At 57.3% G+C, this 42587-nt stretch carries 39 protein-coding genes and 1 riboswitch (1 of these 40 only partly in view); of the genes, 19 read left to right on the top strand and 20 right to left on the bottom strand.

Going from position 1 to position 42587, the window contains the following annotated elements; translation table 11 throughout:
* Positions 1-302 precede the first annotated feature (302 nt).
* Positions 303-1154 carry a glutamate racemase gene (murI, locus tag NKJ21_RS24740; protein ID WP_008807849.1) on the bottom strand — a complete coding sequence of 284 codons (852 nt, stop codon included), beginning with the start codon at positions 1152-1154 and terminating at the stop codon, positions 303-305.
* Positions 1099-2955, bottom strand: coding sequence for a TonB-dependent vitamin B12 receptor BtuB (btuB, locus tag NKJ21_RS24735; protein WP_039102696.1), 1857 nt, complete (start codon positions 2953-2955; stop codon positions 1099-1101). The genes murI and btuB overlap by 56 nt, the downstream gene beginning before the upstream one ends.
* Before the next feature lie 64 nt (positions 2956-3019).
* Positions 3020-3207, bottom strand: a riboswitch (cobalamin riboswitch).
* Between the two features lie 114 nt (positions 3208-3321).
* Between btuB and trmA the strand changes: the two genes are divergently transcribed.
* The gene (gene trmA / locus NKJ21_RS24730; protein WP_004203692.1) at positions 3322-4422 is read left to right on the top strand and encodes a tRNA (uridine(54)-C5)-methyltransferase TrmA; all 1101 of its coding nucleotides are present in this window, start codon (positions 3322-3324) and stop codon (positions 4420-4422) included.
* A 54-nt stretch (positions 4423-4476) separates the two neighbouring features.
* On the opposite strand, the gene NKJ21_RS24725 is transcribed toward trmA, so the two are convergent.
* Together NKJ21_RS24725 and fabR are read right to left on the bottom strand one after the other, a co-directional pair.
* Positions 4477-4836: a YijD family membrane protein gene (locus tag NKJ21_RS24725; protein ID WP_008807851.1), complete on the bottom strand. Its 360-nt coding sequence runs from the start codon at positions 4834-4836 to the stop codon at positions 4477-4479.
* 15 nt (positions 4837-4851) lie between these two features.
* Complete coding sequence (gene fabR, locus NKJ21_RS24720; RefSeq protein WP_004151856.1) at positions 4852-5487, bottom strand: HTH-type transcriptional repressor FabR; 636 nt, start codon at positions 5485-5487, stop codon at positions 4852-4854.
* A gap of 196 nt (positions 5488-5683) precedes the next feature.
* Here fabR and sthA point away from each other — a divergent pair, with 196 nt between their 5' ends.
* Positions 5684-7084, top strand: a complete 1401-nt coding sequence (gene sthA / locus NKJ21_RS24715; RefSeq protein WP_008807852.1) for a Si-specific NAD(P)(+) transhydrogenase — start codon at positions 5684-5686, stop codon at positions 7082-7084.
* Here the strand turns inward: sthA and oxyR are convergent.
* The 4 genes from oxyR to argC form a co-directional block, all read right to left on the bottom strand.
* Positions 7067-7984, bottom strand: coding sequence for a DNA-binding transcriptional regulator OxyR (oxyR, locus tag NKJ21_RS24710; RefSeq protein ID WP_008807853.1), 918 nt, complete (start codon positions 7982-7984; stop codon positions 7067-7069). The genes sthA and oxyR overlap by 18 nt on opposite strands.
* 259 nt (positions 7985-8243) lie before the next feature.
* Entirely contained in the window at positions 8244-9617 is a 1374-nt protein-coding gene (gene argH, locus NKJ21_RS24705; protein ID WP_012543258.1) for an argininosuccinate lyase, read from the bottom strand.
* A gap of 98 nt (positions 9618-9715) precedes the next feature.
* Positions 9716-10492 carry an acetylglutamate kinase gene (gene argB, locus NKJ21_RS24700; protein ID WP_086070891.1) on the bottom strand — a complete coding sequence of 259 codons (777 nt, stop codon included), beginning with the start codon at positions 10490-10492 and terminating at the stop codon, positions 9716-9718.
* Between the two features lie 6 nt (positions 10493-10498).
* On the bottom strand, positions 10499-11503 hold the full coding sequence (gene argC, locus NKJ21_RS24695) for an N-acetyl-gamma-glutamyl-phosphate reductase (protein WP_110193388.1): 1005 nt from the start codon (positions 11501-11503) through the stop codon (positions 10499-10501).
* A 113-nt stretch (positions 11504-11616) separates the two neighbouring features.
* Here argC and argE point away from each other — a divergent pair, with 113 nt between their 5' ends.
* Positions 11617-12768 carry an acetylornithine deacetylase gene (gene argE / locus NKJ21_RS24690; protein WP_012969211.1) on the top strand — a complete coding sequence of 384 codons (1152 nt, stop codon included), beginning with the start codon at positions 11617-11619 and terminating at the stop codon, positions 12766-12768.
* A 258-nt stretch (positions 12769-13026) separates the two neighbouring features.
* Positions 13027-15678, top strand: a complete 2652-nt coding sequence (ppc, locus tag NKJ21_RS24685; RefSeq protein ID WP_008807858.1) for a phosphoenolpyruvate carboxylase — start codon at positions 13027-13029, stop codon at positions 15676-15678.
* A gap of 48 nt (positions 15679-15726) precedes the next feature.
* Here the strand turns inward: ppc and zinT are convergent, their stop codons facing one another.
* Entirely contained in the window at positions 15727-16377 is a 651-nt protein-coding gene (gene zinT, locus NKJ21_RS24680) for a metal-binding protein ZinT (RefSeq protein WP_008807859.1), read from the bottom strand.
* A 24-nt stretch (positions 16378-16401) separates the two neighbouring features.
* On the opposite strand from zinT, the gene NKJ21_RS24675 reads away from it, so the two are divergent.
* The 3 genes from NKJ21_RS24675 (at position 16402) to NKJ21_RS24665 (ending at position 19413) form a co-directional block, all read left to right on the top strand.
* The gene (locus tag NKJ21_RS24675; protein WP_162708844.1) at positions 16402-17388 is read left to right on the top strand and encodes an AraC family transcriptional regulator; all 987 of its coding nucleotides are present in this window, start codon (positions 16402-16404) and stop codon (positions 17386-17388) included.
* Between the two features lie 204 nt (positions 17389-17592).
* A complete protein-coding gene (gene fsa, locus NKJ21_RS24670) occupies positions 17593-18255 on the top strand; it encodes a fructose-6-phosphate aldolase (RefSeq protein ID WP_008807861.1) in 663 nt (220 codons plus the stop codon).
* A gap of 54 nt (positions 18256-18309) precedes the next feature.
* Entirely contained in the window at positions 18310-19413 is a 1104-nt protein-coding gene (locus tag NKJ21_RS24665; protein ID WP_016162055.1) for a glycerol dehydrogenase, read from the top strand.
* 89 nt (positions 19414-19502) lie between these two features.
* Here NKJ21_RS24665 and metF read toward each other — a convergent pair whose 3' ends face one another.
* Positions 19503-20390, bottom strand: coding sequence for a methylenetetrahydrofolate reductase (metF, locus tag NKJ21_RS24660; protein WP_008807863.1), 888 nt, complete (start codon positions 20388-20390; stop codon positions 19503-19505).
* A gap of 227 nt (positions 20391-20617) precedes the next feature.
* On the bottom strand, positions 20618-21526 hold the full coding sequence (locus tag NKJ21_RS24655; RefSeq protein ID WP_055323140.1) for a LysR family transcriptional regulator: 909 nt from the start codon (positions 21524-21526) through the stop codon (positions 20618-20620).
* Between the two features lie 91 nt (positions 21527-21617).
* On the opposite strand from NKJ21_RS24655, the gene NKJ21_RS24650 reads away from it, so the two are divergent.
* The gene (locus NKJ21_RS24650) at positions 21618-21989 is read left to right on the top strand and encodes a carboxymuconolactone decarboxylase family protein (protein WP_016162053.1); all 372 of its coding nucleotides are present in this window, start codon (positions 21618-21620) and stop codon (positions 21987-21989) included.
* 38 nt (positions 21990-22027) lie between these two features.
* On the opposite strand, the gene NKJ21_RS24645 is transcribed toward NKJ21_RS24650, so the two are convergent.
* Both NKJ21_RS24645 and metB read right to left on the bottom strand, forming a co-directional pair.
* Positions 22028-24460, bottom strand: a complete 2433-nt coding sequence (locus NKJ21_RS24645) for a bifunctional aspartate kinase/homoserine dehydrogenase II (protein WP_008807866.1) — start codon at positions 24458-24460, stop codon at positions 22028-22030.
* A gap of 2 nt (positions 24461-24462) precedes the next feature.
* The gene (metB, locus tag NKJ21_RS24640; protein ID WP_008807867.1) at positions 24463-25623 is read right to left on the bottom strand and encodes a cystathionine gamma-synthase; all 1161 of its coding nucleotides are present in this window, start codon (positions 25621-25623) and stop codon (positions 24463-24465) included.
* A gap of 267 nt (positions 25624-25890) precedes the next feature.
* Here metB and metJ point away from each other — a divergent pair, with 267 nt between their 5' ends.
* Positions 25891-26208: a met regulon transcriptional regulator MetJ gene (gene metJ, locus NKJ21_RS24635; RefSeq protein WP_004107547.1), complete on the top strand. Its 318-nt coding sequence runs from the start codon at positions 25891-25893 to the stop codon at positions 26206-26208.
* 102 nt (positions 26209-26310) lie between these two features.
* On the opposite strand, the gene rpmE is transcribed toward metJ, so the two are convergent.
* Positions 26311-26523, bottom strand: coding sequence for a 50S ribosomal protein L31 (gene rpmE, locus NKJ21_RS24630; protein WP_008807868.1), 213 nt, complete (start codon positions 26521-26523; stop codon positions 26311-26313).
* Between the two features lie 252 nt (positions 26524-26775).
* Between rpmE and priA the strand changes: the two genes are divergently transcribed.
* From priA to rraA, 7 genes are all read left to right on the top strand, one after another.
* Positions 26776-28971 (top strand): primosomal protein N', encoded by a 2196-nt coding sequence (gene priA / locus NKJ21_RS24625; RefSeq protein ID WP_254733265.1) that lies wholly within the window; start codon positions 26776-26778, stop codon positions 28969-28971.
* Between the two features lie 150 nt (positions 28972-29121).
* On the top strand, positions 29122-30150 hold the full coding sequence (gene cytR / locus NKJ21_RS24620) for a DNA-binding transcriptional regulator CytR (protein WP_004203676.1): 1029 nt from the start codon (positions 29122-29124) through the stop codon (positions 30148-30150).
* Positions 30151-30243: 93 nt separating this feature from the next.
* Entirely contained in the window at positions 30244-31206 is a 963-nt protein-coding gene (gene ftsN, locus NKJ21_RS24615; protein WP_071599441.1) for a cell division protein FtsN, read from the top strand.
* Between the two features lie 91 nt (positions 31207-31297).
* Positions 31298-31828: an ATP-dependent protease subunit HslV gene (gene hslV / locus NKJ21_RS24610; protein WP_002882918.1), complete on the top strand. Its 531-nt coding sequence runs from the start codon at positions 31298-31300 to the stop codon at positions 31826-31828.
* Between the two features lie 9 nt (positions 31829-31837).
* Positions 31838-33172 (top strand): HslU--HslV peptidase ATPase subunit, encoded by a 1335-nt coding sequence (gene hslU, locus NKJ21_RS24605; protein WP_008807871.1) that lies wholly within the window; start codon positions 31838-31840, stop codon positions 33170-33172.
* A gap of 69 nt (positions 33173-33241) precedes the next feature.
* Positions 33242-34162 carry a 1,4-dihydroxy-2-naphthoate polyprenyltransferase gene (menA, locus tag NKJ21_RS24600; protein ID WP_055323139.1) on the top strand — a complete coding sequence of 307 codons (921 nt, stop codon included), beginning with the start codon at positions 33242-33244 and terminating at the stop codon, positions 34160-34162.
* A 92-nt stretch (positions 34163-34254) separates the two neighbouring features.
* On the top strand, positions 34255-34740 hold the full coding sequence (rraA, locus tag NKJ21_RS24595; RefSeq protein ID WP_002882913.1) for a ribonuclease E activity regulator RraA: 486 nt from the start codon (positions 34255-34257) through the stop codon (positions 34738-34740).
* A gap of 61 nt (positions 34741-34801) precedes the next feature.
* Here the strand turns inward: rraA and pfkA are convergent, their stop codons facing one another.
* From pfkA to cpxP, 3 genes are all read right to left on the bottom strand, one after another.
* A complete protein-coding gene (gene pfkA, locus NKJ21_RS24590; RefSeq protein ID WP_002882911.1) occupies positions 34802-35764 on the bottom strand; it encodes a 6-phosphofructokinase in 963 nt (320 codons plus the stop codon).
* A 196-nt stretch (positions 35765-35960) separates the two neighbouring features.
* On the bottom strand, positions 35961-36863 hold the full coding sequence (gene fieF, locus NKJ21_RS24585; protein WP_008807873.1) for a CDF family cation-efflux transporter FieF: 903 nt from the start codon (positions 36861-36863) through the stop codon (positions 35961-35963).
* Between the two features lie 158 nt (positions 36864-37021).
* Complete coding sequence (gene cpxP, locus NKJ21_RS24580; RefSeq protein WP_004178004.1) at positions 37022-37525, bottom strand: cell-envelope stress modulator CpxP; 504 nt, start codon at positions 37523-37525, stop codon at positions 37022-37024.
* Between the two features lie 149 nt (positions 37526-37674).
* On the opposite strand from cpxP, the gene cpxR reads away from it, so the two are divergent.
* Together cpxR and cpxA are read left to right on the top strand one after the other, a co-directional pair.
* Positions 37675-38373, top strand: a complete 699-nt coding sequence (cpxR, locus tag NKJ21_RS24575; RefSeq protein WP_002882901.1) for an envelope stress response regulator transcription factor CpxR — start codon at positions 37675-37677, stop codon at positions 38371-38373.
* A complete protein-coding gene (gene cpxA, locus NKJ21_RS24570) occupies positions 38370-39743 on the top strand; it encodes an envelope stress sensor histidine kinase CpxA (protein ID WP_008807874.1) in 1374 nt (457 codons plus the stop codon). Before cpxR ends, cpxA begins: the two co-directional genes overlap by 4 nt.
* A gap of 63 nt (positions 39744-39806) precedes the next feature.
* Here the strand turns inward: cpxA and yiiM are convergent, their stop codons facing one another.
* Positions 39807-40481, bottom strand: a complete 675-nt coding sequence (gene yiiM / locus NKJ21_RS24565) for a 6-hydroxyaminopurine reductase (protein WP_008807875.1) — start codon at positions 40479-40481, stop codon at positions 39807-39809.
* Between the two features lie 72 nt (positions 40482-40553).
* Positions 40554-41174: a superoxide dismutase [Mn] gene (sodA, locus tag NKJ21_RS24560; protein WP_004203668.1), complete on the bottom strand. Its 621-nt coding sequence runs from the start codon at positions 41172-41174 to the stop codon at positions 40554-40556.
* A gap of 289 nt (positions 41175-41463) precedes the next feature.
* On the opposite strand from sodA, the gene rhaT reads away from it, so the two are divergent.
* A complete protein-coding gene (gene rhaT, locus NKJ21_RS24555; RefSeq protein ID WP_012543269.1) occupies positions 41464-42498 on the top strand; it encodes an L-rhamnose/proton symporter RhaT in 1035 nt (344 codons plus the stop codon).
* A gap of 32 nt (positions 42499-42530) precedes the next feature.
* Here rhaT and rhaR read toward each other — a convergent pair whose 3' ends face one another.
* Positions 42531-42587 carry the 3' portion of an HTH-type transcriptional activator RhaR gene (gene rhaR, locus NKJ21_RS24550; RefSeq protein ID WP_008807878.1) on the bottom strand. It continues 789 nt past the right edge of the window, so the window shows 57 of its 846 coding nt (coding positions 790-846); its start codon lies off the right edge, out of view; it ends in the stop codon at positions 42531-42533.

Here is a 42587-nt window from a genome sequence, read left to right as displayed (position 1 = left end):
ATGTCACTTTGAGTGCCCACACAGATTGTCTGATAAATTGTTAAAGAGCAGTTGCAACGCGGCTTTCAGCTCACCGTTGCGAGGTCCCGTATAATACGTTTTCCTCATGCAGAGTCAAGCGCTTATTTTGCTTTTCTCTGTCGGTTTTCAGCGTTGAACTTCATCGCCGAAACCCTGCTGACCCGGCGGCTTGCTTGCCGTTGTTCCGTGTCAGTGGAGGCGCATTATAGGGAGTTCTGAGACGTTGACAAGCCCTGTTTTCAAAAAATTATTCAACCGTCTCTTTTTTGTGCAAAACGCCCTTAAAGCGGTAATTTTTCCAGCGTTGGGAAACCATAGCGATGCAGAACGGGTAAAAGTTGTTCTGTTTCTGCCGTCAGCGCCATGCAGAATGCTTTATTCTCGTCACTGGACTTCGCATCCGGCGCTTCATGCTCTAACAGCCAGGCGGTGCGGCGGGCAATCGCCGCGCCAGAATCGATAAGCCGCGTGCCCTCCGGCAGAACGCGCTGCAGCTCCTCCTGTAAAAGAGGAAAGTGGGTGCAGCCCAGCACCACCGTATCCGGCGGCTCCTGCATCCGCAGCCACGGGCGCAGGATACGGCGCAGCTCTTCTAACGGCACAGGCTCGCCATGCAGCTTCGCTTCCGCCAGCTCCACCAGCTCCGCCGACCCCAGCATTTCAATCCGACATTCATTGGCAAAGCGGTCGATCAGCTCACGGGTATAAGGACGCTTTACGGTACCGCGCGTCGCCAGCAGGCCAACAATGCCGTTCGCCGTTAAACGGGCGGCGGGCTTGATCGCCGGCACCACGCCAACGACGGGGAAAGCGAACTTTTCACGCAGGGCAGGCAGGGAGACGGTACTGGCGGTATTGCAGGCGATCACCGCCAGCGCCAGGGGATAACGCTGCTGGACAGCGGTGACGATTTCCACAACGCGCTCAACGATAAACTCCTCGCTCTTCTCGCCATAGGGGAAGGCAACGTTATCGAAAGCATAGATGTAATGCAGATTCGGCAGCAGCTGCCGAATCTCATTATAAACCGACAACCCACCGACGCCGGAATCAAACACCAGCACGGTGGGACGTGGATCAGAAGGTGTAGCTGCCAGACAAGGTGTATTCCCGTCCTGCAGATTGGTAGCCATAAACTGTCTCGTAATCTTTATCGAACAGGTTGGCTATTTTACCACGAACTGTCAGGTGTGAGGTGACGGGATACGATAAACCGACATCCCAGAGGCTCAGACCGCCCATTTTGACATCGCGCCCATTGTCGTAGTCATCATCGTAACGCTTGCCGAGGTACTGATACATCACGTTCCAGTCAAGAGCGTAGATCTGTCCGGTCAGTTCATACTTCACTTGTTGCTTCGCGCGGCGATAGAGTACCTTGCCAGTATCATCATCACGCGGATCGACATACTGCAACGTCAGATGATGCTCCACCGGGCCAGTCGTCACGTTCCCCGTCCACTCCAGACCTTTAATCGTGGCTGACTTCACGTTGATATATTGATTGTTTTTATAGTCGATCAGGTTTTGAATCTCATAATGATATGCTGAGATTCGCCAATCCAGCGGCCCCGTTAGCCCGTCAATTCCGGCTTCCCACTGTTTAGATTCTTCCGGCTTCAGGTTTGGGTTGGAAGCAATGCCAGGCCCATAAAACGAAGCAAAACGCGTCGCGCCATATTGCTGACCCAGTGACGGCGCCAGGAATCCGGTACCGTAAGAGAGCGTAGCCCGGTAGCCATCAATAAACTCCCAGCCTGCCGCCGTCTGCCAGGTACCGTGCCATCCGAACTGTTCGTCATGATCCTCACGCCCGGATGCTTCCAGGGTCACACTGTCAATCTGCTGCTGCCCGGTCAGGTAAAGACCGGTGGTATCGCGTTTGTAGGCATCAGACAATGTTGTGCTACTGGAGGTGAGCTTTTCTTGCTTCCAGTCGACGCCGCCACTAATCGCCCCGTGCCCAACCTCAATGTTATTACCCCACTGGATATAGCGCTGTTCCATATCATCCAGGGTGGCGCCCGCGGCATAGCGGCCAGCGTCGCTGCTGTAGTTGTAATCTTTGATGCGCTGATAGTTAGCAATCAGCTGGGAGGAATAGATACCGGAGCTGTAACGCAGACCCGTGTCCCAGGACTGCGTGTAATTCTGTCTTTCATCATTGCCGCCAACATAGCCATACGAGCCCTGATCGTAGTCAGTATTGGCTGTGTAACCATAGCCCCGGAAGAAACCAGAGAAGTTATCGTCAAACTTATGTTGCACACCGCCCAGGAAAAGCTTGTTACGATAGCCATCACGATCGCTGTCGCCGCTGTACGGCGAATTCGGCTGGACGTTAAAACCTTTTGTGGTCTGATAAGCACCAGCTGCAGTCACTACGGTATCGCCAAAACGTTTATTAATGGCGCCGTCATAAGTCTGATAACCGTTACTCCCCATTCCGACGTTAACCTGTGAACGGTCTGAATCGGTCATGGTGATAATGTTCACCACCCCACCGATCGCTCCGGAGCCGTAGACTGCGGAGCGCGGGCCACGGATGTATTCCACCCGCTGGACCAGCGAGATAGGGATCTGACTGATATCTACGCCATTGGAGATCCCCGGACGCGCCATCGGCACACCGTCGATCAGCACCAGCACGTGACGAGCCTCCGTCCCCCGAACATACAGCGAAGCGCTCTGCCCCATGCCGCCGTTGCGGGCAATATCGACCCCAGGAAGACGACGCATGACATCGTTTAAATCTTTGGACTGCCAGCGGTCGATATCATCGCGCGTCACAATGTCGGTCGGCGCCAGCACGGTATTGACCGGCTGTTGAAAACGGTTTGCTGTCACCACTAACGTATCTGAATTGCTATCCTGCGCCCAGCCGGAAAATGCCGTGACGGATAAAGCCGTCATCAGCGAAGCTTTTTTAATCATTGTAAAAGCATCCGAAACAGAAAAAGGATGCCGCTGGTTTTATCAGTTGCTCGCGACGATAAAACCCAGTGCGACGTATTCCGGCAGGTCTTCGGGCTTGGAGGCTGTTTCAAGAAATAATGACTTCCCACGGCTAGCCGCAGTGTCTGCACCGAGTGCGCTCATTTCTCACCTTCCTTACCGCTGCGCGTCAGCCCCAGATTTCCACTGGGTTCCCTTTTAACTCACAGGACCGGTAGGCGAATGCTACAATTAGAATCATATAGATGTCCAGACTGCTAATTATATTTCCCGCCACATTCGAAGCTGGACATCCCCGGCGCTTTCCCTACAATCCCCGCGTACTTATTTTATTCAGGATGCATCATGACCCCCGAACACCTTCCTACCGAACAATACGAAGCGCAGCTGGCAGAAAAAGTCGTCCGTTTGCAAACCATGATGGCGCCTTTTGCCGCGCCGGTTCCGGAAGTGTTTCGTTCGCCGGTCAGCCACTACCGGATGCGCGCCGAGTTCCGTCTGTGGCACGATGGCGACGATCTGTACCATATTATTTTCGATCAGCAGACCCGGTCGCGGATTCGCGTTGACAGCTTTCCGGCCGCCAGCGCGCTTATCAATCAGTTGATGACCGCCATGCTGGAGGGCGTGCGCAACAATCCCGTGCTGCGCCATAAGCTGTTCCAGATTGACTATCTGACCACCCTCAGCAACCAGGCGGTCGTTTCGCTGCTGTATCATAAAAAGCTGGATGATGCCTGGCGTGAGCAAGCGGAGGCGCTGCGTGACGCCCTGCGAGCCCAGGGACTCAATGTGCATCTGATTGGACGGGCGACCAAAACCAAAATCGAGCTCGATCAGGACTATATAGATGAACGTCTGCCAGTTGGCGGGCGAGAGATGATCTACCGTCAGGTGGAAAACAGCTTTACCCAGCCGAACGCGGCCATGAACATTCAGATGCTGGAGTGGGCGCTGGATGTCACCAAAGGGGCGACCGGTGACCTGCTGGAATTGTACTGCGGCAACGGTAACTTCTCGCTGGCGCTGGCGCGCAATTTTGATCGCGTGCTGGCCACCGAAATCGCCAAACCGTCGGTGGCTGCGGCGCAGTACAACATCGCCGCTAACCATATCGACAACGTGCAGATTATCCGCATGGCGGCGGAAGAGTTTACTCAGGCGATGAATGGCGTGCGGGAGTTCAACCGGCTGCAGGGTATCGATCTGCAGAGCTATCAGTGCGAGACCATTTTCGTCGATCCGCCGCGCAGCGGACTGGACAGCGAAACGGAAAAAATGGTGCAGGCCTATCCGCGCATTCTGTACATTTCGTGCAACCCGGAAACGCTGTGCCGCAATCTGGAGACGTTAAGCCAGACGCACAACGTCACCCGGCTGGCGCTGTTCGACCAGTTCCCGTACACCCATCATATGGAATGCGGCGTTCTGCTGACCCGGAAATAGGCCCAAAAAAACCGGCAATGTCATATTGCCGGTTTTTTTTACACCACTGGCGGCTTACTCGGCTGCCGTATTTTTGCGGTTACGCATCTTGTAGCCGATCCAGAAGACCATCGCGACGGACAGAACGGCCGGGAAGAAGTTAGAGCCGATATCCGGGTACTCCGCACGCACGACGGTGCTGTACAACAGTACCCCGAGAATAAAAAAGGCGGCGGCCAGGCCCGGAAGCCCAACGGGCATACTGCGATTCTGATAGCGCTGATGCAGACAGTAGATCGTCAGCAGCAGGGATAAAATCGGGAAGACGGAAAACGGAACTATCGAACTGAACAGCGCCGCAAAGGCGCCATTAATGGATAACCCGGCAATCAGCGCCAGCAGCAGCGTACCTTTATCTTGAACTGAGTGTTTCATTGCTCGTCCTTCACGTTATTCGGAATGATGTGACATTTTTTCTTGTTCACGGCGATACCAGTAATACGCGCCTTTCGAGATCATTCTGAGCTGCAGCACCAACCGTTCTTCCAGCTGCCGGCGCTGTTCAGGGCCGACATCCAGCGCTTCCGCGCCAGCGCTAAAGACGATGGTGACCATAGCTTCAGCCTGCGCTTCGGTGAAGGCGCGCGGCATATGGTTTTCGAGTTCTAAATAGTCGGCGAGTTCCGCGATAAAGTGCTGGATCTCGCGCGCGACGGCGGCGCGAAACGCCGCAGAGGTTCCCGAGCGCTCTCGCAACAGCAAGCGGAAGGCGTTCGGGTTGTTACCGATAAACTCCATAAAGGTGGAGACCGAGGTGCGGATCACGCTACCGCCTTTAGCAATCCGCTGGCGCGCCTGGCGCATCAGCTGGCGCAGCATCAGCCCGCTCTCATCGACCATCGTCAGACCTAACTCATCGACATCGCGAAAATGACGATAAAAGGACGTCGGTGCGATCCCTGCTTCCCGGGCCACTTCACGCAAGCTCAGACTGGCGAAACTCCGCTCAGCGCTAAGTTGGCTGAATGCTGCTTCCACCAGCGAACGGCGGGTTTTTTCTTTTTGTTGTGCTCTTACGCCCATCACGATGTATGAATCCTTCCAATAGCCCTGCTGGCACTATACCAGAGATTAAAACTAATCGGTTTGCACTGGATTGTGAATGATTGTTTACGAGCCGTTTCTGCTTTTATGCCGCAAAAAAGCACAACGATAATTGGGTTAAAGCGCAGCGAATGTTATCATCGTGTTTATTTTATGTATAAAACAGGTGAGTAATGCCATGTCACACTCTTGGGATTATGATGCAATAGTGATTGGTTCCGGTCCTGGCGGCGAAGGCGCCGCCATGGGACTGGTGAAACAGGGAGTACGCGTTGCCGTCATTGAGCGCTACCATAATGTCGGCGGCGGTTGCACCCACTGGGGCACCATCCCGTCGAAAGCCCTCCGCCATGCCGTCAGCCGTATTATCGAGTTTAACCAAAACCCCCTCTACAGCGACCACTCCCGCCTTCTTCGCTCTTCTTTCGCCGACATCCTCAACCATGCCGACAGCGTCATCAACCAGCAGACTCATATGCGCCAGGGATTCTATGAGCGCAACCACTGTGAAATTCTGCAGGGCAACGCGCACTTCGTTGATGAACATACTCTGGCGCTGGAATGCCATGACGGCACGGTCGAGACGGTGACTGCGGAGAAATTCGTTATCGCCTGCGGGTCACGTCCCTACCATCCGGCCGATGTCGATTTCCACCACCCGCGCATCTATGACAGCGATTCGATTCTCAGCCTGCAGCATGAGCCGCGCCACGTGATCATTTACGGCGCCGGGGTGATCGGTTGCGAGTACGCCTCGATCTTCCGCGGCATGGAGGTGAAGGTCGATCTGATCAACACCCGCGATCGTCTGCTGGCCTTCCTCGATCAGGAGATGTCAGACTCGCTCTCTTATCACTTCTGGAACAGCGGCGTGGTCATTCGCCACAATGAGGAGTATGAGAAAATTGAGGGGGTGGATGACGGCGTGATCATGCACCTGAAGTCCGGTAAAAAACTGAAGGCCGATTGCCTGCTGTACGCCAACGGCCGCACCGGCAATACCGACACCCTGGCGCTGGAAAACATCGGTCTGCAGACTGACAGCCGCGGCCAGCTGAAGGTCAACAGCATGTACCAGACCGCCCTCCCGCACATTTATGCGGTTGGCGATGTCATCGGCTATCCAAGTCTGGCTTCTGCCGCCTACGATCAAGGGCGCATTGCCGCCCAGGCGCTGGTGAAAGGCGAAGCCTCGGCGCATCTGATTGAAGATATCCCCACCGGGATCTACACCATTCCGGAAATCAGCTCCGTCGGGAAAACCGAGCAGCAACTGACGGCGATGAAAGTGCCGTATGAGGTGGGTCGCGCCCAGTTTAAACACCTGGCGCGGGCGCAAATCGTTGGCATGAGCGTGGGAACCCTGAAGATCCTGTTCCATCGGGAGACCAAGGAGATCCTCGGCATTCACTGCTTTGGCGAACGCGCAGCCGAAATCATTCACATCGGCCAGGCGATCATGGAGCAGAAAGGTGGTGGTAACACCATTGAGTACTTCGTCAACACCACCTTTAACTACCCGACCATGGCGGAAGCGTATCGGGTTGCCGCGCTGAACGGCTTAAACCGCCTGTTTTAACGCCTTGTCGAAATGGCCATCCATCGTACCGCGGATGGCCTCCGCCAGATGTTCATAGCGGCTGCGCAGCGGGGAGCCGGGACGGTAAACCAGGCCGATGGTTCGTCTTGGCTCTGGCTTAATGCACGGCAGATAGACCACGCCATCGCGTTTTCTTTCCTGCGGTACCGCCAGCGCAGGCAGCAAGGTAATGCCGCTGCCTGCCGCCACCATATTGCGTAGCGTTTCCAGACTGGTCGCCCGGAAGTGGGTATCTTCATCCGCTCCCGCTTCAAAGCAAAAGCCCATCGCCTGATCGCGCAGACAGTGGCCATCCTCCAGCATCAGCAGCTTTTCACCAGCCAGATCCGACATCGGCACGCGGTCGCGGTTCGCCCACGGGTGATCCTCATAGATAGCCAGCATCATCGGCTCATCAAACAGCGGCACCTCGATAAAGGCCTCGCTCTCTTTGACCAGCGCCAGAATGGCGCAGTCGAGCTTACCGCTGTCGAGCTGGGCCAGCAGCTGATGGGTCTGCGCTTCGTGCAGGTACATTTCCAGCTTCGGAAAGGTTTGGTGCAGCATCGGAATGATTTGCGGCAGCAGATACGGGCCAATTGTCGGGATCAAGCCGATGTGCAGCGGCCCGGACATGGTTTCCCCTTGTTGGCTTGCCATCTCCTTGAGCACTTTTACTTCGCGTAACACGGTACGCGCCTGATCCACCAGCAACAGCCCCGCCTGGGTAAACAGAACCTTACGGCTGGTGCGCTCCAGCAGCATGACGCCAAGTTCATCCTCGAGCTTGCGGATCTGTCCGCTGAGCGTCGGTTGGCTCACGTGGCATGAGTCAGCCGCCCGCCGGAAGTGGCGGTGTTCGGCGAGCGCTACCAGGTATTCAAGATCGCGAATATTCATTATTCATCCTCCATCGCCACGATAGTCCATGGCGATAGATAGCATAGCAACGAACGATTATCCCTATCAAGCTTTCTGTTCAATAATACGCCCATAGAGACGGTATACCTGTGAAAATCATTGGCCCGTCACACTGTTTCTCTACCCGAACAACTAAAGCCAACGTGAACTTTTGCGGACCTTGTGTCCGCTTTTTTTTTGCATAAAAAACCCGGCGTCATCAGGCTCGGCCGGGTTCAGAGAGGCGGATGCCAGAGAATTAGCTCAGGCGCGCTTTTGCGTCGCTGATAGCCTGCGCCACCTGCTGCGGCGAAACGCCGCCTTTCGCTGCGCGTTTATCGAGGCAGGACTGCAGAGACAGAATCGGATAAACATCGTCTGCGATGACCGGACTGAATTTCTGCAAATCGACCAGGGGCAGCGCTTCCAGCGGTTTCCCTTGCGCAATGGCTTCGACTACCGCCTCACCAACAATATGGTGCGCTTCACGGAACGGAACGCCTTTTGCCACCAGATAATCTGCCAGTTCTGTGGCGTTGGCATAGCCCTGCTGCGCCGCTTCCGCACAGCGCGGGCGTTTCACCTGGATGCCATCCAGCACCAGGGTCGCCATATGCAGGCAGTCGAGCCAGGTATCCAGGGCGTCGAAAAGCCCCTCTTTATCTTCCTGCATGTCTTTGTTGTAGGCCAGCGGCAGGCCTTTCAGCGTCATCATCATGCCGGTCAACGCGCCCTGCACGCGGCCGCATTTACCACGAATTAATTCCAGCGCGTCCGGGTTTTTCTTCTGCGGCATCAGCGAGGAGCCGGAGGTCACGCGATCAGAAAGTTCGACGAAGTTCGCCTCGCCGGAGTTAAAGAAAATCAGATCTTCAGCAAAGCGCGACAGATGCACCATGCCGATAGACGCATCGGAAAGCAGCTCCAGAACATGGTCGCGATCGGAAACGCTGTCGAGGCTGTTGCGGGTGGCAGAGGCAAAGCCCAGCCAGCCGGCCAGCTGCTCGCGGTCGATTTCATACGCCGTCCCCGCCAGCGCGCCGCAGCCCAGCGGGCTAACGTCGAGGCGCTTCAGCGCGTCCTGCAGGCGGCTTTCGTCACGCGCCAGCATTTCAACATAGGCCAGACACCAGTGTGCGAACGTCACTGGCTGGGCACGCTGCAGGTGAGTGTACCCCGGCATCACCGCGTCCTGGTTATGCTGGGCAGTCTCCACCAGCGCGCTCTGCAGCTGGCGGTTCGCCGACAGCAGTTCGACAACGGTATCTTTGCACCATAGTTTAAGATCGGTGGCGACCTGGTCGTTACGGCTGCGCCCGGTGTGCAGTTTCTTGCCCAACTGGCCCACTTTATCGATCAGCTTGCCTTCCACCCAGCTGTGAATATCTTCGGCATCGCTGGCGAGAATTTGCTGCGGATTGGCGCGCACCTCTTCCAGCAGCACGTTCAGCGCTTCTTCCAGCTGCTGCTGTTCAGCGGCACTCAGAACGCCGACCGTTACCAGCGCTTTCGACCAGGCGACAGAGCCAACGATATCCTGCTCCGCCAGACGATAGTCGAAGCGCAACGAGTCGTTGAACTGTTTGAACCGTTGATCTGCTGCCTGTGTAAAACGCCCGCCCCAAAGTGCCATAACATGCTTCCTTTATTCGTTAGTTCTGCCGGCGACATTGTGCCGCCCGGCCTACAGTCTGTAAGTCCGGCAGACGACGCGCCGCCGGGCATGAAATCTTAAGCCAGAATACGTGTGCCGATCGGCGTGCCGTTAAATAACGCTGGCAGCTGCTCGGCGTGACGCCAGGAGGCGATATCCACCGGACGGCCCAGGGCACGTGCGGCGTCAAGGGCCGCATTCACTTTAACAATCATGCCGTCAGTGATAATGCCCTGCTCGATCAGCTGCTCCGCTTTCTCGGCGGTCATCTCGGCAATACGCTGTCCTTTACCGTCGAGGATACCGCTGACATCAGACAGCAGGATCAGATCCGCCCCCAGGGTGGCCGCCAGTGCCGTCGCCGCCTGGTCAGCATTGACGTTCATCAGCTGGCCTTCATCGGTCACCCCGATAGAGCTCACCACCGGCAGGTAACCGCCCGCCAGCAGGGTGTTGATCAGCGCCGGGGAGCCCGGCTGCGCCAGCCCGACATGGCCCAGCTCGGCATCCAGCTGCGTGACCTTCACGCTATCGCCATCGCCGAGGAACAGGCCTACCGAGGAAATACCATGTTTTTTCGCCCATGCCAGCAGCGTTTTGTTGGCGGTTCCCGCCAGCGCGCCGGTAATGATGTCAATCTGATCGGCAGGCGTAACCCGCAGGCCATTTTTCTTTTTCACCGGCAGATTAAGCTGCTTCATCAGCTCATCCACCACGCAGCCGCCGCCATGGACGATAATCAGCGGGCGCTGGTGCGCTTCACGGTAGTTAACCAGCGCGGTAAACAGGCGCTCCAGCGCCTCTTCGCTATCGAGTAATACGCCGCCGAGTTTGATAATTAATGGGTTCATCATCACACCTTAAATAAGAGACTGCGTCTCAGCGAAGCCGAAACGAATATTCGCGCACTGCACTGCCTGCGCTGCGGCGCCTTTCAGCAGGTTATCTTCAACCGCGACGACGATGAGATGGTCGTCCTGCACGGCAAAACCGATATCACAGAATGGCAGACCCTCGACGCTTTTCAATGCGGGTACGCCTTTATCATATAAACGTACCAGCGGTTTATCGGCGTAAGCTTTCTGGTAAACCGCTGCGATCTGCGCGTGGCCGACGCCCGGCTTCAGGCGGCAGGTAATGGTTTCAAGGATGCCGCGCTTAAAATTACCCAGGTGCGGGGTAAAAATCACCTTTGCCCCGAGGTGGCTGGCAATCTCCGGCTGATGGCGATGGTTAAATATGCCGTATGGCTGCAGGCTCACTTCACAGAAGCTATTGCCGATCGCGGCTTTACGACCCGCGCCGCTCACCCCGCTGGTGGCGTTGATCACCGGCCACTGGTTCAGATCCAGCAGATTGGCCTCAATCAGCGGCTTCAGCGACAGCTGCGCCGCCGTCGGATAGCAGCCAGGCACCGCGATTAACTGCGCTTCTTTAAGCACATCCGCGCTCCACTCCGCCAGACCATACACCGCCTGTTTGAGCAGGTCGGGATGTTGATGAGTGAAACCGTAATATTTTTCGTAGAACGCCCCATCGTTAACGCGGAAGGCACCGGAAAGATCGAACACCACGCAGCCGGCGGCAAGGAACTGCGGCGCCAGGTCGTGACTCACTTCGTGCGCGGTGGCGAGAAACACCACGTCCACGCCAGCGCTGAATTCGCTGATATCGGACATCGGCTGCAGAGGCATATCGACAATGCCTTTGAGCTGCGGATGCAGGTCGGAAATTAATTTTCCCGCATCATTGCTTTGCGCGGAGACCGTCAAAGCGGTTATGTTCATATGCGGATGACGATTGATATAGGTCACCAGCTCTGCGCCGGCATAACCACTGGCACCCACAATCAGCGTATTTAACATTGGAAGCGCATCTCCTTACATTCGATGGGTTTTCTTACGCTCAACGATATTGTATTTTTATTCACAATAAATGCATGAATATTGATACTATCACGACCCAAGGTGTGTCAACAATGAAAAACAATTTACCGCCCTTTATCGAGATTTACCGCGCGTTGATCGCCACACCGTCCATCAGCGCGACCGAAGAGGCTCTCGATCAAAGCAATGAGTCTTTAATCAATTTGCTGGCAGGCTGGTTCCGCGATCTCGGCTTCAATGTTGAGATACAGCCGGTGCCGGATACGCGCCATAAATTCAACCTGCTGGCCAGCACCGGACACGGCGCCGGCGGCCTGCTGCTCGCCGGGCATACCGATACCGTGCCATTCGATGATGGCCGCTGGACGCGGGATCCGTTCACCCTCACCGAACACGATAACAAGCTCTACGGCCTCGGCACGGCTGACATGAAAGGCTTCTTCGCCTTTATTCTCGACGCCCTGCGCGATGTCGACGTCACCACGCTGAAAAAACCGCTGTATATTCTGGCCACCGCCGACGAAGAGACCAGCATGGCCGGCGCGCGCTATTTTGCCGAAACCACCCAGCTGCGCCCGGACTGCGCCATCATCGGCGAGCCCACCTCCCTGCAGCCGATCCGCGCCCACAAAGGACATATGTCCAACGCGATCCGTATTCAGGGCCAGTCCGGCCACTCCAGCGATCCGGCACGCGGAGTTAACGCGATTGAGCTTATGCACGACGCCATCGGCCGCATTATGCAGCTGCGCGATCTGCTAAAAGAGCGCTACCACTTCGAGGCGTTCACGGTCCCTTACCCAACCCTCAACCTGGGCGCTATCCATGGCGGCGATGCCTCAAACCGCATCTGCGCCTGCTGTGAACTGCATATGGATATCCGCCCGCTGCCGGGGATGACCCTCAACGATCTTAATGGTCTGTTGGGCGAGGCGCTGGCGCCCGTCAGTGAGCGCTGGCCGGGCCGCCTGACGGTCTCAGAGCTGCACCCGCCGATCCCCGGCTACGAATGCCCGCCGGACCATAAGCTGGTCCAGGTGGTTGAGAAACTGCTCGGCGCGCAGACCGACGTGGTGAACTACTGCACCGAAGCGCCGTTTATCCAGACGCTATGTCCGACGCTGGTTCTCGGCCCGGGTTCCATCAATCAGGCCCATCAGCCTGACGAGTATCTGGAGACGCGCTTTATCAAGCCGACCCGGGAGCTGATTAGCCAGGTGGTCCACCACTTCTGCTGGCACTAAAATCGCCCTCTTTTTCCGCCCCGTTCTCCCGGGGCGGAACGGTGACGATCGTCACATTTCCATAAGCGATGCTTATCCAGCGCCCCCTGAATTAAATTTCGCAAATTACGGCGATTTACTCGTTTGCTGAAGCGATTTCGCAGTAATTGACGTGGGGGTATTTACGTGGCTTTATAAAAGACGGGTTGCTTATCCGTTGCTCACGTTCCAGCGCAGCGGATATAACAAAATAAAATGAGATGGGGTGTCTGGGGTAACATGAACGAACAATATTCCGCATTGCGTAGTAATGTCAGTATGCTCGGCAAGGTGCTGGGCGATACCATCAAGGATGCATTGGGAGAAAATATTCTTGATCGTGTCGAAACTATCCGTAAGTTGTCCAAATCTTCACGCGCCGGCAACGAAGCTAACCGCCAGGAGCTGCTGACCACGCTGCAGAATTTGTCTAACGACGAACTGCTGCCGGTTGCCCGTGCCTTCAGCCAGTTTCTGAATCTGGCGAACACCGCTGAGCAGTACCACAGCATTTCGCCGAATGGCGAAGCGGCCAGCAATCCGGAAGTCATTGCGCGTACCCTGAGAAAGCTCAAAGACCAACCCAATCTCAACGAAGACACCATCAAAAAAGCGGTGGAATCTCTGTCTCTGGAGCTGGTATTAACCGCCCACCCGACCGAGATCACCCGCCGGACGCTGATCCATAAAATGGTGGAAGTGAACAGCTGCCTCAAGCAACTGGACAATAAAGACATCGCCGACTACGAGCACCATCAGCTGATGCGCCGTCTGCGCCAGCTGATCGCCCAGTCCTGGCATACTGACGAGATCCGTAAATACCGCCCGTCTCCGGTCGACGAAGCCAAATGGGGCTTCGCGGTGGTGGAAAATAGCCTGTGGGAAGGGGTGCCTAACTATCTGCGCGAGCTGAACGAACAGCTGGAAGCCAACCTTGGCTATCAGCTGCCGGTGGACTTCGTCCCGGTGCGTTTCACCTCGTGGATGGGCGGCGACCGCGACGGCAACCCGAACGTGACCGCTGACATCACCCGCCACGTGCTGCTGCTCAGCCGCTGGAAAGCCACCGATCTGTTCCTCAAAGACGTGCAGGTGCTGATCTCCGAGCTGTCGATGGTGGAGTGTACCGACGAACTTCGCGCGCTGGCTGGCGCCGAGGGTGCTCAGGAACCGTACCGTTATCTGATGAAGAAACTGCGCACTCAGCTGATGGAGACCCAGGCCTGGCTGGAAGCGCGCCTGAAAGGTCAGAAGCTGCCGAAACCGGCAGGACTGATCACTCAGAACGAGCAGCTGTGGGAGCCGCTGTACGCCTGCTATAAATCGCTGCAGGCCTGCGGCATGGGCATTATCGCCAACGGCGAACTGCTCGACACCCTGCGCCGCGTGAAGTCTTTCGGCGTACCGCTGGTGCGTATTGATATCCGTCAGGAAAGCACTCGCCATACCGAAGCGCTGGGCGAAATGACCCGTTACCTCGGGATCGGCGATTACGAAAGCTGGTCAGAAGCCGACAAACAGGCTTTCCTGATCCGCGAACTGAACTCCAAACGTCCGCTGCTGCCGCGTCAGTGGGAGCCAAGCGAAGAGACGCGCGAAGTCCTCGATACCTGCAAAGTGATCGCCGAGGCGCCGCGCGGATCGATCGCCGCCTACGTGATCTCGATGGCCAAAACGCCGTCCGACGTGCTGGCGGTTCATCTGCTGCTGAAAGAGGCCGGGATTGGTTTTGCTCTGCCGGTGGCCCCGCTGTTCGAAACGCTGGACGACCTGAACAACGCCAACGATGTCATGACTCAGCTGCTGAATATCGACTGGTACCGCGGCTTTATCCAGGGCAAGCAGATGGTCATGATTGGCTATTCTGACTCCGCCAAAGATGCTGGCGTGATGGCCGCCTCCTGGGCGCAGTACCAGGCGCAGGACGCGCTGATCAAAACCTGTGAGAAAGCCGGTATCGAACTGACGCTGTTCCACGGACGCGGCGGTTCCATCGGCCGCGGCGGCGCGCCAGCCCACGCGGCGCTGCTCTCGCAGCCGCCGGGAAGCCTGAAAGGCGGCCTGCGCGTCACAGAGCAGGGCGAGATGATCCGCTTTAAGTACGGCCTGCCGGAAGTGACCATCAGCAGTCTGTCGCTATATACCAGCGCCATTCTGGAAGCCAACCTGCTGCCGCCGCCGGAACCGAAAGCCGAATGGCGCGACATCATGGCTGAGCTGTCCGACGTCTCCTGCAAGATGTATCGCGGCTACGTACGTGAAAACAAAGATTTCGTGCCTTACTTCCGCTCTGCGACTCCGGAGCAGGAGCTGGGCAAACTGCCACTGGGTTCGCGTCCGGCAAAACGTCGCCCGACCGGCGGCGTCGAGTCGCTGCGCGCCATTCCGTGGATCTTCGCCTGGACCCAGAACCGCCTGATGCTACCGGCCTGGCTGGGCGCTGGCGCCGCGCTGCAGAAGGTGGTCGAAGGTGGAAAACAGAGTGAACTGGAAGCGATGTGTCGCGACTGGCCGTTCTTCTCCACCCGCCTTGGCATGCTGGAGATGGTTTACTCGAAGGCCGACCTGTGGCTGGCGGAGTACTACGATCAGCGCCTGGTGAAGCCGGAGCTGTGGGCGCTGGGTACCGAGCTGCGTAAGCTGCTGGCTGCCGACATCAACGTCGTGTTGGCCATCGCCAATGACTCCCATCTGATGGCCGACCTGCCGTGGATCGCCGAGTCTATCCAGCTGCGTAATATCTATACCGACCCGCTGAACGTCCTGCAGGCGGAACTGCTGCACCGTTCACGCCAGGCCGAAGAAGCAGGCAAGGACCCGGATCCGCGCGTTGAACAAGCGCTGATGGTCACCATCGCCGGCGTTGCCGCCGGTATGCGTAACACCGGCTAATCGAAGCCTCTCTCCCCCGGCCGCCCGGTCGGGGGATTTTCACCTGTTCTAGTGGTGCAGCATCTCATCAACGATCTGCTCTTTATGCAGCGCATATGGATAATAGGTCGGCCAGTTATCCATCTCTTTCAGCAACGCCTCCTGTGATTCATTGCCCATGAAAATATGGAAATGCTGCGATTTACGCGGGCCAATAATATGGTCGCTGAACTGCACAAATTTCGGCGCGTTGGCATCGCCCTGCTGGCACTCAAACAGGTAACGTACGCCCTTCTTGCCGGAGGCGTAATGCAGAATTTTGTAGCCTGAATAGCGGTATTTGCAGCTGTTGACGGTCTCGCCAACGTGGAACTCAATCACATCATTTTCAATGCCAATCTGCTCCACATCGGTGGCGTAGCCCTTCTTATAATAAGCGCGATACTCCTCGACGCTCTTGCCGCCGGGCTTTTTCGCCTTCTGCTCCAGCACCGGATCGAGGTCGCCATTGAGCAGATACGGGTTTACCGACTGCCAGACGCCCTCCCAGTCGCTCAGCGCGCGGTCCTGCACATTTTTATCGGCAAAAATGCCTTCGCTGGCCTGACGCTCGATGTCGGTTAACGCCGGGCCATGGTTATGATTGCCGTGGGCAAACGCCTGGGCGCTGGCTAACGCCATGCCGAATCCAAAGGCCAGCAGGGGGATCTTTCTGGTCATTACTCTCTCCTGAGTTTGCTATCAATGGCGACAAATTGTTACGATATAACATATCTTATCTGGGAAGCAAGCGTGACTGGCAAGCGCTTTTACCGCTGGAAAAATGTCCGGTATGATGAAAGAGGTGATGCGCTGAACGGAAGAATGATGGACAACGATATCAATCAACTTATTGATTCATTCCTAAAAAAGCAGAATGGTATCGGCCGGGTCTATTTTGCCGGCGAGATGCGCTCGCCTGCTGAGCCGGTAGTGCAGGTTGATTTTCCCCGTCTGAACATCATCATCGATGGGCAGTTGCCTGACCGGGCACTCGGCGAAAACGCCAGCCCTCTTGAGGCGAACGACGTGCTCTATATCCCTGGCGATAGCTGGAACTGCCCGCAGTGGCAGGCGCCCTGCCTGCTGTTAAGTATCTTGTTCGATAAGCAGCGACTGGAGTGCTCGCTGCAGCACTGGAATGGCAAGGCGATAACCGTTGTCGAAAAGCGGCAGGCGCTGCGCCGCGGGCCGCGCGTCGGTTCATTTCTGCTGCAGGCGCTCAATGAGCTCCGGATGCAGCCGCAGGAGCAGCGAACCGCCCGCAGCATTGTCGTCAGCCTGCTCAGCCACTGCCATGACCTTCTCGGCAGCCAGGCGCAAACCTCCTCGCGCAGCCAGGCGCTGTTTGAGGCGATCCGCCAGTACATGGACGCCCATTATGCAGAGCCGCTGAGCCGGGAATCGGTAGCCCAGGCGTTCTATCTCTCCCCCAACTATCTTTCTCATCTGTTCCAGAAATGCGGGCCAATGGGCTTCAATGAATATCTAAACCATATTCGTCTTGAACAGGCCCGTATGCTGCTGAAGGGCCACGATATGAAAGTGAAAGATATCGCCCACGCCTGCGGCTTCGCCGACAGCAATTATTTCTGCCGCCTGTTCCGCAAAACTACGGAGCGCTCGCCGTCTGAATATCGCCGTCAGTACCATAGCCAGTTGACGGAGATATCGTCTCCGGCCCAAAACTAGATTTTTGTGTGTTAAACCTGACTTTTGTGCGCGCCTTTATTGCTGTACAACCCACCATCGCCGATAAATGTGATCTAAATCATCCTTAATCGTGATGCGTACATTTATCCAGTTTTTGGCAAATTTGTCATCTGGCGGTCCTTCGAACGAAAGCCGTATGCTTACCTCAACGACAATATCGAATTAAGCATTGAGGAAAACACGATGGAACTCTATCTGGATACCGCCAACGTCGCCGAAGTGGAACGCCTGGCCCGCATTTACCCGCTGGCCGGGGTAACCACCAACCCGAGCATTATCGCCGCCGGTAAAACCCCGGTATGGGACGTGCTCCCACGCCTGCAGAAAGCCATCGGTCCGGAGGGCACCCTCTTCGCGCAGACCATGAGCCGCGATGCGCAGGGCATGGTGGAAGAAGCTAAACGCCTGAGCAACGCCGTGCCGGGCATCGTGGTCAAAATCCCGGTGACCGCCGAAGGCCTCGCCGCTATCAAAATGCTGAAGAAGGAAGGCATCCCGACCCTTGGCACCGCCGTCTACAGCGCTTCGCAAGGCCTGCTGGCCGCACTGGCTGGCGCAAAGTACGTCGCGCCTTACGTTAACCGCGTTGACGCCCAGGGCGGGGACGGCATCCGCATGGTGCAGGAGCTGCAATCACTGCTGGAAATGCATGCGCCCGAGAGCAAAGTGCTGGCGGCGAGCTTCAAAACGCCCCGTCAGGCGCTGGATTGCCTGCTGGCCGGTTGCGAAGCCATCACCCTTCCATTAGATGTAGCGCAACAAATGCTCGGCACCCCTGCGGTAGAGTCAGCCATAGAGAAGTTTGAACAGGACTGGAATAACGCCTTTGGCACGCTGAACCTGTAACCGGACCTGCGAGTCGCCTGCGGGCGGCAGCACGGTCATCGAGGAGGAATCGAAATGGATCGCATTATTCAATCACCAGGCAAATACATTCAGGGCGCAGGCGCCATCAAGCGCCTCGGCGACTATCTGAAGCCGCTGGCCGAACGCTGGCTGGTAGTCGGCGATAAGTTCGTACTGGGGTTTGCGGAAGAGATGCTGCGTAAAAGCCTGGCCGACGCTGGCCTGGCGGCCGAAATCGCGCCGTTTGGCGGTGAGTGTTCGCATAATGAAATCAATCGCCTGCGCGATATCGCCGGCAGCGCGAAGTGCACCGCCGTGCTGGGGATCGGCGGTGGTAAAACGCTGGATACCGCAAAAGCATTGGCTCACTTTATGAATGTGCCGGTGGCGATCGCCCCCACCATCGCCTCCACCGATGCGCCGTGTAGCGCGCTGTCGGTGATTTACACCGACGAAGGGGAGTTCGACAGCTACCTGATGCTGCCGCACAACCCCAACATGGTCATTGTCGATACGCAGATTGTTGCCGGCGCACCGGCCCGCCTGCTGGCTGCCGGGATTGGCGATGCGCTGGCCACCTGGTTCGAAGCCCGCGCCTGCTCCCGCAGCGGCGCCACCACCATGGCGGGCGGGAAATGCACTCAGGCGGCGCTGGCGCTGGCCGAGCTGTGTTACAACACCTTACTCGAAGAGGGTGAAAAAGCGATGCTGGCCGCCGAACAGCACGTGGTCACCCCGGCGCTGGAGCGAGTGGTGGAAGCCAACACCTACCTGAGCGGCGTGGGTTTCGAAAGCGGCGGCCTGGCGGCGGCGCACGCGATTCACAACGGCATGACGGCCATCCCTGACGCCCACCACTATTATCACGGGGAAAAAGTGGCGTTCGGTACCCTGACGCAGCTGGTGCTGGAAAATGCGCCGGTGGACGAAATAGAGACCGTCGCCGCGCTGTGCCACAGCGTTGGGTTGCCGATCACCCTGGCGCAGCTCGATATCAAAGGCGACATCCCAACCAAAATGCGCCTGGTGGCGGAAGCCGCCTGCGCTGAAGGCGAAACCATTCACAATATGCCGGGCGGCGTCGACTCAGACCAGGTCTACGCCGCGCTGTTGGTGGCCGACCAATACGGTCAGCGCTTCCTGCAGGAATGGGAATAACCCAGAGCAAAACACCCGGCATCAGCCGGGTGTTTTTTTATGTCTATCTGTCGAACGCGCCGCCTACTGACCGCGGAAACGGCAAGCACTCAGGCCGGACGCACGCCCAGCGTATGGCAGATGGCGTAGCTCATCTCGGCGCGGTTCAGGGTATAGAAGTGGAAGTCTTTTACCCCTTCCCGGCTTAAAATCTTCACCATGTCCATGGCGATATTCGCCCCCACCAACTGACGGGTTTCGGCGTCGTTATCCAGCCCTTCGAACATTTTCGACATCCACACCGGGATACGGACGTTGGTCATATCCGCAAACTTTTTCGCCTGTTTAAAGTTGGAGACCGGCAGGATACCCGGAATGATTTCCACGTCGATGCCCGCCGAAACGCAGCGATCGCGAAAACGCAGGTAGCTTTCCACATCGAAGAAGAACTGGGTGATCGCGCGGTTGGCGCCCGCCTCGACTTTACGCTTCAGGTTCAGCAAATCCGCCTGTGCGCTTTTCGCTTCCGGATGCACTTCAGGATACGCGGCGACAGAGATATCAAAATCGCCCACCTCTTTCAGCAGCGTCACCAGATCGGCGGCATACATATCCGGTTTACCGCTGCCCGGCGGCAGGTCGCCGCGCAGGGCGACGATATGGCGAATACCGTTGTTCCAGTAATCCTGAGCGATAGTACGCAGCTCATCACGAGTGGCATCGATACAGGTCAGGTGCGGCGCGGCTTCCAGACCAGTTCGCTCTTTAATGCCTTTGATGATGCTGTGGGTGCGATCGCGCTCGCCAGAGTTCGCGCCATAGGTTACCGAAACAAACTTCGGTTTCAGACTGCTCAGGCGATCGATGGATTTCCACAGGGTTTGCTCCATTTCACTGGTGCGCGGCGGAAAGAATTCAAAAGACACATTAATCTGGCCCTGGACTTCCGCCAGGCTCTGATTCAGGGCTTCCCGCTGATTGGCGTGAAAAAAGCTCATACCTTACCTCATCAATCGCATGTAATGGCTGTTATATTGCGAACTTCTATACGTTTAGACGTCCAGATGTAAAAATGACGGAAAAGCGCGCGGGCGTCAATAGAAAAATCTGCGTAAAGAGTGAGGAATAGGCCTCTAAAATGAAAAAAATTCATCTTCCGGCGCTTTGCCAGCCGAAAGAGCTCGCTCTGCAGTCAATATGGGGTAGCACGATGTTCAGCCTGAGACTAGCGAGTCGTCAGGTGATCATCCAGCAGTGAGAGCCATTGCTGCACGGATTCTGCCTGGTGAGGCGCATAGACCACGCCAAGGCTTAACGGCATGCTGTCGCCTTCAGCGACAGGACAGAACACCACCCCCTGACGCTGGATCGCGGAAAAGGACGCCGGCAGGAGGATCATGCCTTCGCCACGCGCAATACGCGCCAGCAGCACATCATGTTCGGCAGGCTCTTCCACGTAAGCGGGGGTATAACCAGCCCGGTCGAAAATACGTCGCGTGTAGTCAAAGAAATCGGGATTGCGCTCGCGTTTAAACCAGAACAGCGGCCGATGATTGAGCGCGCGTAGCGTTAATGCTGGTCTGGCGGCTTCCGGCCAGGAGACAGGCAATGCCGCGATGAGCGGCTCCTGATACGGCAAAGGATGCAGGTGCAGCCCTTCAGTATTCAGCGGCAGCGCGACCAGCGCCGCATCGAGTTTGCCTTTGCGTACCTGCTGAGCCAGTGCCGGTGAGGCGTGGCGGGTAATATGCAACGTGCGGGTATGATCGCTCAGCGCAGATTCAACGGCGGCGAAAATGCCCTGTTCAAAGGCGGTGGTCAATCCCAGACGCAAGGGCTGCGGCGAGTGAGCGGAGAGCTGGCTCAATGCCGCCAGCGTGCGTTCCTGGAGCACCAGCAGAGGTCGAATCATCTCCAGCACCTCTCTTCCCGCGTCGGTCAGGATCAAGCCTTTGCTGTGGCGCTGAAACAGCGTCACCCCCAGCTGCGCTTCCAGATGGCGGATATGGCGGGTCAGCGGCGGCTGCGAGATAAATAACCGCTGCGCCGCCCGGCTGATGTTATTTTCCTCCGCCACCACGGCAAAGGCGCGCAGCAGGCGAATATCCAGGGAATGTAATCGCGAAGTTGTCATACTGAAAAGGTATCACGAAAAGGGTATTACTCAAGTCCGGCACACTTCCCTACCCTTCCTCTCAACGCTTCATCACAGAGAGGAAAAAATGATGTCCAGCGAACGTTATATCACCGGTCAGGAAATGCTGCAGCGGGTGGATGGCAGCGGTGGGGAAGCCGTCGTCGACAGCCTGCAGGATATCGCCCCCGATTTCGCCCGCTATCTGATTGAGTTCCCCTTCGGCGATATTTACGCCCGGCCGGGGCTCGATTTACGCAGCCGGGAAATCGCTACTATTGCCGCGCTCACCGCGCTGGGTAACGCCGCGCCACAGCTGAAAGTACACATTGCCGCAGGATTAAATGTCGGCCTGACACAAGAGGAGATTACGGAAGTGATCATGCAGATGGCGGTCTACGCCGGATTCCCGGCGGCGCTCAACGGCCTGTTTGCCGCTAAAGCGGTTTTTGCGGCGCACTAACAAAAAAGACCAGGCAGCGCCTGGTCTTTTTCTCGGAACTACAGCAGCTGTGCCAGACGGTTAATATCCGACTGGATCGCTCCGGCGGTCACATCGCGCCCGGCGCCGGGCCCGCGGATCACCAGCGGGTTATCGCGATACCAGCGGCTTTCGATGGCGAACACGTTATCGCACGGCAGCAGCGCCGCCAGCGGGTGCTCTTCACGTACCGCTTCCACGCCGACGCGTGCTTTGCCGTTAGCATCAAAGCGCGCCACGTAGCGGAGCACCAGCCCCATTTCGCGGGCCGCCTCCAGGCGCTGCAGCATTTGCTCGTTCAGCTCTTCGCCATTTTCAAAGAAGTGATCGACCGACCCCTCTTCGCAGTGGGCAGGGACCAGTGATTCCACACGGACCTGATCCGGTTCGATGTCATAGCCCGCTTCCCGCGCGAGGATCACCAGCTTACGCATCACATCCTTACCGGACAGATCGACGCGCGGATCCGGCTCGGTCAGCCCCTGCTGCCAGGCCTGATCCACCAGGTCGGTGAACGGCACGGTGCCATCAAACTGCAGGAACAGCCAGGAGAGCGTTCCCGAGAAGATACCGCTCAGGCCGAGGATGGTATCGCCGCTGTCGATCAGATCGCGCACCGTATGGTTCACCGGCAAACCCGCGCCAACGGTAGCGTTATACAGCCAGTGACGACCCGTCTTCTCAAACGCGTCGTGGATCTGGCGATATTTATCACTGCTGCTGGCGCCCGCCAGCTTGTTGGCGCTGATCACATGGAAACCATGGCTGGCGAAATCAAGGTACTGGTCGGCCAGCTGTTCGCTGGCGGTGACGTCCAGCACCACTAAATCATCGTACGGATGCGCGCGCATCCACAGGAACAGCGACTCTTCATCCTGCTCCACCGCTTCATCGTTGAAGAAGGCCAGCGCCCGGCTGGCATCCAGCCCGTCGTAGTTCAGCAGGCTGCGTTTACTGTCGACTACGCCGGCGAGAACAAACTCGAAGCCAGTACGCGCCGACAGCGTGGTTTGTTCGCGGGCAAACAGCTCCAGCCAGCGGGAACCAATGTTCCCTTTGCCGAACAGCATCAGGCCAATACGCTTCTCTGCACGAAACAAGGTCTGATGCAGCCCCTGGATCAGGCTTTCCGTTGGTCCGGCGCGCAACACGGCTACCAGACTGATCCCCTCTTCGGACTGCCAGGTGAACTCCACCGGTTGCCCTTTCAGTTGCTGCCAGAAACGATGGCAGTGCAGTGGGTTACGGGTGACACCCGCGCCCACCATCGCCACCAGCGCCAGCTTCTGACGCAGACGCAGCTCGCCCGGCAGACCCGCTTCATCGAGCAGCTTCAGCGCGCTGTCGGCGACCTCGGAGGTATAGCAGAACTGCAGCAGCTTACGGTCGGCATGGACGCCAACGGCTAACGGGCGCAGCTGGGCGCGTTTGAGCAGGGCGTCCAGCTCTTTATGCGCCAGTTTGAAATCATGGCTGGCCGGCACCTGGAACTCCACCAGACAGACGTCATCATGGCTGGTGACAATCCGCGCGCCGGTACCGGAGGCCAGCACACGCTCAATGCGCGTAGAACCCTGTTCCGGCGTATAGCTACAGCGTAACTGCAGATCGATATCGCTGGCGGACACCGGCTGCAGCGTGCGGGCGTGGAGCACTGGAGCGGCCAGACGCGCCAGCTCGCTGGCTTCATCCAGACGCAGCAGCGGCAGCAGACAGGCATCTTTGACCTTACGCGGATCCGCGCTGTACACCCCGGCGACATCACTCCAGATGGTGACGCGAGAGGCGCCCGCCAGCGCGCCGATCTGCGTGGCGGAGTAGTCAGACCCGTTACGGCCCAGCAGGACGGTTTCTCCGGCCTGGTTGCGGGAGATAAAGCCGGTCACCACCAGACGCTTATTAGGATGTTGCGCCATCAGCTGTTGCAGCAGTGGATAAGATAATCCTTCATCCACCTGCGGCTGCGCGGCGCGTTCCGCACGCAGGAAAGCGCGAGCATCCAGCCAGGCCGCTTCCATACCCAGTTGGTTAAGGACCGCCGCCATCAGGCGTGCGGACCAGACTTCACCATGGCCGACTACTTCCGCATAAACCGCTTCGGTAACCCCGCCATCAAGCAGCCCAGCCAGACGCTCAAGGTCATGGATGAAGGCGGCGATCAACGTATCCGCCGCCGCCGGCTCCACCAGACCGCCAATCAGCTCGGTCTGATAACGGCGAAGCGACTGCTGAACCTGATGCGCAGCAAGGCGATCGCTCTGGCTAAGTTTAAGCCAGCTGATCAGCTGGTTGGTGGTGCTGCCAGCGGCGGAGACAACCATCATGTCGCCCGCCTGCGAATATTCCTTCATGATCCCTGCGACGCGCAGGTAACATTTCGCATCCGCTAAACTACTCCCACCAAATTTGTGCAGCTGACGACCCTTCGCCCCTGCCTGCGCAATCACACTCATTTTTATTCCTCGTTTGCTGCCCGGAAGCCATTTTCCAGGTCGGCAATTAAATCTTCACCATCTTCAATACCGGTTGAAATACGCAGAAGCGTTTCTGAAATTCCGGCGGCGGCACGCGCTTCAGGCGCCATGCCGGCATGCGTCATCGTTGCCGCATGGGAAATCAGGCTTTCAACGCCCCCCAGCGATTCCGCCAGTGTAAATAGCGACAGCCCGCTCAGGAAACGGCGCAGCGTCTGCTCGTCACCGTCCAGCTCGAAGCTTAACATTGCGCCAAAACCTTTTTGCTGACGCGCCGCAATTTCATGCCCCTGGTTTTCCGGCAGCGACGGATGATACAGCTTTTTCACCAGCGGCTGGGTTTTCAGATACTCAACAATCGCCAGGGCATTACGCTGCGCCACCTCCATACGCGGAGACAGCGTCCGCAGACCGCGCAGCAGCAAATAGCTGTCGAAGGCGCCGCCGGTGACGCCAATATTATTCGCCCACCATGCCAGTTCGGTGACAGTCGCCGGATCGTTGGCAATCACCACCCCGGCAACCACATCGGAGTGGCCATTCAGGTATTTAGTACAGGAATGCAACACCAGGTCGGCGCCCAGCGCCAGCGGGTTTTGCAGCGCCGGGCTCAGGAAGGTGTTGTCCACCACGCTCACCGCGCCTGCCTCACGCGCCAGACCACAGATTTTCGCAATATCCACCACCCGCAGCAATGGATTACTTGGGCTTTCAACCAGCACCAGCTTCGGTTTTTCCGCCAGCGCCGCCCGCAGCGCCTGCTCATCATTTTGATCAACGAACTGGACGCGATAACAGCCGCGCTTCGCCAGGCTGTCGAACAGACGGTAGCTGCCGCCGTAGCAGTCGTGCGGCGCCACCAGCAGATCGCCCGGCTTAAGGAACACCGTCGTCACCAGCAGGATCGCCGACATACCGGTATTGGTCAGCACCGCGCCGGCGCCACCTTCCAGCTCCGCTAAGGCGCGCTGCACCACATCACGCGTCGGGTTGCCGCGGCGGGAGTAGTCATGGGCGCGAGGTTCATTAAAGCCGGTGAAGTTATAGGTACTGGAAAGGTGGATCGGCGGGACAACGCAACCGTACTGCTCGTCGTCATTTAAACCGCTACGCACTGCGATGGTGGCCTGTTTACGCGTCATGTTGGGAAGTTCCTGGGCTGAATCGGTGAAAAGTCAGGCTCCAGAGTAAACATTGTCACAATAGACGTCAATACATCTGGACATCTAAACTTCTTTGCGTATAGATTGAGCAAAGTGCAAATAGCCGTTAAAATTATATGCATTAGCGCACGTCGGTAGCGGCTTATCTCATGTTAGAAAGCGCGCTCATACGGTAAACTACGCGCAATTATAGCCCGGGCGGAATATTCTGGCCCTTCACTAATAAACAGAGGATTAAGGTATCTCATGGCTGAATGGAGCGGCGAATATATCAGCCCATACGCTGAGCACGGTAAGAAGAGTGAGCAAGTAAAGAAAATTACGGTTTCCATTCCTCTGAAGGTGTTAAAAATCCTCACCGATGAACGCACGCGTCGTCAGGTGAACAACCTGCGTCACGCGACCAACAGCGAGCTGCTGTGCGAAGCGTTCCTGCATGCCTTTACCGGACAACCGTTGCCTAACGATGAAGACCTGCGTAAAGAGCGCAGCGATGAGATCCCGGAAGCGGCGAAAGAGATTATGCGTGAACTGGGGATCGACCCGGATACGTGGGAATACTGAGTTGATAAAAAGGGCGGAAGCAATTTTCCGCCCTTTTTTGTGTCCCGCCCAGGCTGGCGAGAGGCACAAAAAAGCCGCCCTGAGGCGGCTTCTTCTGGCAACTTACTTGCTGCCCGGGATGCTGAAGCGCTTGTTGAAGCGGTCAACACGGCCACCGGTAGCAACATCACGCTGTTTGCCGGTGAAGAACGGGTGGCATTTACCGCACACGTCGAGGTTCAGGTCGTGACCAACGGTGGAACGGATTTTCATGACATTACCGCAAGAACAGGTAGCAGTAATTTCTTCGTATTTTGGGTGAATACCTTTTTTCATGGGAGAACCTCAGTTAAGGCCGCGTCGCTCTTCCAGCCCTAACGCCAGACACCACGCGATATTAATAATTTCCCGTCGTCTTCCACGCTGCTGACAGCGCGAAGCGTACGGTAATGGTCAATCTCCAATGCGGTATAAAGTGCATTGAAGGCGGCGAATCATACAGAATTTGACCAGCATATGCAAACTGATCCGCGCCGCCTTATCGTAATGTGTATACTATCCCGCCAGATTTCAAGTCAGGAAGATGACATGCCCGTCGCCCACGTTGCCCTACCCGTTCCGCTACCGCGCACCTTTGACTATCTGCTGCCTGATGGCATGACGGTCAAAGCGGGCTGTCGGGTGCGGGTGCCGTTCGGCAAACAGGAGCGGATCGGCATTGTCGCGGCGGTGAGCGAGCGCAGCGAGCTGCCGCTGGATGAACTCAAACCGGTCGCCGAAGCGCTGGACGACGAGCCGGTCTTCTCCAGCACCGTCTGGCGACTGCTGATGTGGGCGGCTGAGTATTACCATCATCCGATTGGCGATGTGCTGTTCCATGCGCTGCCCATTCTGCTGCGCCAGGGCAAACCCGCCAGCGCGACGCCGCTGTGGTACTGGTTCGCCACCGAGCAGGGGCAGGCTGTCGACCTCAACGGTCTGAAACGCTCCCCAAAGCAGCAGCAGGCGCTGGCGGCGCTGCGCCAGGGAAAGATCTGGCGTCATCAGGTTAGCGAACTGGAATTTAATGAAGCGGCGCTGCAGGCGCTGCGTGGCAAAGGGCTGGCGGAGCTGGCCTGTGAAGCGCCCGTCCTCACCGACTGGCGCAGCACGTATTCGGTTGCCGGCGAGCGCCTGCGTCTGAATACCGAACAGGCCACCGCCGTCGGGGCGATCCACAGCGCTGCCGATCGCTTCTCCGCCTGGCTACTGGCAGGCATCACAGGCTCAGGGAAAACGGAAGTCTACTTGAGCGTGCTGGAGAATGTACTGGCGCAGGGGCGCCAGGCGCTGGTGATGGTGCCGGAGATCGGCCTGACGCCGCAAACTATCGCCCGTTTTCGCCAGCGCTTTAATGCGCCGGTGGAAGTGCTGCACTCCGGACTCAATGACAGCGAACGTCTCTCGGCCTGGCTGAAGGCGAAAAACGGCGAAGCGGCCATTGTGATAGGCACTCGCTCCTCGCTGTTTACGCCGTTTAAAGATCTCGGCGTCATCGTCATCGACGAAGAGCATGACAGCTCCTACAAACAGCAGGAAGGCTGGCGCTACCACGCCCGCGACCTGGCGGTATGGCGCGCTCACAGCGAACAGATCCCGATTATTCTCGGCTCGGCGACGCCGGCGCTGGAGACCCTGCACAACGTCCGCCAGGGCAAATATCGGCAGTTAACCTTAAGCAAACGCGCGGGCAACGCGCGTCCAGCCCAGCAGCACGTGCTCGACCTGAAAGGACAGGTGCTGCAGGCGGGTCTGTCACCCGCGCTGATCAACCGCATGCGCCAGCATCTGCAGGCGGATAACCAGGTGATCCTGTTTCTTAACCGCCGCGGCTTTGCGCCGGCGCTGCTGTGCCACGACTGCGGCTGGATCGCGGAGTGCCCGCGCTGCGACAGCTACTATACGTTGCACCAGGCGCAGCACCATCTGCGCTGCCACCATTGCGACAGTCAGCGCCCTGTCCCGCGCCAGTGCCCTTCCTGCGGTTCCACACATCTGGTGCCGGTGGGTATCGGCACCGAGCAACTGGAGCAGTCCCTGACGCCGCTGTTCCCTGGCGTGCCTATCTCGCGTATCGACCGCGATACCACCAGCCGTAAAGGGGCGCTTGAGGAACATCTCGCCGCAGTCCACCGCGGCGGCGCGCGCATTTTGATCGGCACCCAAATGCTGGCCAAAGGCCACCACTTTCCGGACGTGACCCTCGTCTCCCTGCTGGACGTCGACGGGGCGCTATTTTCCGCTGATTTCCGCTCCGCAGAGCGTTTCGCTCAGCTCTATACCCAGGTCTCCGGACGAGCGGGCCGGGCAGGAAAACAGGGCGAAGTGATCCTGCAAACCCACCATCCGGAGCATCCTCTGCTGCAGACCCTGCTGTATAAAGGCTACGACGCCTTTGCCGAGCAGGCGCTGGCCGAACGCCAGACGATGCAGCTACCGCCGTGGACCAGTCACGTGTTGATACGTGCTGAAGACCATAACAACCAGCAGGCGCCGCTGTTTTTACAGCAGTTACGTAATCTCTTGCAGGCCAGCCCGCTGGCCGACGATAAACTGTGGGTGCTCGGTCCGGTTCCGGCGCTGGCGCCGAAGCGCGGCGGCCGCTGGCGCTGGCAAATATTACTGCAGCACCCTTCGCGGGTGCGCCTGCAGCACATCGTTAGCGGTTCGCTGGCGTTAATCAATACGCTACCGGAGGCGAGAAAAGTGAAATGGGTGCTGGATGTCGATCCTATTGAAGGGTAAGGCTTCTCTTGCGAGCCGGATCGAAAAATTCAACAAGCATCACGTTTTTCATGAAAATTCTGTAACTCACTGCCGCGACTATCTGATAAAAATGATGCAGCAGTTAGCGCGCAAGGGAAATGTCAGCGCCATTCAGCGAGGAGAAACCAGGTGAAGCCCAAAAAACAAGTGGTTGCCGCCACCATGAAAGACGTCGCCCTCAAGGCAAACGTTTCCACGGCAACCGTGTCCCGAGCGTTGATGAACCCTGATAAGGTGTCGCAAGCCACCCGTAACCGGGTCGAGCAGGCGGCGCTGGAAGTCGGCTATTTACCGCAGTCGCTCGGGCGAAATATGAAGCGCAACGAATCGCGGACGATCCTCGTGATCGTGCCGGATATCTGCGATCCCTTTTTTAGTGAAGTCATCCGCGGAATTGAAGTCACGGCCGCCGAGCACGGCTATCTGGTGTTAATCGGCGATTGCGCCCACCAGAACCAGAAAGAAAAAACCTTTATCGACCTTATTATCACCAAGCAGATCGACGGTATGGTGCTGCTCAGCTCGCGCCTGCCATTCGACGCCAGCGTGGAAGAGCAGCGCAATTTGCCGCCGATGGTCATGTCGAACGAATTCGCGCCGGAGCTGGAGTTACCCACCGTCCACATCGATAACCTGACGGCGGCCTTTAACGCGGTGAACTATCTCCACGAACTGGGACACCAGCGTATTGGCTGTATCGCTGGCCCGGAAGATATGCCGCTGTGCCATTATCGCCTGCAGGGTTATGTGCAGGCGCTGCGCCGCAGCGGTATCACCGTCGATCCGCACTATATCGCTCGCGGCAATTTTACCTTCGAAGCCGGCGCCAATGCGCTGGAGCAGCTGCTGTCACAGCCGGTGCCGCCCACCGCGGTCTTCTGCCATAGTGATGTGATGGCGCTGGGCGCCTTGTCGCTGGCGAAACGCCGCGGCCTGAAGGTGCCGGACGACCTGTCGATTGTCGGCTTCGATAACATCGCGTTGTCTGAATTTTGCGATCCGCCGTTGACTACCGTTTCACAGCCGCGTTTTGATATCGGCCGTGAAGGAATGCTGCTATTACTTGAGCAAATGCAGGGTCATAATGTGAACAGCGGCTCGCGTCTGCTCGATTGCGAACTGATCGTTCGCGGCAGTACGCAAAAAATCAGACGATAACCATCAGGCTTTCGGGCCTGCTCTTCTGGTCAAAGGCCCGCCGCTTAAGTAACATGGCGGGCTGACGAACAAATATAAGACAGCGAAACGATAGTGGCACAACGAGATTATGTACGCCGCAGCCAACCGGCTTCTTCGCGGCGCAAAAAGAGCACTACCCGAAGCTCAAGGAATAAGCAAAGCAGCCTTCCGGCGATTTCACCGGCTATGGTGGCGATCGCGGCGGCGGTGCTGGTGGCCTTTATCGGTGGACTTTATTTCATTACGCACCATAAGAAAGAAGAAGCGGAAGCGATGCAAAATCGCCAGGCCGCCGGTAACGGCTTGCCGCCAAAACCGGAAGAGCGCTGGCGCTATATCAAAGAGCTGGAAAGCCGCCAGCCTGGCGTCCGCGCGCCGACCGAACCGACCGCCGGTGGCGAGGTGATGAAACCGGAACAGCTGACCGACGAGCAGCGCCAGCTGCTCGCCCAGATGCAGGCCGATATGCGCCAGCAGCCGACCCAGCTGACCGAAGTGCCGTGGAACGAACAAACCCCGGCACAGCGCCAGCAGACGTTGCAGCGTCAGCGTTTAGCACAGCAGCAACAGCAGGCGCAACAGCAGCAGTGGGCGCAAACTCAGCCGCAGGCCGTGCAGCAGCAGCCGCGCGTCCAGCAGCCGAAGCCGGTGCAACAGCAACAGCCGAAGCAGACCGCGTCGAACCAGCAGCCGTACCAGGATCTGCTGCAGACGCCGGCGCATACCAATACCACGCAGCCACGTACGCAGGCCGCCGCGCCGGTAACCCGCGTGGAGGAAGCGCCGAAAGCCGCCGAGAAGAAAGACGATCGTAGCTGGATGATCCAGTGTGGCTCCTTTAAAGGCGCCGAGCAGGCCGAAACCGTCCGCGCTCAGCTGGCTTTTGAAGGGTTTGCTTCACATATCACCACCAACAACGGCTGGAACCGCGTAGTCATTGGCCCGCTGAAAGGCAAAGAAAGCGCCAACGAGATGATCACCCGTCTGAAGATGGCCGGACACGCGAACTGCATTCGTCTCGCCGCCAGGGGTTGAAACCCTCAAAATCCCCCCCATCTATAATTGCATTCGGCCCCGCGGACAGCGCGGGGCCCCTGTTCCGCTTTTGCAACCAAGGGGTCTGCTCGTGACTACAATTGTAAGTGTTCGCCGTAACGGCCATGTTGTTATTGCCGGTGATGGCCAGGCCACGCTGGGCAACACCGTGATGAAGGGCAACGTGAAGAAAGTGCGTCGTCTGTATAACGACAAAGTGATTGCCGGTTTTGCTGGCGGCACCGCTGACGCCTTCACGCTGTTCGAACTGTTTGAACGTAAACTGGAAATGCACCAGGGCCATCTGGTGAAGGCCGCCGTTGAGCTGGCCAAAGACTGGCGAACCGATCGGATGTTGCGCAAGCTGGAAGCGCTGCTGGCCGTCGCGGACGAAAACGCGTCGCTTATCATCACCGGTAACGGCGACGTGGTACAGCCAGAAAACGATTTGATTGCTATCGGCTCCGGCGGTCCTTACGCCCAGGCCGCGGCCCGCGCGCTGTTAGAAAACACCGATATGGGCGCGCGCGACATCGCCGAGAAAGCGTTGGATATTGCAGGTGATATCTGCATCTATACCAACCATTTCCACACCATCGAAGAATTACCTTCTAAAGCGTAAGGATCTCCCATGTCTGAAATGACCCCACGCGAAATTGTCAGCGAACTGGACAAACACATTATCGGCCAGGACGCCGCCAAGCGTTCTGTTGCTATCGCCCTGCGTAACCGCTGGCGCCGTATGCAGCTTAACGAAGAGCTGCGTCATGAAGTCACGCCGAAAAACATTCTGATGATCGGCCCAACCGGCGTCGGTAAAACCGAGATTGCCCGTCGTCTGGCGAAACTGGCCAATGCGCCGTTTATTAAAGTTGAAGCGACCAAGTTCACTGAAGTGGGCTATGTTGGTAAAGAAGTGGACTCGATCATCCGCGATCTGACCGATGCGGCGATCAAAATGGTTCGCATGCAGTCCATCGATAAAAACCGTTACCGCGCGGAAGAGCTGGCGGAAGAGCGCGTGCTTGACGTGCTGATCCCACCGGCGAAAAACAACTGGGGCCAGGCTGAACAGCCGCAGGAACCCTCTGCTGCGCGCCAGGCGTTCCGCAAGAAACTGCGTGAAGGCCAGCTGGACGATAAAGAGATTGAAATCGATCTCGCTGCGGCGCCGATGGGCGTTGAAATCATGTCCCCTCCGGGCATGGAAGAGATGACCAGCCAGCTGCAGTCCATGTTCCAGAACCTCGGCGGCCAGAAGCAAAAACCGCGTAAGCTGAAAATCAAAGACGCGATGAAGCTGCTGATTGAAGAAGAAGCGGCCAAGCTGGTCAACCCGGAAGAGCTGAAGCAGGAAGCCATCGACGCTGTAGAGCAGCACGGTATCGTCTTTATCGACGAAATCGACAAAATCTGTAAGCGCGGCGGCAACTCCTCCGGCCCGGACGTGTCTCGCGAAGGCGTACAGCGCGACCTGCTGCCGCTGGTTGAAGGCTGCACCGTCTCCACCAAGCACGGGATGGTTAAGACCGACCACATTCTGTTTATCGCCTCCGGCGCGTTCCAGGTGGCCAGTCCGTCCGATCTGATCCCTGAGCTGCAGGGGCGTCTGCCGATCCGCGTTGAGCTGAAAGCGCTGACCACCCATGACTTCGAGCGCATCCTGACCGAGCCGAATGCCTCCATCACCGTGCAGTACAAAGCGCTGATGGCGACCGAAGGGGTGAATATCGAATTCACCGAAGACGGTATCAAGCGTATCGCCCAGGCCGCGTGGCAGGTAAACGAAACCACCGAGAACATCGGTGCGCGTCGCCTGCATACCGTGCTGGAGCGTCTGGTGGAAGATATTTCCTATGATGCCAGCGAGATGAACGGCCAGACCGTCATTATCGATGCCGAATATGTGAGTAAACACCTGGATGTTCTGGTGGCAGATGAAGATCTGAGCCGTTTTATCCTATAATCCGGTGCAATGCATTTTCATCACTGTTGATGGGGGCTATAGCCCCCATTTTTATTGGCTAAAATAACTATGACTGATATCAGCCGTTCTCGGGCGTGGCTGGAAAGCCTGCGTCCTAAAACGTTACCGCTGGCGTTTGCCGCGATTATTGTTGGCACCACCCTTGCCTGGCAGCAGGGCCATTTTGATCCCTGGGTTGCTCTGCTGGCGCTGATCACCGCTGGCTTGCTGCAAATTCTTTCTAACCTGGCGAATGACTATGGCGACGCAGTCAAAGGGAGCGATAAACCCGATCGCATCGGGCCGCTGCGCGGCATGCAGAAAGGGGTGATTACCCCCCAGCAGATGAAGCGCGCTCTCATCGTCACCGTCGCGCTGATCTGTCTGTTTGGTCTGGCGCTGCTGTGCGCCGCCTGGCAGAGCGTCGGCGACTTCATCGGCTTCCTCGCCCTGGGAGGCCTGTCTATCGTGGCCGCCATCACCTACACGGTGGGCACCCGCCCCTATGGATATATTGGTCTGGGTGATATCTCAGTACTCGTTTTCTTCGGCTGGCTGAGCGTCCTCGGCAGCTGGTATCTGCAAGCCCATAATGTGGAAGCGGCCATTTTTCTGCCGGCGACAGCCTGCGGTCTGCTGGCGACCGCCGTGCTGAACATCAATAATCTGCGCGATATCGACAGCGACCGGCAGAACGGGAAGAACACCCTCGCCGTGCGCCTGGGCCCGGTCAATGCCCGCCGCTATCATGCCTGCCTGCTGCTCGGCGCCCTGCTGTGTCTGGCGCTATTTAACCTGCTGGCGCTGCATTCAGCCTGGGGCTGGCTGTTTATTCTCGCCACGCCGCTGCTGGTCAAGCAGGCGCGCTACGTCCTGCGCGAACCTGACCCGGTGGCGATGCGGCCGATGCTCGAAAAGACGGTTAAAGGGGCCTTACTGACCAACCTGCTGTTTGTCATCGGAATTATTGCCAGTAAGCTGATGGCTTAACTGACAAATATCAATTAACAATTGATGATTTTGCCAACAATGGGATTCGCGGGATATACTAAAAACTCTCGCAGCAACTGAACGTTAAGCCTATGAAATACGATACTTCCGAGCTTTGTGACATCTACCAGGAAGATGTCAACGTCGTGGAACCGCTGTTCTCTAACTTTGGAGGACGGTCGTCGTTTGGTGGACAAATCATTACGGTAAAATGTTTCGAGGATAACGGGTTGCTCTATGATCTGCTCGAGCAGAACGGCCGTGGTCATATTCTCCTGATCGACGGCGGCGGCTCAGTACGACGCGCGTTAATTGACGCCGACCTGGCGCGTCTGGCCGTACAGAATGAATGGGAAGGGTTAGTGGTCTATGGCGCGGTGCGCCAGGTTGACGACCTTGAGGAGCTGGACATCGGCATCCAGGCGCTGGCGGCTATTCCGGTCGGCGCGGCTGGCGAAGGTATCGGCGAAAGCGACGTGCGCGTCAATTTCGGCGGGGTGACCTTCTTCTCCGGCGACCATCTGTATGCCGATAACACCGGGATGATCCTGTCGGAAGACCCGCTGGATATCGAATAAACCCTCCGCCATAAAAAAGGCCTTCTCCATGAGAAGGCCTTTTGTTTATCCGACGCGCAACTTAGTACAGTTTCTTCGCGCAATCCAGCCAGTCGTTCTTGAACGGACGCTTCATGTTCTCGATGGCATCGATGATGTCGTGGTGCACCAGCTTCTCGTTCTGGATGCCGACGCAACGGCCGCCATGGCCTTGCAGCAGCAGCTCAATTGCATAGGCGCCCATGCGGGAAGCCAGGATGCGGTCGTAAGGAACCGGGGAACCGCCGCGTTGAATGTGGCCGAGGACGGTGGCGCGAGTTTCACGCCCGGTTTCTTTCTCGATGTAGCTTGCCAGCTCGTCAACGTCGCACATGTGCTCGGTGATCGCCACGATAGCGTGTTTCTTACCTTTCGCGATACCGGCTTTGATTTCGGCCACCAGATCGTCACGGGTGTATTCCACTTCCGGCACCATGATGAACTCACAGCCGCCGGCAATCGCCGCCGCCAGGGTCAGGTCGCCGCAGTAACGGCCCATCACTTCCACCACGGAGATGCGCTGGTGTGAAGAAGAGGTGTCGCGCAGACGGTCAATCGCTTCCACCACGGTGCTCAGGGCGGTGAAAAAGCCGATGGTGTAGTCAGTGCCTTTGATATCGTTGTCGATGGTGCCCGGCAGACCGATGCACGGGAAGCCCATCTCGGTCAGGCGCATTGCCCCCATATAGGATCCGTCACCACCGATAACCACCAGCGCATCCAGGCCGCGCTTCTTCATGTTTTCGATAGCCACAGCGCGAATGTGTTCTTCGCGGAATTCCGGGAAGCGAGCGGAGCCCAGGAAGGTGCCGCCGCGGTTGATCATGTCGGAAACGCTGTAACGGTCGAGCTGAACCATACGGTCTTCATACAATCCGAGGTAACCGTCATAGATTCCAAAAACTTCCAGACCTTCCGTTAATGCCGCGCGCACCACGCCACGAATTGCTGCGTTCATGCCCGGCGCATCACCGCCACTTGTCAACACACCGATTTTCTTAATCATGACTACCTCTGAACTTAGGAAGCAAAAAATAATTCTGTTGCCTGAAGCGCTCCCTCACCAGGAGTGCACGACGCTAATGACAATAGTATATCAAACGCCTCAAGCTGAATTGATTCAGGTCAGACCAAACGGCGGTAATTTATACAAAAAATGCCGATCTGCCCCACATTTTTACATCGAGTTTACAGACTATAACCTAACGCTCAAAAAAGCCCTGCTGCGCCGCTGGCACCACAGAACTGGGATCCTGATGGATAATGACATCGGAACCCGGGAAACGGCGCAGAATCGCCTGCTCCACCTGGTCTGCAATCACGTGGGCTTGCACCAGCGGGAGGTTATCTTCCATTTCCAAATGAATCTGAATAAAGCGGGTCGGCCCTGACTGCCGCGTTCGTAGATCGTGCGCCCCGCGGATGCCGGGCCATGCGGTCACGATGGTGATAATGTCCTGACGCTCCTCGTCAGGCAAGGCGCGGTCGAGTAGTGACTGAACCGCCTCATAGCCCATCCGCAGCGCGCTATATAAAATATAGATGCCAATTCCTAAGGCAAACAACGCATCGGCGCGATGCCAGCCGTACCAGGAAAGGCCCAGCGCCACCAGAATAGCGCCGTTCATCATAACATCAGACTGATAATGAAGCATATCCGCCCGCACCGCCTGGCTCTGGGTTTTTCGCACCACCCAGCGCTGGAAGGTCACCAGCGCCAGCGTGCTGAACAGGGCGATCAACGTGACGACGACCCCGACGCCAGCGGCCTGCAGCGGCTCCGGACGCACCAGGTGCTGGATGCCGGTGAGAAACAGAAACAACGCCGAGCCGGAGATAAACATGCTTTGCGCCAGCGCCGCCAGCGATTCCGCTTTGCCGTGGCCAAAGGTATGCTCTTCATCAGCAGGTTGCAGCGAATAGCGAACCACCAGCAGGTTGGTCAGCGAGGCGGCAATATCCACCAGCGAATCCACCAGCGCAGCCAGAATACTGACTGAACCGGTATACCACCACGCAAAAATTTTGATCAAAAGTAACGCGGAGGCCATGGCCGTCGCGGCGATAGCGGCGCGGCTGACCAACCGGCCATAAGATTGATTCATATAGGCTCCTTCTCCTGCAATGCGCTTAGTATAACCTGAACTTGTGACGCTCACGGGATACGCGAAGAAGTTGATTTGCCGAAAAAAGGGCAAAAAAAACCCCCACATCATGTGGGGGAAGACAGGGATGGTGTCTATGGCAAGGAAAACAGGGTTTGTTACTGGGGTTGCAGGGTGTTGCTACTACTCGAAAGCATCATTGCTGAGCCTTTCTGCATCCTTGCAACCTCACGCAACTGATCCATACGTTGCTGGTGCTTAGCATTTAAAACCGCTTGCTGCTCTGGCGTAAGCAGGTGGTACATCTGGTTGCGGACCTTAGCCATTTCAACCTGGCGAGCAACCTGTTCCTGCGCCATCTTTTCTGCCTGAGCGCGCACAGCGTTTTCATCAAAATTTTCTGCGGTGACAAGGCGATGCATTGTCTCCATTTCGCTAACATTAACGGGGAGCCTGTCGTGGCGTGCCCGTTGCATAAGATCCCGTAACTGCTGACGTTGCTGCTCGGTTAAACTTATGCCGTCAAACATATGGCTCTGGCTACCGCGCTGTCCCCCTTCGTCTCCGGGGAGCCAGTTAACGCTGGTAACGACTTCAGCGGCCTGGCTATATGCACTTAGCGCCAGCGTTGAGGCCATGACGGCAGCGATAACATTGCGCATCACATACTCCCAAAACGTTTGTGTCGCGATTCAACGAGAGACAGTCTACGATTCAGGCTGCAAACATGCGTCAGGGGGTGTAAAACAACGTAAAGTCATGGATTAGCGGGCCTTGATGACGTAATTTCTGCCTCGGAGGTATTTAAAAGATGAATAAAATCCTGTTAGTTGATGATGACCGGGAGCTCACCTCCCTGTTAAAAGAGCTGCTCGATATGGAAGGTTTTAACGTGCTGGTGGCCCATGATGGGGAACAGGCGCTGGCCCTTCTGGACGACAGCGTTGATTTATTGCTGCTCGACGTGATGATGCCGAAGAAAAACGGTATCGATACGCTGAAAGAGCTGCGTCAGACACACCAGACCCCGGTTATCATGCTAACAGCGCGCGGGAGCGAGCTGGATCGCGTTCTCGGCCTTGAGCTGGGCGCGGATGACTATTTGCCTAAGCCGTTCAACGATCGTGAACTGGTGGCCCGTATACGCGCGATTCTGCGCCGTTCCCACTGGAGCGAGCAGCAGCAGACGACCGAAGCCGGATCGCCAACGCTGGAAGTGGATGCCTTAAGCCTGAACCCGGGCCGCCAGGAAGCCAATTTCGATGGTCAGACGCTGGAGCTCACCGGTACCGAGTTCACCCTGCTCTATCTGTTAGCGCAGCATCTCGGCCAGGTAGTGTCGCGTGAACATTTAAGCCAGGAAGTGTTAGGCAAGCGCCTGACGCCGTTCGACCGCGCCATCGATATGCATATTTCCAACCTGCGGCGTAAGCTGCCGGAGCGCAAAGATGGCCATCCGTGGTTTAAAACGCTGCGTGGCCGCGGGTATCTGATGGTTTCCGCTTCATGATTGGAAGTTTGACTGCACGCATCTTCGCCATCTTCTGGCTCACGCTGGCGCTGGTGTTGATGCTGGTGCTGATGTTGCCCAAACTGGATTCCCGGCAGATGACCGAGCTGCTGGAAAGCGAGCAGCGTCAGGGCATCATGATCGAGCAGCACGTCGAGGCCGAGCTGGCCAACGATCCGCCAAACGACCTGATGTGGTGGCGCCGTCTGTTTCGCGCCATCGATAAATGGGCGCCGCCGGGACAACGCCTGCTGCTGGTGACCAGCGAAGGCCGCGTGATCGGCGCAGAACGCAACGAGATGCAGATCATTCGTAACTTTATCGGCCAGGCCGATAATGCCGATCATCCGCAGAAAAAACGCTATGGCCGCCTGGAAATGGTGGGCCCGTTTTCCGTCAGGGACGGCGAGGATAACTATCAGCTCTATCTGATTCGTCCCGCCAGCACCTCCCAATCCGACTTTATCAACCTGTTGTTTGACCGGCCGCTGCTGCTGCTGATCGTCACGATGCTGGTCAGCGCCCCGCTGCTGCTGTGGCTGGCGTGGAGCCTGGCGAAACCGGCGCGTAAGCTGAAAAACGCCGCCGACGAAGTCGCCCAGGGCAACCTGCGCCAGCATCCGGAGCTGGAAGCCGGGCCGCAGGAGTTCTTAGCCGCTGGCGCCAGCTTTAACCAGATGGTCACCGCGCTGGAGCGGATGATGACCAGCCAGCAGCGACTGCTGTCTGATATCTCGCATGAGCTGCGTACACCACTTACGCGCCTGCAGTTGGGCACCGCCCTGCTGCGTCGCCGCAGCGGTGAGAGCAAGGAGCTGGAGCGCATCGAAACCGAGGCGCACCGGCTGGACAGCATGATCAACGACCTGCTGGTGATGTCGCGCAATCAGGCCAAAAATGCCCTGGTCAGCGAGACGGTGAAAGCCAATCAGCTGTGGGGCGAAGTGCTGGACAACGCGGCGTTTGAAGCCGAGCAGATGGGTAAATCTTTCACCGTTGAGTATCCGCCGGGCCCCTGGCCGCTGTACGGTAATCCTAATGCGCTGGAAAGCGCGCTGGAAAATATCGTCCGCAACGCCCTGCGCTACTCACACACGAAGATTTCCGTCAGCTTCTCGGTGGATAAAGACGGGATTACGGTTAACGTCGACGACGACGGCCCGGGCGTCAGCCCGGAGGATCGCGAACAGATTTTCCGGCCATTCTACCGGACCGACGAGGCGCGCGACCGCGAGTCCGGCGGCACCGGCCTGGGGCTGGCGATTGTCGAAACCGCTATTCAGCAACACCGCGGTTGGGTGAAGGCCGACGACAGCCCGCTGGGTGGTTTGCGCTTAACCCTTTGGCTGCCGCTGTATAAGCGCACCTGACTCTGTCCCGGCTTGCGCTGCGCTAAGCCGGGAGCATCCCCGAAAATACTCAATGTGGGGGAATTATTTCCCCCACAATCTCCGCGAACTATCCTCGATCTTACCGCTTAAACGTCGTTTCTGCAGCGTTCTGCTCCAGCTCACCGACAGGCCCGCAGCCGACAATAAACGATGATACTGATCATCATCAAACGGCATCTGCCAGGCAATCGCCCCGGCCTCATGGACACTGACATCGCTCAGCCGGGAAACCAGTTCTAGGGGCGCATCGCTGGAGACTTGCCCCCCGGCAATCACCCGATACAACCAGCCGGTCTTCCCGCTGTTTTGCACCAGCTGCGCCATATCACCGATCGCAAAATGAAAGTTGAGCTTGAAGCACGGCGATCGCGGCTGGGTGACCTGGATCAGCGCCTCGCCCCAGCGAAAGATATCGCCGATATAAACATTTTGCTCGGTGAGCCCGGTGGTGGAGAGGTTTTCGCCGAACGCCGGCGCGCAGAAGCGCTCGGCCTGCTGGGGGAATTCACGCATCCAGTCGGCATAGTGTTCGCGCGGATAGTGGCACAGCGCGCGGTCCGGCCCGCCGTGTATTTTCTTCTCCGCCTGCTCATCCCCATCGAGGCCGAGATCGCCGAGCTGCAATTCGCCATCGACCTGGATTTTGCCGATCGCGCTGGGGCGACTGCCCGCGTAGTCCCTGATTTTGCCGACAAAGACATTCACCGGATAATGCATGGCTGCTCTCCTTGCTACAGATATAAAAAAAGCGAGTCATCAGACTCGCTTCTCTCTTAGCGCAATGCAACCTTATTTTTTAGCGGCAAAACGCGCTGCAGCTTCGTCCCAGTTCACTACGTCCCAGAAGGCTTTGATGTAGTCCGGACGACGGTTCTGGAATTTCAGGTAATAAGCGTGTTCCCACACGTCCAGACCCAGGATCGGGAAGCCGGAAGCGCCGGAAATGGCTTCGCCCATCAGCGGGGAATCCTGGTTGGCGGTGGAGACAACGGCCAGTTTGTCACCTTTCAGGACCAGCCACGCCCAGCCAGAGCCGAAACGGGTCGCAGCGGCTTTTTCGAATTCCGCTTTGAAATTGTCTACAGAGCCGAAATCGCGCTCGATAGCCGCTTTCAGGTCACCCTGCAGGGTGGTGCCGGTTTTCAGGCCTTTCCAGAACAGGCTGTGGTTAGCGTGGCCGCCCGCGTTGTTACGCAGTACGGTCTTTTTGTCAGCCGGCAGCTGATCCAGCTTGGTGATCAGCTCTTCAGCGGACAGGTTAGCGAACTCCGGCAGGCTTTCCAGCGCGGCGTTGGCATTGTTCACGTAGGTCTGATGGTGTTTAGTGTGATGGATCTCCATCGTCTGCTTGTCGAAGTGCGGTTCCAGAGCATCGTAAGCGTACGGCAGGGATGGCAGGGTATAGCTCATAATCATCTCCATTATTGTCGAGCGGCTCAAGTGTTAACGCCGCGTAAGCAGTTTGTCCATTATAGTTAATTAAATGGTATTGAAAATGCTTATCAATGCCGTATTTTTCATATGGATATAACCAGAAGAAATACCCGTCATTTTGTGATGTAGAACAACTAATTAAGCCCATGGTTGCCAGGGTTCGCCATCCTGTGGCAACGGCTTGAAGGCGGCCAAAGCGGCTAATTTTTACACTCATCACATCGGAAGCCGCCGTCTCCGATAAAAAAAGATGAGGATAAAATCAATGAACCACGCGATTACGATGGGTATTTTTTGGCATTTGATAGGGGCCGCCAGTGCCGCCTGTTTCTATGCCCCGTTCAAAAAAGTAAAACACTGGTCGTGGGAAACCATGTGGTCGGTTGGAGGGATCGTCTCCTGGCTGATCCTGCCCTGGGCCATCAGCGCCACGCTGTTACCCGACTTCTGGGCCTACTACCGCTCCTTTAACGCCTCCACGCTGCTGCCGGTCTTCCTGTTCGGCGCTATGTGGGGCATCGGTAATATCAACTATGGCCTGACCATGCGCTATCTTGGCATGTCGATGGGGATTGGCATCGCCATTGGCATCACGCTGATTGTCGGCACGCTGATGACGCCGATTATTAACGGTCAGTTTTCGGTGCTGATGCACACCCAGGGCGGTCAAATGACGCTGCTCGGCGTGCTGGTGGCGGTGATTGGCGTCGGCATCGTCACCCGCGCAGGCCAGCTGAAAGAGCGCAAAATGGGCATCAAAGCCGAAGAGTTCAATCTGAAGAAAGGACTTCTGCTGGCGGTGATGTGCGGTATCTTCTCCGCAGGGATGTCGTTCGCGATGAACGCCGCCAAACCGATGCATGACGCCGCCGCAGCGCTCGGCGTCGACCCGCTGTACGCGGCGCTGCCAAGCTACGTAGTCATTATGGGCGGCGGGGCGCTGGTCAACCTCGGCTTCTGCTTTATTCGTCTGGCGAAAGTGAAGAACCTGTCAGTCAAAGCCGATTTCTCGCTGGCCAAACCGCTCATCATCAGCAACCTTCTGCTCTCCGCCCTCGGCGGCCTGATGTGGTATCTCCAGTTCTTCTTCTATGCCTGGGGCCACGCCAGCATTCCGGCGCAGTATGACTATATGAGCTGGATGCTGCACATGAGTTTCTACGTGCTGTGCGGCGGTCTGGTGGGTCTGGTGCTGAAGGAGTGGAACAACGCCGGTCGTCGTCCGGTGAGCGTCCTGAGCCTCGGCTGCGTGGTGATCATCATCGCCGCCAATATCGTCGGTCTGGGGATGGCCAGTTAACCACCGGGTCATCAGCCAGACAACGACGGTCTTCAGGCGGCGGCGCGACTGCGCTGCCGCCACTGCCCCGGCGACATGCCGATTTCCCG

Origin of the sequence: Klebsiella sp. SWET4, assembly GCF_024296565.1 — a bacterium.
Classification (GTDB): domain Bacteria; phylum Pseudomonadota; class Gammaproteobacteria; order Enterobacterales; family Enterobacteriaceae; genus Klebsiella; species Klebsiella variicola.
Note: the sequence above shows the minus strand (reverse complement) of the source record. Positions and strands in the feature narration are given on the sequence as shown.

Coding starts and splice junctions, on each gene's coding strand:
- murI (WP_008807849.1), bottom strand. CDS start 1,154: ATGGCTACCAATCTGCAGGACGGGAATACACCTTGTCTGGCAGCTACA.
- btuB (WP_039102696.1), bottom strand. CDS start 2,955: ATGATTAAAAAAGCTTCGCTGATGACGGCTTTATCCGTCACGGCATTT.
- trmA (WP_004203692.1), top strand. CDS start 3,322: ATGACCCCCGAACACCTTCCTACCGAACAATACGAAGCGCAGCTGGCA.
- NKJ21_RS24725 (WP_008807851.1), bottom strand. CDS start 4,836: ATGAAACACTCAGTTCAAGATAAAGGTACGCTGCTGCTGGCGCTGATT.
- sthA (WP_008807852.1), top strand. CDS start 5,684: ATGTCACACTCTTGGGATTATGATGCAATAGTGATTGGTTCCGGTCCT.
- oxyR (WP_008807853.1), bottom strand. CDS start 7,984: ATGAATATTCGCGATCTTGAATACCTGGTAGCGCTCGCCGAACACCGC.
- argH (WP_012543258.1), bottom strand. CDS start 9,617: ATGGCACTTTGGGGCGGGCGTTTTACACAGGCAGCAGATCAACGGTTC.
- argB (WP_086070891.1), bottom strand. CDS start 10,492: ATGATGAACCCATTAATTATCAAACTCGGCGGCGTATTACTCGATAGC.
- argC (WP_110193388.1), bottom strand. CDS start 11,503: ATGTTAAATACGCTGATTGTGGGTGCCAGTGGTTATGCCGGCGCAGAG.
- argE (WP_012969211.1), top strand. CDS start 11,617: ATGAAAAACAATTTACCGCCCTTTATCGAGATTTACCGCGCGTTGATC.
- ppc (WP_008807858.1), top strand. CDS start 13,027: ATGAACGAACAATATTCCGCATTGCGTAGTAATGTCAGTATGCTCGGC.
- zinT (WP_008807859.1), bottom strand. CDS start 16,377: ATGACCAGAAAGATCCCCCTGCTGGCCTTTGGATTCGGCATGGCGTTA.
- NKJ21_RS24675 (WP_162708844.1), top strand. CDS start 16,402: ATGGCGACAAATTGTTACGATATAACATATCTTATCTGGGAAGCAAGC.
- fsa (WP_008807861.1), top strand. CDS start 17,593: ATGGAACTCTATCTGGATACCGCCAACGTCGCCGAAGTGGAACGCCTG.
- NKJ21_RS24665 (WP_016162055.1), top strand. CDS start 18,310: ATGGATCGCATTATTCAATCACCAGGCAAATACATTCAGGGCGCAGGC.
- metF (WP_008807863.1), bottom strand. CDS start 20,390: ATGAGCTTTTTTCACGCCAATCAGCGGGAAGCCCTGAATCAGAGCCTG.
- NKJ21_RS24655 (WP_055323140.1), bottom strand. CDS start 21,526: ATGACAACTTCGCGATTACATTCCCTGGATATTCGCCTGCTGCGCGCC.
- NKJ21_RS24650 (WP_016162053.1), top strand. CDS start 21,618: ATGTCCAGCGAACGTTATATCACCGGTCAGGAAATGCTGCAGCGGGTG.
- NKJ21_RS24645 (WP_008807866.1), bottom strand. CDS start 24,460: ATGAGTGTGATTGCGCAGGCAGGGGCGAAGGGTCGTCAGCTGCACAAA.
- metB (WP_008807867.1), bottom strand. CDS start 25,623: ATGACGCGTAAACAGGCCACCATCGCAGTGCGTAGCGGTTTAAATGAC.
- metJ (WP_004107547.1), top strand. CDS start 25,891: ATGGCTGAATGGAGCGGCGAATATATCAGCCCATACGCTGAGCACGGT.
- rpmE (WP_008807868.1), bottom strand. CDS start 26,523: ATGAAAAAAGGTATTCACCCAAAATACGAAGAAATTACTGCTACCTGT.
- priA (WP_254733265.1), top strand. CDS start 26,776: ATGCCCGTCGCCCACGTTGCCCTACCCGTTCCGCTACCGCGCACCTTT.
- hslU (WP_008807871.1), top strand. CDS start 31,838: ATGTCTGAAATGACCCCACGCGAAATTGTCAGCGAACTGGACAAACAC.
- menA (WP_055323139.1), top strand. CDS start 33,242: ATGACTGATATCAGCCGTTCTCGGGCGTGGCTGGAAAGCCTGCGTCCT.
- rraA (WP_002882913.1), top strand. CDS start 34,255: ATGAAATACGATACTTCCGAGCTTTGTGACATCTACCAGGAAGATGTC.
- pfkA (WP_002882911.1), bottom strand. CDS start 35,764: ATGATTAAGAAAATCGGTGTGTTGACAAGTGGCGGTGATGCGCCGGGC.
- fieF (WP_008807873.1), bottom strand. CDS start 36,863: ATGAATCAATCTTATGGCCGGTTGGTCAGCCGCGCCGCTATCGCCGCG.
- cpxP (WP_004178004.1), bottom strand. CDS start 37,525: ATGCGCAATGTTATCGCTGCCGTCATGGCCTCAACGCTGGCGCTAAGT.
- cpxR (WP_002882901.1), top strand. CDS start 37,675: ATGAATAAAATCCTGTTAGTTGATGATGACCGGGAGCTCACCTCCCTG.
- cpxA (WP_008807874.1), top strand. CDS start 38,370: ATGATTGGAAGTTTGACTGCACGCATCTTCGCCATCTTCTGGCTCACG.
- yiiM (WP_008807875.1), bottom strand. CDS start 40,481: ATGCATTATCCGGTGAATGTCTTTGTCGGCAAAATCAGGGACTACGCG.
- sodA (WP_004203668.1), bottom strand. CDS start 41,174: ATGAGCTATACCCTGCCATCCCTGCCGTACGCTTACGATGCTCTGGAA.
- rhaT (WP_012543269.1), top strand. CDS start 41,464: ATGAACCACGCGATTACGATGGGTATTTTTTGGCATTTGATAGGGGCC.